The organism is Agarivorans sp. OAG1, assembly GCF_037076485.1.
In the GTDB taxonomy this organism is placed as follows: Bacteria; Pseudomonadota; Gammaproteobacteria; order Enterobacterales; family Celerinatantimonadaceae; genus Agarivorans; species Agarivorans albus.
This window is the reverse complement of sequence record NZ_AP028990.1, coordinates 4,460,056-4,517,726: the sequence shown is the minus strand read 5'-3', so window position 1 is coordinate 4,517,726 and position 57,671 is coordinate 4,460,056. Positions and strand designations below refer to the sequence as shown.

At 46.1% G+C, this 57,671-nt stretch carries 53 protein-coding genes, 1 tRNA gene and 3 rRNA genes (1 of these 57 running past the window's edge); 30 read left to right on the top strand and 27 right to left on the bottom strand.

Annotated features, from left to right (window positions below; all coding sequences use genetic code 11):
- Positions 1-86: 86 nt before the first annotated feature.
- Together OAG1_RS20515 and yihA are read right to left on the bottom strand one after the other, a co-directional pair.
- On the bottom strand, positions 87-1,157 hold the full coding sequence (locus OAG1_RS20515; protein WP_152785434.1) for a glycoside hydrolase family 43 protein: 1,071 nt from the start codon (positions 1,155-1,157) through the stop codon (positions 87-89).
- 262 nt (positions 1,158-1,419) lie between these two features.
- Positions 1,420-2,049 (bottom strand): ribosome biogenesis GTP-binding protein YihA/YsxC, encoded by a 630-nt coding sequence (gene yihA / locus OAG1_RS20510; RefSeq protein ID WP_338622543.1) that lies wholly within the window; start codon positions 2,047-2,049, stop codon positions 1,420-1,422.
- A 143-nt stretch (positions 2,050-2,192) separates the two neighbouring features.
- Here yihA and OAG1_RS20505 point away from each other — a divergent pair, with 143 nt between their 5' ends.
- The 5 genes from OAG1_RS20505 (at position 2,193) to hemN (ending at position 5,922) form a co-directional block, all read left to right on the top strand.
- Entirely contained in the window at positions 2,193-2,810 is a 618-nt protein-coding gene (locus OAG1_RS20505; protein ID WP_338622542.1) for a c-type cytochrome, read from the top strand.
- A 109-nt stretch (positions 2,811-2,919) separates the two neighbouring features.
- Positions 2,920-3,555, top strand: a complete 636-nt coding sequence (locus OAG1_RS20500) for a methyltransferase domain-containing protein (RefSeq protein WP_338622541.1) — start codon at positions 2,920-2,922, stop codon at positions 3,553-3,555.
- 1 nt (position 3,556) lies between these two features.
- Entirely contained in the window at positions 3,557-4,084 is a 528-nt protein-coding gene (yihI, locus tag OAG1_RS20495) for a Der GTPase-activating protein YihI (RefSeq protein WP_338622540.1), read from the top strand.
- A gap of 5 nt (positions 4,085-4,089) precedes the next feature.
- Entirely contained in the window at positions 4,090-4,536 is a 447-nt protein-coding gene (locus OAG1_RS20490) for a DUF2489 domain-containing protein (RefSeq protein WP_338622539.1), read from the top strand.
- Between the two features lie 12 nt (positions 4,537-4,548).
- Positions 4,549-5,922, top strand: coding sequence for an oxygen-independent coproporphyrinogen III oxidase (gene hemN, locus OAG1_RS20485; protein ID WP_338622538.1), 1,374 nt, complete (start codon positions 4,549-4,551; stop codon positions 5,920-5,922).
- Positions 5,923-5,950: 28 nt separating this feature from the next.
- Here the strand turns inward: hemN and znuA are convergent, their stop codons facing one another.
- The gene (znuA, locus tag OAG1_RS20480) at positions 5,951-6,829 is read right to left on the bottom strand and encodes a zinc ABC transporter substrate-binding protein ZnuA (protein WP_338622537.1); all 879 of its coding nucleotides are present in this window, start codon (positions 6,827-6,829) and stop codon (positions 5,951-5,953) included.
- 118 nt (positions 6,830-6,947) lie between these two features.
- Between znuA and znuC the strand changes: the two genes are divergently transcribed.
- The 6 genes from znuC (at position 6,948) to aroE (ending at position 11,445) form a co-directional block, all read left to right on the top strand.
- Positions 6,948-7,703, top strand: coding sequence for a zinc ABC transporter ATP-binding protein ZnuC (gene znuC / locus OAG1_RS20475; RefSeq protein ID WP_338622536.1), 756 nt, complete (start codon positions 6,948-6,950; stop codon positions 7,701-7,703).
- A 3-nt stretch (positions 7,704-7,706) separates the two neighbouring features.
- The gene (znuB, locus tag OAG1_RS20470; protein ID WP_152785446.1) at positions 7,707-8,495 is read left to right on the top strand and encodes a zinc ABC transporter permease subunit ZnuB; all 789 of its coding nucleotides are present in this window, start codon (positions 7,707-7,709) and stop codon (positions 8,493-8,495) included.
- A complete protein-coding gene (locus tag OAG1_RS20465) occupies positions 8,495-9,070 on the top strand; it encodes a Sua5/YciO/YrdC/YwlC family protein (protein WP_338622535.1) in 576 nt (191 codons plus the stop codon). The genes znuB and OAG1_RS20465 overlap by 1 nt, the downstream gene beginning before the upstream one ends.
- A 19-nt stretch (positions 9,071-9,089) precedes the next feature.
- Positions 9,090-10,028 carry an oxygen-dependent coproporphyrinogen oxidase gene (hemF, locus tag OAG1_RS20460; protein ID WP_338622534.1) on the top strand — a complete coding sequence of 313 codons (939 nt, stop codon included), beginning with the start codon at positions 9,090-9,092 and terminating at the stop codon, positions 10,026-10,028.
- 118 nt (positions 10,029-10,146) lie between these two features.
- The gene (locus tag OAG1_RS20455) at positions 10,147-10,527 is read left to right on the top strand and encodes a DUF413 domain-containing protein (RefSeq protein WP_016400041.1); all 381 of its coding nucleotides are present in this window, start codon (positions 10,147-10,149) and stop codon (positions 10,525-10,527) included.
- Between the two features lie 99 nt (positions 10,528-10,626).
- Entirely contained in the window at positions 10,627-11,445 is an 819-nt protein-coding gene (gene aroE, locus OAG1_RS20450) for a shikimate dehydrogenase (protein ID WP_338622533.1), read from the top strand.
- Here the strand turns inward: aroE and OAG1_RS20445 are convergent.
- On the bottom strand, positions 11,435-11,881 hold the full coding sequence (locus OAG1_RS20445) for a GNAT family N-acetyltransferase (protein WP_338622532.1): 447 nt from the start codon (positions 11,879-11,881) through the stop codon (positions 11,435-11,437). The genes aroE and OAG1_RS20445 overlap by 11 nt on opposite strands.
- A gap of 93 nt (positions 11,882-11,974) precedes the next feature.
- On the opposite strand from OAG1_RS20445, the gene OAG1_RS20440 reads away from it, so the two are divergent.
- The gene (locus tag OAG1_RS20440; protein WP_338622531.1) at positions 11,975-12,235 is read left to right on the top strand and encodes a DUF1488 domain-containing protein; all 261 of its coding nucleotides are present in this window, start codon (positions 11,975-11,977) and stop codon (positions 12,233-12,235) included.
- Here the strand turns inward: OAG1_RS20440 and OAG1_RS20435 are convergent.
- The gene (locus OAG1_RS20435; RefSeq protein ID WP_338622530.1) at positions 12,232-12,768 is read right to left on the bottom strand and encodes a gamma carbonic anhydrase family protein; all 537 of its coding nucleotides are present in this window, start codon (positions 12,766-12,768) and stop codon (positions 12,232-12,234) included. The two genes, OAG1_RS20440 and OAG1_RS20435, sit on opposite strands and share 4 nt — an antisense overlap.
- A gap of 630 nt (positions 12,769-13,398) precedes the next feature.
- On the opposite strand from OAG1_RS20435, the gene OAG1_RS20430 reads away from it, so the two are divergent.
- From OAG1_RS20430 to OAG1_RS20380, 11 genes are all read left to right on the top strand, one after another.
- Positions 13,399-14,941, top strand: a 16S ribosomal RNA gene (locus OAG1_RS20430).
- Positions 14,942-15,046: 105 nt separating this feature from the next.
- A tRNA-Glu gene (locus OAG1_RS20425) sits at positions 15,047-15,122 on the top strand.
- Between the two features lie 242 nt (positions 15,123-15,364).
- Positions 15,365-18,254 (top strand): 23S ribosomal RNA (locus OAG1_RS20420).
- Between the two features lie 111 nt (positions 18,255-18,365).
- Positions 18,366-18,481 (top strand): 5S ribosomal RNA (rrf, locus tag OAG1_RS20415).
- The 16S, 23S and 5S rRNA genes sit together here with 1 tRNA gene alongside, the layout of an rRNA operon.
- Positions 18,482-19,396: 915 nt before the next feature.
- Positions 19,397-20,155 carry a flagellar basal body L-ring protein FlgH gene (locus OAG1_RS20410; protein ID WP_016403089.1) on the top strand — a complete coding sequence of 253 codons (759 nt, stop codon included), beginning with the start codon at positions 19,397-19,399 and terminating at the stop codon, positions 20,153-20,155.
- Between the two features lie 10 nt (positions 20,156-20,165).
- On the top strand, positions 20,166-21,377 hold the full coding sequence (locus tag OAG1_RS20405; RefSeq protein ID WP_338622529.1) for a flagellar assembly protein T N-terminal domain-containing protein: 1,212 nt from the start codon (positions 20,166-20,168) through the stop codon (positions 21,375-21,377).
- Positions 21,378-21,398: 21 nt separating this feature from the next.
- Complete coding sequence (locus OAG1_RS20400) at positions 21,399-22,058, top strand: hypothetical protein (protein WP_338622528.1); 660 nt, start codon at positions 21,399-21,401, stop codon at positions 22,056-22,058.
- Between the two features lie 166 nt (positions 22,059-22,224).
- The gene (locus OAG1_RS20395) at positions 22,225-25,293 is read left to right on the top strand and encodes a S8 family serine peptidase (protein ID WP_338622527.1); all 3,069 of its coding nucleotides are present in this window, start codon (positions 22,225-22,227) and stop codon (positions 25,291-25,293) included.
- 337 nt (positions 25,294-25,630) lie between these two features.
- Positions 25,631-27,310, top strand: coding sequence for a FapA family protein (locus tag OAG1_RS20390; protein WP_016403094.1), 1,680 nt, complete (start codon positions 25,631-25,633; stop codon positions 27,308-27,310).
- Between the two features lie 57 nt (positions 27,311-27,367).
- Positions 27,368-28,345: a D-cysteine desulfhydrase family protein gene (locus OAG1_RS20385; protein WP_338622526.1), complete on the top strand. Its 978-nt coding sequence runs from the start codon at positions 27,368-27,370 to the stop codon at positions 28,343-28,345.
- 37 nt (positions 28,346-28,382) lie between these two features.
- Positions 28,383-28,613, top strand: coding sequence for a DUF2789 family protein (locus OAG1_RS20380; protein ID WP_338626450.1), 231 nt, complete (start codon positions 28,383-28,385; stop codon positions 28,611-28,613).
- On the opposite strand, the gene OAG1_RS20375 is transcribed toward OAG1_RS20380, so the two are convergent.
- The 3 genes from OAG1_RS20375 to OAG1_RS20365 are packed head-to-tail and all read right to left on the bottom strand — an operon-like array spanning position 28,610 to position 30,871.
- Positions 28,610-28,795: a hypothetical protein gene (locus tag OAG1_RS20375; protein WP_338622525.1), complete on the bottom strand. Its 186-nt coding sequence runs from the start codon at positions 28,793-28,795 to the stop codon at positions 28,610-28,612. The genes OAG1_RS20380 and OAG1_RS20375 overlap by 4 nt on opposite strands.
- A gap of 22 nt (positions 28,796-28,817) precedes the next feature.
- Entirely contained in the window at positions 28,818-29,441 is a 624-nt protein-coding gene (locus OAG1_RS20370) for a response regulator transcription factor (RefSeq protein ID WP_338622524.1), read from the bottom strand.
- The gene (locus OAG1_RS20365; RefSeq protein ID WP_338622523.1) at positions 29,438-30,871 is read right to left on the bottom strand and encodes a cache domain-containing protein; all 1,434 of its coding nucleotides are present in this window, start codon (positions 30,869-30,871) and stop codon (positions 29,438-29,440) included. Before OAG1_RS20365 ends, OAG1_RS20370 begins: the two co-directional genes overlap by 4 nt.
- A gap of 246 nt (positions 30,872-31,117) precedes the next feature.
- Here OAG1_RS20365 and dctP point away from each other — a divergent pair, with 246 nt between their 5' ends.
- The 3 genes from dctP to OAG1_RS20350 all read left to right on the top strand — a co-directional run bounded on the left by dctP (position 31,118) and on the right by OAG1_RS20350 (position 34,094).
- Positions 31,118-32,191: a TRAP transporter substrate-binding protein DctP gene (gene dctP / locus OAG1_RS20360; protein WP_016403100.1), complete on the top strand. Its 1,074-nt coding sequence runs from the start codon at positions 31,118-31,120 to the stop codon at positions 32,189-32,191.
- An 84-nt stretch (positions 32,192-32,275) separates the two neighbouring features.
- Positions 32,276-32,776 carry a TRAP transporter small permease subunit gene (locus OAG1_RS20355; RefSeq protein WP_016403101.1) on the top strand — a complete coding sequence of 167 codons (501 nt, stop codon included), beginning with the start codon at positions 32,276-32,278 and terminating at the stop codon, positions 32,774-32,776.
- Positions 32,777-32,801: 25 nt separating this feature from the next.
- Positions 32,802-34,094 carry a TRAP transporter large permease subunit gene (locus tag OAG1_RS20350; protein ID WP_152782935.1) on the top strand — a complete coding sequence of 431 codons (1,293 nt, stop codon included), beginning with the start codon at positions 32,802-32,804 and terminating at the stop codon, positions 34,092-34,094.
- 61 nt (positions 34,095-34,155) lie between these two features.
- On the opposite strand, the gene OAG1_RS20345 is transcribed toward OAG1_RS20350, so the two are convergent.
- The 10 genes from OAG1_RS20345 to OAG1_RS20300 form a co-directional block, all read right to left on the bottom strand.
- Positions 34,156-36,069 carry a methyl-accepting chemotaxis protein gene (locus OAG1_RS20345; protein ID WP_338622522.1) on the bottom strand — a complete coding sequence of 638 codons (1,914 nt, stop codon included), beginning with the start codon at positions 36,067-36,069 and terminating at the stop codon, positions 34,156-34,158.
- Positions 36,070-36,204: 135 nt separating this feature from the next.
- Positions 36,205-37,893 (bottom strand): NAD-dependent malic enzyme, encoded by a 1,689-nt coding sequence (locus OAG1_RS20340; RefSeq protein ID WP_338622521.1) that lies wholly within the window; start codon positions 37,891-37,893, stop codon positions 36,205-36,207.
- An 810-nt stretch (positions 37,894-38,703) separates the two neighbouring features.
- Positions 38,704-39,321 carry a molecular chaperone TorD gene (torD, locus tag OAG1_RS20335; RefSeq protein ID WP_338622520.1) on the bottom strand — a complete coding sequence of 206 codons (618 nt, stop codon included), beginning with the start codon at positions 39,319-39,321 and terminating at the stop codon, positions 38,704-38,706.
- Positions 39,322-41,790, bottom strand: coding sequence for a trimethylamine-N-oxide reductase TorA (gene torA, locus OAG1_RS20330; RefSeq protein WP_016403106.1), 2,469 nt, complete (start codon positions 41,788-41,790; stop codon positions 39,322-39,324).
- A gap of 13 nt (positions 41,791-41,803) precedes the next feature.
- Complete coding sequence (gene torC / locus OAG1_RS20325; RefSeq protein WP_016403107.1) at positions 41,804-42,985, bottom strand: pentaheme c-type cytochrome TorC; 1,182 nt, start codon at positions 42,983-42,985, stop codon at positions 41,804-41,806.
- 58 nt (positions 42,986-43,043) lie between these two features.
- Positions 43,044-43,214: a trimethylamine N-oxide reductase system protein TorE gene (gene torE, locus OAG1_RS20320; RefSeq protein WP_016403108.1), complete on the bottom strand. Its 171-nt coding sequence runs from the start codon at positions 43,212-43,214 to the stop codon at positions 43,044-43,046.
- Positions 43,215-43,331: 117 nt separating this feature from the next.
- Positions 43,332-43,946: a tRNA-uridine aminocarboxypropyltransferase gene (locus OAG1_RS20315; protein ID WP_338622519.1), complete on the bottom strand. Its 615-nt coding sequence runs from the start codon at positions 43,944-43,946 to the stop codon at positions 43,332-43,334.
- Between the two features lie 44 nt (positions 43,947-43,990).
- Positions 43,991-44,788: a LysR family transcriptional regulator gene (locus OAG1_RS20310; RefSeq protein WP_338622518.1), complete on the bottom strand. Its 798-nt coding sequence runs from the start codon at positions 44,786-44,788 to the stop codon at positions 43,991-43,993.
- Entirely contained in the window at positions 44,778-45,635 is an 858-nt protein-coding gene (locus OAG1_RS20305; RefSeq protein ID WP_084681958.1) for a LysR family transcriptional regulator, read from the bottom strand. The genes OAG1_RS20310 and OAG1_RS20305 overlap by 11 nt, the downstream gene beginning before the upstream one ends.
- A 49-nt stretch (positions 45,636-45,684) precedes the next feature.
- On the bottom strand, positions 45,685-46,068 hold the full coding sequence (locus OAG1_RS20300; protein WP_016403112.1) for a hypothetical protein: 384 nt from the start codon (positions 46,066-46,068) through the stop codon (positions 45,685-45,687).
- 286 nt (positions 46,069-46,354) lie between these two features.
- Here OAG1_RS20300 and OAG1_RS20295 point away from each other — a divergent pair, with 286 nt between their 5' ends.
- Complete coding sequence (locus OAG1_RS20295) at positions 46,355-46,564, top strand: hypothetical protein (protein WP_016403113.1); 210 nt, start codon at positions 46,355-46,357, stop codon at positions 46,562-46,564.
- On the opposite strand, the gene menE is transcribed toward OAG1_RS20295, so the two are convergent.
- From menE to OAG1_RS20250, 9 genes are all read right to left on the bottom strand, one after another.
- Positions 46,534-47,940, bottom strand: coding sequence for an o-succinylbenzoate--CoA ligase (gene menE, locus OAG1_RS20290; protein WP_338622517.1), 1,407 nt, complete (start codon positions 47,938-47,940; stop codon positions 46,534-46,536). The genes OAG1_RS20295 and menE overlap by 31 nt on opposite strands.
- A 74-nt stretch (positions 47,941-48,014) precedes the next feature.
- Positions 48,015-48,578: a HupE/UreJ family protein gene (locus tag OAG1_RS20285; RefSeq protein ID WP_152782971.1), complete on the bottom strand. Its 564-nt coding sequence runs from the start codon at positions 48,576-48,578 to the stop codon at positions 48,015-48,017.
- 23 nt (positions 48,579-48,601) lie between these two features.
- Complete coding sequence (gene ureG / locus OAG1_RS20280) at positions 48,602-49,237, bottom strand: urease accessory protein UreG (RefSeq protein ID WP_152782974.1); 636 nt, start codon at positions 49,235-49,237, stop codon at positions 48,602-48,604.
- Positions 49,238-49,263: 26 nt separating this feature from the next.
- Positions 49,264-49,932 carry an urease accessory UreF family protein gene (locus OAG1_RS20275; protein WP_338622516.1) on the bottom strand — a complete coding sequence of 223 codons (669 nt, stop codon included), beginning with the start codon at positions 49,930-49,932 and terminating at the stop codon, positions 49,264-49,266.
- Entirely contained in the window at positions 49,932-50,378 is a 447-nt protein-coding gene (gene ureE, locus OAG1_RS20270) for an urease accessory protein UreE (RefSeq protein ID WP_016403118.1), read from the bottom strand. The genes OAG1_RS20275 and ureE overlap by 1 nt, the downstream gene beginning before the upstream one ends.
- 11 nt (positions 50,379-50,389) lie before the next feature.
- Positions 50,390-52,096: an urease subunit alpha gene (ureC, locus tag OAG1_RS20265; protein ID WP_338622515.1), complete on the bottom strand. Its 1,707-nt coding sequence runs from the start codon at positions 52,094-52,096 to the stop codon at positions 50,390-50,392.
- Complete coding sequence (locus OAG1_RS20260) at positions 52,093-52,416, bottom strand: urease subunit beta (RefSeq protein WP_016403120.1); 324 nt, start codon at positions 52,414-52,416, stop codon at positions 52,093-52,095. Before OAG1_RS20260 ends, ureC begins: the two co-directional genes overlap by 4 nt.
- A gap of 22 nt (positions 52,417-52,438) precedes the next feature.
- On the bottom strand, positions 52,439-52,741 hold the full coding sequence (gene ureA, locus OAG1_RS20255) for an urease subunit gamma (protein ID WP_016403121.1): 303 nt from the start codon (positions 52,739-52,741) through the stop codon (positions 52,439-52,441).
- Between the two features lie 20 nt (positions 52,742-52,761).
- Entirely contained in the window at positions 52,762-53,646 is an 885-nt protein-coding gene (locus tag OAG1_RS20250; RefSeq protein ID WP_338622514.1) for an urease accessory protein UreD, read from the bottom strand.
- 449 nt (positions 53,647-54,095) lie between these two features.
- Between OAG1_RS20250 and urtA the strand changes: the two genes are divergently transcribed.
- From urtA to urtC, 3 genes are all read left to right on the top strand, one after another.
- Entirely contained in the window at positions 54,096-55,325 is a 1,230-nt protein-coding gene (gene urtA / locus OAG1_RS20245; protein ID WP_227981448.1) for an urea ABC transporter substrate-binding protein, read from the top strand.
- Positions 55,326-55,481: 156 nt separating this feature from the next.
- On the top strand, positions 55,482-57,089 hold the full coding sequence (gene urtB / locus OAG1_RS20240) for an urea ABC transporter permease subunit UrtB (RefSeq protein WP_338622513.1): 1,608 nt from the start codon (positions 55,482-55,484) through the stop codon (positions 57,087-57,089).
- Positions 57,090-57,092: 3 nt separating this feature from the next.
- A protein-coding gene (gene urtC, locus OAG1_RS20235) for an urea ABC transporter permease subunit UrtC (RefSeq protein ID WP_338622512.1) crosses the window boundary here: on the top strand, positions 57,093-57,671 show its beginning. It continues 627 nt past the right edge of the window; 579 of the gene's 1,206 nt are visible here — the first part of the coding sequence; its start codon is at positions 57,093-57,095; its stop codon lies beyond the right edge, outside the window.

Here is a 57,671-nt window from a genome sequence, read left to right as displayed (position 1 = left end):
CTGTTTAGTGCTAAGAAGTGTTGGTTTAGGCCTCGGATAGAAAAACGCCACGTTAAAGTGGCGTTTGGATTTAGCTAATAACTTGCTTACTCGTAGTAAGGCTTAATCACTTCAATCTTGCCGTTATCGTCAATGTTCAGTTCAGCCATCTTAATGCTGCGTAAGTGGGTTTGACCAGCCGATAAAGTGCTGTCGTGGTAGAACAGGAACCACTTGTCTTGGTACTTCACTATAGAGTGATGAGTTGTCCAGCCTAGCACTGGCTCTAAAATAACGCCTTCATAGCGGAACGGCCCATAAGGTGAATCACTGCTCGCGTAAGCAATTTTGTGGGTATCGCCTGTAGAGTAAGAGAAGTAGTAACGGCCGTTGTGCTTGTGCATCCATGGGCCTTCAAAATAGCGGCGTTCGTTGTCACCTGCTAATAGCACATCGCCATTCTCATCGACAATTTCGATTTCCTTCGGCGTTTCAGCAAACTCCAGCATATCGTCAGTCATTTTAGCCACTAAGGGTTTTAGCGCTGGTTGGTCGTCGGCAGGGAACTGCTCTTCACCAAACTCGCCGTTGCGCCAGTTTTGTAATTGGCCACCCCATAAACCGCCAAAATACATGTAGTGACTACCGTCTTCGTCTTTGAATACTGCAGGGTCGATGCTAAAGCTGCCTTTAATCGCTTCTGCTTGAGGAGTGAAAGGTCCTTCAGGCTGATCGCCAACTGCTACGCCAATTTGGAAAATGCCATCGTAGTTGCGCGCAGGGAAGTATAAGTAGTACTTGCCATCTTTTTCTGCAGCGTCTGGCGCCCACATTTGTTTCTCTGCCCAAGGCACGTCTTTTACATCTAGCGCGTTACCATGGTCGGTGACTACGCCAAAAGGACGGTCTAATGAGAAAACATGGTAATCACGCATGTCAAAGTGATCGCCGTTGTCATTTAGTGGCTGGCCGTTATCTACATCGTGAGAGGGATATACGTAAAGCTTGCCGTTAAATACATGGGCTGAAGGATCGGCGGTATACATATGCGTCACTAAGGCGCCACTAATCGGCTTTAGTTGATCGGCACGTGCTTTATCTGCTGCGGTTACCGCTTCCGCATCACTGATCTCGCTAGGTTCTTCTACCCTAGTCTTCGTTGCGTCATTCACGCTCATGGTATTTCCTCATTAAGTTTTTGCGTCAGTATAACGATCTCAAACTTGATAAGTTTTACGTTCTTCGGTAGCCCAATTGTAAAATTTGTCCCGCAAGCACAATTTGTCATTAAACTATGATCAAGTGCACAAGCAGTGGGATATTTCATGAAACCCCATGAAATAAATGACGCGCGCTATGATGCGCTAGTTTGCTTTAAAAAGGAGTAAAGGTTGGAAGGTGAAAAGGAGCTCGCCGAAGCCGCGAGCATAGTCCGTCAGTTTATTCAGCGTCGCTTGGGGAATTTTCTAGATGTTGATCAAACCATCCCACTAAGGTGTTTTGGAGCACGTCTAAACCTTGTTTTTTCAAAGAAGAAAAAGCTTCTACTCGAACATTGCCACCAAATGCCTTGGCTGTCTCACGGCCCTTCAGAATCGCTGTTTTACGCGCGCCTTGTTTTAACTTGTCTGATTTAGTTAAAAGCGCGAGTACTGGTAGTTCACAATCTACAGCCCACTGGATTAGACCGGCATCGGTATCTTTGAATGGATGGCGAATATCCATTAATACCACGATGCCTTTTAAGCTTTGGCGATCTTGTAAGTATTCAGACAGTGACTTTTGCCACTGCTTTTTAACTTCTTCTGGTACTTGAGCAAAACCGTAGCCAGGTAAGTCAATTAGGCGAAAACCTTCGGATATTTCAAAAACGTTAATTAATTGAGTTCGACCTGGTGTTTTACTGGTTCGTGCTAAGCTTTTTTGACGAGTAAGGGTATTTAAAGCACTAGACTTACCCGCGTTTGAGCGTCCGGCAAAGGCGATTTCAATTCCACTATCTTCAGGCATAGCCTGAATATTAGGCGCGCTAGTTATGAAGTGGGTGTTTTGAAAATGATATTGCGCCATGGTTATGTTGAGCTCCACAAGGAAATTAGGGTAATACATTACGTTTTTGGCAAAATTGTGTAAAATAATGCCGTTACTGGACTCGCTAAGTGTATCACGGGCACCAGTGTGTGGTTTGGAATAATACTAATAAATGGAATGTCATGAAAAAACTTACCTTAGTTTTAATGTTAATGGCGGGTGTTGCCAGTCCGGTTTGGGCAAAGGGAGATGCTGCTGCTGGAGAGCAAAAAGCTGCAACTTGTAAAGCTTGTCACAATGACCAAGGTGAAGCTGCTGGTTATCCTAAATTAGAAGGCCAACACGCAGGCTACTTGGTTAAACAGTTAAAAGAATTTAAAGCCGGCGCTGCTAGCGGCGGTAAAGAAGGGCGCAACAACGCCGTAATGGGTGGTATGGCTTTGCCATTGTCTGAGCAAGACATGGAAGACTTAGCAGCCTATTATTCTGGCCAAGCGATGAGCCCAAATACCACTGCCCCAGAATATGTTGAAGCAGGTCAGCAACTTTATATGGGTGGCGATTTAGAGCGTGGCATTGCTGCTTGTACTGCTTGTCATGGCCCACGAGGTGTTGGCCAAAGCTTAGCTGGCTTCCCACGAATTTCGTCGCAATATGCCGGTTACATTAAATCGCAATTGGAAATGTTCCGCAGCGGTGAACGTGACAACGACTTAAACGGTATGATGCGTGATGTTGCCGCTAAACTAAGTGATAAAGATATCGAAATATTGTCGCAATACTTAGGTGGCTTACACTAAGGTTTATCTGGGCAGCGCCCGCTGCCCAGCTGTTTTTGATTTATTATTCGCCATCTTCGTTCTAAGTGTTACACTTGCGCCCCTAAAAAATACGGCAAGGTGTTGATTGGTGAAATGCCCACTCTGTAGTGCCACATCATCCAAGGATTTTTATCGCAATAAACGTTGCCAATACTGGCATTGTTCTGAGTGTGATTTGATCTTTGTAGACCCTGACGATGTACTCAGTACTGAAGCTGAAAAAGCCCAATATGACTTGCACAATAATGACCCGCAAGACCAAGGTTATTTAAACTTTTTACGGCGTTTGAGTGAGCCAGTGTTAAGCAAACTCACAGAGCCCGTTGTTGGCTTAGATTTTGGCTGTGGCCCAGGGCCTGCACTGTGTGAATTGTTGGCGCAAGCAGGGCATCAGTTACTGAACTATGATCCAATATATTACCCCGATGAGCAGCGCCTAACCGAGACTTATCGCTTGGTCACTAGCAGCGAAGTGGTGGAGCATTTTAACCACCCAGCTCAGTCTTGGAAGCTGTTAACAGGCCTAGTGGCTGAAGTGGGTTTATTGGCCGTAATGACTAAACGCCATTGGGGAACGGAAGTGTTTCCACAGTGGCATTATAAAAATGATCCTACCCATGTAGCGTTTTACAGTGATAAAACCTTTACTTGGTTAGCTAATCATTATCAGATGAGATTGGAGATAGTTGGCCCCGACGTGGCGCTATTTCACAGAGGTAAATAAAATGTCTAGAAAAAAGAATCGTAAAGGCGGCTTAATTGGGGTGCGTAAAGACCCTGACTTTAAAGCTAAACGTGTTACTGCGCCGGACCGTAAAAAAATTGGTAAGGGAAAAGCCTCAGGCAGTCGTCAACAAGAAGCAGAGTTAGTGCAGCAGCAAGCCGCTAATGCCCAGAAAAAAGACCCGCGCCATGGCAGTAAAGAGCCTGTAGTACTCGGTGTTGCCAAGCCTGCAGATAAACCTGCTGCTAAGCCCGCTAAAGCAAAAGTCAAAGTAGAGCTAACTCCTGAGAAAGAACTGGCGATGTTAGAAGCTGATACGCGTCTTGAAAGTCTTATCGATGTGTTAGATGAAGGCGGCGAAATTAGCAAACAAGAGCAGCAGTGGGTGGATAAACAACTAGCACGTCACGCTGAATTGCTAGCCGAACTAGGTTTGTCGGAAGAAGCCGAAGAAGCGGAAGCTTTAGATGATGATGAGCAATTATGGCGTTCGTTAAATAGTTCTTCCTTGGATCAATATAAGGATTAGTCTTGATGGTTTGGTTAGCTGTAGCCGCAGTTATTATTGTTTCAGCCTTAGCCATTTATGCCGCCTTATTAGTAGGGCGCTTAATCGGGCAACAAAAAGTGATTAAAAACGCGGTTGCTAAGCGTAATCAAAACTTGGTAACCGATATTCGCTACATCGCAAAAGCCATGCAGGAAGACCGTTGTGGTTTGTCTGAGGGTGTGATCCGCATCAGCAATCTGTTGATTGCTTTGCAAACTCCGCAGCTAATTGATTGGGCGCAGCGCTACCCTGCTGTTTTTCAGTTATATAATGCGGTAAAAGAGTTACCCACTCATGAGGCGCGCAACAAACTGCCTTTGCAGCAGCGTATGCGCCAAGATCTGCAGCGTGAAGCAGAAGAAAAAGCCTTAGAGAAACAAATATTACAAGAAGCTGAAGCACTGGAACAACTCAGTGCTGAGGCACTCTAGGAGAGCACGTAAATGTCAGTAGCAATGGTGGATTGGGATCAGCAACTGATCGAGAAGTATAACTACTCGGGCCCGCGTTACACCTCGTATCCCACTGCCCTTGAGTTTAACGAAGACTTTGGTGAGCAAGAGTTTGGCCTTGCTTGTGATAAGTTTCCTGAACGCGATTTATCGCTGTATGTGCACATCCCGTTTTGCCATAAGTTGTGTTACTACTGCGGTTGTAACAAGGTGATTACCCGTCATCAGCATAAGGCCGACATTTACTTAGACTACCTAGAACAAGAAATTCAGCTGCAAGCGCCACGTTTTAAGCAACGTAAAGTAAGCCAAATGCATTGGGGCGGCGGTACGCCAACTTATCTAGAACCAGAGCAGCTTAAGCGCCTAACTACTCAGCTATTTAGTCAGTTTGAATTTGCCGATAATGCCGAAGTTAGCATTGAGGTCGACCCACGCGAAATAGAACTTTCTACGATTAACCTGTTGGCCGAACTGGGCTTCAATCGTTTGAGCTTAGGTGTGCAAGATTTTAACAAGCAAGTGCAACAGGCAGTTAATCGTGAACAAGACGAAGCGTTTATTTTTGCCTTGGTAGAGCGCGCTAAGCAAGTTGGTTTTAACTCGGTAAATATTGACCTTATTTATGGTCTTCCGCATCAAACACGTGCGAGTTTCCAACAAACCTTAAGTCGCGTGCTGGATTTAGATCCAGACCGTTTATCGGTATTTAATTATGCCCACCTACCTAGTCGTTTTGCAGCGCAACGTAAAATAGACGAAAGCGCCATGCCAAGCAGCGACGAGCGCTTAGGTATTTTACGTGACAGCATCGAGTTTTTAACTACTCACGGCTATCAGTTTATTGGCATGGATCATTTCGCTAAACCTGATGATGAGCTTGCCATTGCTCAAAGCAAAGGTGAGTTACACCGTAATTTTCAGGGCTACACCACCCAAGGCGAAGCCGATTTACTGGGCTTAGGGGTGTCTTCTATTTCGATGTTGGGTGACGCTTACAGCCAAAACCAGAAAGATCTTAAAACCTACTACGCGCAAATCGACCAACAAGGGCATGCACAGTGGAAGGGAATTGCACTCAATCAAGATGATTTGATTCGCCGCGAATTGATTAAGACCCTGATATGCAATTTTCAACTGAGTTTTAAAGATATAGAGCAGCAGTTTGATTTAGATTTCCAGCAATACTTTGCTGAAGATATGCAGTTGCTAAAACCTTTTGTTGAAGATGGTCTAGTCAGTTTAAGTGCCGATGCCTTGCAGGTGACCAACAAAGGACGCTTGCTGATTCGTAATATTTGCATGTGCTTTGATGTGTACTTTAGAAGCCAAGCGCGGCGCCAGCAATTCTCAAGAGTGATATAACAATGCGGAGCTTAGGCTCCGCTTTTTGTTAGTGGCTTAAACACTCGTGGTAAGAGTCGGCCAGTTGCTGCAGCAATTCAAAGTAGCCGTTTTTGTCATTGCTTACGCTAATCCCTAGAGGGTCGAGCAAGCTAATTTGCGCGCCACTGTGTTGGCTAATGCTTTCTAGCAATGCACCATCAAATTGTGGTTCAGCAAAGATACATTTGGCTTTGCCTTGCTCTAACTGCTGGCGAATATTCAGCAAGCTTTTAGCGCCAGGGCGACGCTGTGGGTTAATGGTAAATTCACCTAAACGATTTAAGCCAAACTCGCGTTCAAAATAACTATAACCATCGTGAAAAACAAAATAGCCTTGCTGTTTAACCGCTTGGAGTTGCAGATTAATGCTGCTCACTACCTTTGCTAGCTCTTGATTAAAGCGTTCAAGCTGCTGCTCTAATTTGGCTTTGTCTTCGGGCATCTTAGCAATTAACTGCTCGGTAATTGCAGCCGCAATAAGCTTAGCTTCATTGGGGCCTAACCAAATGTGCGGGTCTACTTCGTGGTGGTGGTCACCATGGTGGTGATCGTGGCCTTCATCGCCATCAATTAGTTCTAGCTGAGGTATGTCTAGCAGTGTTAGCTGGCTGGCACTGGTTTGGCTAAGCGGTTTACTTAAGAATGGCTCTAGCTCATCACCTACCCAAATAACTAAATCGGCCTGGCGCAGTGCACGCACATCCGATGGACGCAGCGCATAATCGTGCGGCGATAAATTGGGGCTTACTAGGTAATCAACATTGAGTTCACCTTCACTTAAGCTACTAACAATGAGTTGCAAAGGTTTAATACTAACTAAGATGTTTGGGCTTGTGGCCCAGCTTGGTATAGCGAAGAACATCAGAACAAAAAGCAGGTTACGCATACAAGATTTTGAGAGTGATTTGGTAAAATAATACGATAGTGTAACATCTAGTGTAGAATAGCGCGCCCTAGTAAACGCCACTGGGGCTTATTCAGCTAGTTATCTATAGGATGCAGGATTGACCACTTTACTTTCGCTTAACAATATTTGCGTTAGCTTTGACCAGCGCATGGTTCTCGACCATGTCTCGTTGGAGTTGAACCGTGGTCAAATTACCACATTAATTGGCCCTAACGGTGCCGGTAAAAGCACCTTGATTAAGGTTATTTTGGGCCTTATTTCTGCAGACACCGGTGATATTACACGTGCTTCAAAATTACGTATTGGTTACGTACCGCAAAAAATCAGTTTAGATGAATCGTTCCCACTCACCGTGGAGCGCTTTCTTAAGCTAGCTCGGCATTCTTCTAAGTCAGGTTTAACTAAGGTTATTCGCCAGCTTAGTATTGATAGCTTGCTAAAGCGGCAAATGGTGCGTTTGTCTGGCGGCGAAATGCAGCGAGTATTGTTGGCGCGGGCCTTGTTGGGTGAGCCGCAACTGCTGGTATTAGACGAACCCGTGCAGGGAGTCGACATCTCTGGGCAGATAGAGCTTTATCAATTGATTGCTGATATCGCTCAGCAAATGGGGTGCGGGGTGCTGTTGGTCTCTCACGATTTGCATTTGGTAATGGCGGGCACCGACCATGTGATTTGTTTAAATCACCATGTGTGCTGCCATGGGGAGCCTGAGAGCGTGGCTCAACATCCAGAGTTCGCGCGGCTTTTTGCGCAAAACGAACGCCAACAGCTAGCCGTTTATACCCATCACCATGTTTGTGACGATCACGACCATAACCACAATCATCAGCCAAGCACTGAAGAGAACAACTAGCACATGGACGATTTTTTAGTAAATGCTTTATTGGCAGGCTTAGGTATTGCGGTATTAGCGGGGCCGCTGGGCTCATTTATGGTGTGGCGCCGTTTAGCTTATTTTGGCGATACCTTGGCGCATGCCTCGTTATTAGGTGTAGCGCTAGGTTTATGGTTGCAAATCAACCCGGTGATAGCGGTGGTCTTTAGCGGGGTTATGCTGGCTATAATTTTGTTATCACTACAGCGCTACAAGCAGCTAGCTAGCGATACTTTACTGGGGATTATGGCGCATTCGGCTTTGTCTTTAGGTTTAGTCGTGGTTGCTTTAATGGACAATGTGCGCATTGATCTAATGGCCTATTTGTTTGGTGATTTGCTAGCGGTAACTCAACAAGATTTATTGTGGATTTGGGGCGGCGGTGCCTTAGTACTTGGTTTATTGCTGAGCCAGTGGAACAAGCTATTGTCGGCCACGGTGAATGAGCAAATCGCCGAGGTGGAGGGTGTAAACGTGGGCATGATGCGTGCGCTGCTGTTGCTATTATTGGCGGTGGTTATTGCAATAGCCATGAAAATAGTTGGCGCATTAATTATTAGTTCGCTGTTATTAATTCCTGCTGCAACGGCCCGTCGTTTAAGCCGCTCTCCCGAGCAAATGGCATTGTTTGCCATCGCCTTTGGCGCTATCTCAGTAGTGCTTGGTTTGTGTTTGTCTTGGTATCAAGATACCCCAGCGGGGCCATCGGTAGTGGTATGTGCTGCGCTGCAGTTTTTATTAGTTCATAGTTTAGTTAAAGTGCAAAAATAATGACCGACTCTTTAGTTACTCCAGTAAGTGATTCAATTGAGCAAGCCGTTGCCACACTTAAGCAAGGCTTGGTATTAGCCTACCCAACCGAAGCGGTTTACGGCCTTGGCTGTGACCCTGATAAGCAAGCGGCAGTAGAACAAATTCTGGCAATAAAACGCCGGCCTGTTGAAAAGGGGCTTATATTGCTCGCCTCCGAGTTAGAGCACTTATTGCCTTACATCGACTATGCTGCGTTATCTGCCGAACAGCAGCAGTTGTTAGTGAGTGTTCAAGCGCGGCCAACTACTTGGTTAGTGCCAGTATCTGCCAAAACACCAAAGTGGATTAGTGGGCAATTTAGCTCCGTGGCGGTGCGGTTAACCCAGCATCCTGTTGTTGCAAAGCTGTGTGCCGGTTTAGGTAAGCCAATTGTGTCTACCTCGGCCAATTACAGTGGCGAAGCCCCGGCCGAAACTGCGCAGCAAGCAGCTAAGTTGCAAGGCTTGGGTTTAGCATTAGACGGGGCGTTGGGCGCCGCTAAACAAACTAGCCAAATAAAAGACATTTTTACTGGGCAAGTGATCCGCGCCTAGATTGAATACAGGAAGCCTTATGCAAGACGTTGATATCGAAGCCGTTCGCCAATTCTTTCTCACGCTACAACAATCCATCTGTCAGCAACTGGAATTACAAGATGGCGCAGCAACATTTTTGCATGATGATTGGCAGCGTGACCCAGCAGAGCATAAAGGCTTAACTGGCGAGGGTCGTACTCGGGTGCTTACTAATGGTAAGGTATTTGAGCAAGCGGGAGTCAACTTCTCTCACGTTTGTGGCAAGGAAATGCCGGCTTCCGCTACTGCGCAGCGCCCAGAGTTGGCTGGCCGTCACTTTGAAGCGATGGGGGTCTCCTTGGTGATTCACCCAAACAATCCAATGGTACCTACTTCACATGCTAACGTGCGCTTCTTTGTGGCAGAAAAAGAAGGTGAAGAGCCTATCTGGTGGTTTGGTGGTGGTTTCGATTTAACCCCGTATTACGGCTTTGACGAAGACTGTATCTCGTGGCATCAAACCGCAGCTGATTTATGCCAACCCTTTGGCGAGGATGTTTATCCTAAATATAAAGCTTGGTGTGACCGTTATTTCTTCCTAAAACATCGTAACGAAACGCGGGGTGTAGGAGGCTTATTTTTTGATGATCTCAATGAAACTGGTTTTGCTCAGAGCTTTGCCTTTACTCAAGCCGTTGGCGAAGGCTTTTTAAATGCCTATTTGCCGATTGTAGAGCGACGTAAAGACAGCCCATTTAGCGAGCAACAACGAGATTTTCAATTGTACCGTCGTGGCCGCTATGTTGAGTTTAATTTGGTTTACGATCGCGGAACCTTGTTTGGCCTGCAGTCGGGTGGTCGCACCGAATCCATCTTAATGTCCTTACCGCCCTTGGTGAAGTGGCGGTATAACTGGCAGCCAGAATCAGGTAGCCCAGAAGAGCGTTTATATCAACGTTATTTGGTTCCGCAAAACTGGTTAGAGATGGCGAGCTAAACACTGTAAAAAAACCGACTTATTTTCTTGCAAGAATGTCGACTATGGATTAATTATTTTAACTGTTGGGTTTTAAGTCCCCCACTTTTGATGATTTTTTTTTAGTTGAGTCTGAGCTATGAATGGATCGTTTTCGGCAAAACGCCGATTTGCAGATGATAAAAACTTTCGCCGCGGCTTTTCTCGCAGCGGCGCCTTCACCATTAAAGAAGCCGAGTTACTTGAGCGCTGCGGTAGCGCGTTTAAAGAGCTTGATGAATCTATCCGCGAGCCCGTGGATGATATTGAATCTCACTTTGTATCGGTATGCCGTGGCGATGCCGAGCCCGAAACCGCCGAGCAGAAGGTCTGGCTTAAATATAAAAAGCTTACTGGCCGCAAAGCATTTCATGGTTTAGTGAGTAATCCGCCTAAAGCCAGTGTGACCGAAACAGCCGCTAACAGCGATGATGACGATGTTGAAGAGGTAGATGGTCCAGAGATTGACGACGAAGATTAATTATTGCGCCGTTACTGAGTTAATTTTTCAACTTTGTACTTTGGCTTTTTCTTAAAGCCTTGTTAAGGTGCGTTATTATTTGTTTTAGTAGCGCACCTAATGGATTTATACGCAGTATTTGGCAACCCAATTAGCCAGTCGAAGTCTCCTTTCATTCATACTTTGTTTGCTCGCCAAACCCAGCAGCAGTTAAGTTATACCGCCATTGAACCAGCAGAAGACGGCTTTGCAGACGCTCTTGCTAAATTTTGGCAAGAAGGCGGGAAGGGCTGCAATGTTACTGCGCCATTTAAAGAGCAAGCTTTCCAAGCTGCACAGCAACATACCGAGCGGGCTTTATTAGCTGGAGCGGTGAACACGCTAAAGTTAACCGATGACGGTATTATTCTTGGCGATAATACCGACGGCGCTGGGTTAGTTGCAGATTTAATTGCCAACTTCGGCGAACTAAAAGATTTGCGTGTATTGTTGTTAGGCGCGGGCGGTGCTGCGCGTGGGGTAATCCGTCCTTTATTAGATGAGCAAATTAGCGAGCTGGTAATTGTTAACCGCACGGTGGCTAAAGCCGAAGCGCTTGCCGAGCGCTTTAGTGAGTTTGGTAAGGTCTCTAGTAGTTCTTTCGAAGACTTGTCAGGTCAGTTTGATATTATCATTAACTCTACTTCGGCAGGCCTTAAGGGGCAGCTTCCGCCATTAAAGGCAGAGTTAATTCAAGCCACCACTCGATGTTATGACATGACCTACTCTGCCGATGTTACCGCCTTTAATGCTTGGGCTGTAGAGCAAGGAGCAGCAAAAGTGGTTGATGGTTTAGGCATGCTGGTGGGCCAAGCCGCCGAAAGCTTCACTGTTTGGCGCGGCATTCGTCCTGGTTTTCGTCAGGTGTTACGCGAATTACGCCGTAACCTTAGTCGTTAGCCCTTATTTCCATTCCTATGTGTGGAATATTATCTTCAAGGTAGGGTTCGCTGCAGATAACAAAACCAAGGCCTTGATAGAAATCTTCCAGATAGCGTTGTGCAGAAATGTGAATGGTAGCGTTGGGCCAGTGTTGTTGGCATTGGCTTATAGCTTGCTGCATAAGTTGTTGCCCTAGCCCCTTGCTCCTTGCGCTGGCTTTGGTGACAACTCTGCCGATATGAGCGCTTAATGGCTCACTAGTATAGATGCGTGCATAAGCTACTAGTTCAGTATCTTGATAGGCCATTACATGCTTAGCCTGCAAATCTTTTCCATCGGCGTCTTGATAGGGGCAATTTTGTTCAACAACAAACACTTCTTCGCGCAGCATCATCATTTGATAAAGCTGTAGGGTATTAAGTTGATTAAAGGCCAAGCATTGCCAAGTTATCATCTAATTTTCACTTGCAGTTTGTCGGTTCAATGGCAACACTTTAAGAACAGCGCGCAGAAAAAACAACTAGTCCGTTGCCGGAGTAAATAAATTATGAATCAAGCCATTATAATAAGTGACGATCAACGTTGGCAGGCTGTTAATCAGTGTGTTGAATTTAGCGCTCAGGTAATGGGTGCGCGAGTGCAATGTGCTATTCGTAAAACTACCCTCGAGCATTTGGTGGGACTACCGCTAACTAACGACGATAAAATGCTCGAGGCTTATCATAGTGTTCAATTTGATATCGAAGAACTGCTAGAGCAAAAGCTACAGCAGGAAGACTTCGAGCCTAATGGCGAAATTATTGTTTAAACCTGTTCTTCTAGGTACTTTTGTTTCAGGCGCACGTAGTTGTCGGCCGATTCACTTAAAAAGGCTTTCTCTTTCTCATTCAAAGGACGAGCTTGCTTAGCCGGACTGCCCATATACAAGTAACCTGACTCTAAACGTTTATGAGGCGGTACCAAGCTACCTGCTCCGATCATTACATCATCTTCAACCACCACACCGTCTAACACTATTGCGCCCATGCCCACCAATACACGGTTCCCAATGGTGCAACCATGTAGCATAGCTTTGTGACCTACGGTTACATCCTCTCCAATAATCAAAGGGTAGCCATAAGGTGGGTTTTCTGTTTTACGGGTTACGTGCAAAACGCTACCGTCTTGAACGTTAGAGCGTGCCCCAATTTGAATATGATTCACGTCACCGCGTGCTGCTACCATAGGCCAGATACTTACGTCATCGCCAAGTTTTATCTCACCGTACAATACAGCACTGGGGTCTACCCATACTTCTTTACCTAAAATAGGGCTAAATCCAGAAAATGACTTCACACTCATTGCTTACTCCGCTGTCGGTCCTTATATATAAAACCCAGCTTACGACATCCCTTCCTCAATACAAATAGTGAGATAGACTTAAATACCAGCAATACGACTAATTAGCTAAGCCATGACTATCTAAAGTATTAGATAGAAAATAGCGCATTGGTGAAAACGAAAGGTATGTTTGGGGCACTTATCTACCTCTATAGGGACTAAATATGGCGATTAAAGTGTAATTAATAAGCGTTTGGGGCGAATATTGTTCATAAAGGCAGTTATTTTAATTTTTCTGTAATAAATGCTTGCGCTATAAAATCTGATCCCTATAATGCACATCCACTGACACGGCACGCAGCGCACTAAAGCGAAGCAAGGCTACGTCAGGGTTAGCAAGGCCTAGGGCTGAGTTAGCCGGTTGAAAAACTTCTTCTTAATTAATATTAAAAAGCGGTTGACAGCCACAGAGGAAAGCGTAGAATGCGCACCTCGCTTCGGCAAGAAGCAACGCTCTTTAACAATTTATCAAGCAATCTGTGTGAGCACTCACGGGACCTTAAGCGAAAAAATTAAGCTTAAGTGAACTGGAGTCTTGCACTGTAAAACACAGTAATAATTTCAGTTTTTAACTTTGAGCGAAAAAACTTTTGATTGAAGAGTTTGATCATGGCTCAGATTGAACGCTGGCGGCAGGCTTAACACATGCAAGTCGAGCGGTAACATTTCTAGCTTGCTAGAAGATGACGAGCGGCGGACGGGTGAGTAATGCTTGGGAATATGCCTTTACGTGGGGGACAACAGTTGGAAACGACTGCTAATACCGCATAATGTCTTCGGACCAAAGGAGGGGACTCTTCGGAGCCTTTCGCGTAAAGATTAGCCCAAGTGGGATTAGCTAGTTGGTAAGGTAATGGCTTACCAAGGCGACGATCCCTAGCTGGTTTGAGAGGATGATCAGCCACACTGGGACTGAGACACGGCCCAGACTCCTACGGGAGGCAGCAGTGGGGAATATTGCACAATGGGCGAAAGCCTGATGCAGCCATGCCGCGTGTGTGAAGAAGGCCTTCGGGTTGTAAAGCACTTTCAGTCGTGAGGAAGGGGTATAGCTTAATACGTTATATCTTTGACGTTAGCGACAGAAGAAGGACCGGCTAACTCCGTGCCAGCAGCCGCGGTAATACGGAGGGTCCGAGCGTTAATCGGAATTACTGGGCGTAAAGCGTACGCAGGCGGCTTGTTAAGCCAGATGTGAAATCCCCGGGCTCAACCTGGGAATGGCATTTGGAACTGGCAAGCTAGAGTTTTGTAGAGGGTGGTAGAATTTCAGGTGTAGCGGTGAAATGCGTAGAGATCTGAAGGAATACCAGTGGCGAAGGCGGCCACCTGGACAAAAACTGACGCTCATGTACGAAAGCGTGGGGAGCAAACAGGATTAGATACCCTGGTAGTCCACGCCGTAAACGATGTCTACTAGTTGTCTGTGAGTTTAACTCGTGGGTAACGCAGCTAACGCATTAAGTAGACCGCCTGGGGAGTACGGCCGCAAGGTTAAAACTCAAATGAATTGACGGGGGCCCGCACAAGCGGTGGAGCATGTGGTTTAATTCGATGCAACGCGAAGAACCTTACCTGCCCTTGACATACTGAGAACTTACCAGAGATGGTTTGGTGCCTTCGGGAACTCAGATACAGGTGCTGCATGGCTGTCGTCAGCTCGTGTCGTGAGATGTTGGGTTAAGTCCCGCAACGAGCGCAACCCCTATCCTTATTTGCCAGCACGTAATGGTGGGAACTCTAGGGAGACTGCCGGTGATAAACCGGAGGAAGGTGGGGACGACGTCAAGTCATCATGGCCCTTACGGGCAGGGCTACACACGTGCTACAATGGCATGTACAGAGGGATGCGAACTCGCGAGAGCAAGCGGACCCCAAAAAGCATGTCGTAGTCCGGATCGGAGTCTGCAACTCGACTCCGTGAAGTCGGAATCGCTAGTAATCGTAGATCAGAATGCTACGGTGAATACGTTCCCGGGCCTTGTACACACCGCCCGTCACACCATGGGAGTGGGCTGCAAAAGAAGTGGGTAGTTTAACCTTCGGGAGGACGCTCACCACTTTGTGGTTCATGACTGGGGTGAAGTCGTAACAAGGTAGCCCTAGGGGAACCTGGGGCTGGATCACCTCCTTATTATGATGCTTAGGTTTTGTGACGTGTTCACACAGATTGCTTGATGAAAAAGAAAAGAGAGAAGTTCTAGTGTGGTGTAGAACCAACGAGAACAGCTACTGCAGTGTCCCGTTCGTCTAGAGGCCTAGGACACCGCCCTTTCACGGCGGTAACAGGGGTTCAAATCCCCTACGGGATACCATTTTCTCTCACTGGTTTGAGAATACAAAGCTAAGCATTTGTTTATATAGTGCTTAGCTTTGGTTTCTAAGGAACCAATTGCTCTTTAACAATTTGGAAAAGCTGATAAAAAAATATCTCAAGAATATGAGTTTAATAACAAGTGTTCTTGGTATTCAAAAATAAGGTGATCGTACTCGAATGGCAGGAATTATACAGCCTGACCATTCAAGTGATTTAAGCGACAACATTTAGGTGTTGTATGGTTAAGTGACTAAGCGTATACGGTGGATGCCTTGGCAGTCAGAGGCGATGAAGGACGTGTTAATCTGCGATAAGCCATGTTAAGTCGATAAAAGACGTTATAGACATGGATTTCCGAATGGGGAAACCCACTGCATTTTATGCAGTATCGTAACGTGAATACATAGCGTTGCGAGGCGAACCCGGGGAACTGAAACATCTAAGTACCCGGAGGAAAAGAAATCAACCGAGATTCTGGTAGTAGCGGCGAGCGAACCCGGATTAGCCCTTAAGCTTTTAGGTGATTAGTGGAACATTCTGGAAAGGATGGCGATACAGGGTGATAGCCCCGTACATGAAAATCTACTTTAAGTGAAATCGAGTAGGACGGCACACGTGATATGTTGTCTGAATATGGGGGGACCATCCTCCAAGGCTAAATACTCCTGACTGACCGATAGTGAACCAGTACCGTGAGGGAAAGGCGAAAAGAACCCCTGTGAGGGGAGTGAAATAGAACCTGAAACCGTATACGTACAAGCAGTGGGAGCCCCTTCGTGGGGTGACTGCGTACCTTTTGTATAATGGGTCAACGACTTAATTTCAGTAGCAAGGTTAAGCGAATAGCGGAGCCGTAGGGAAACCGAGTGTTAACTGCGCGCATAGTTGCTGGGATTAGACCCGAAACCCGGTGATCTAGCCATGGGCAGGTTGAAGATTGGGTAACACCAATTGGAGGACCGAACCGACTAATGTTGAAAAATTAGCGGATGACTTGTGGCTGGGGGTGAAAGGCCAATCAAACCGGGAGATAGCTGGTTCTCCTCGAAAGCTATTTAGGTAGCGCCTCGAGCGAATACTGATGGGGGTAGAGCACTGTTAAGGCTAGGGGGTCATCCCGACTTACCAACCCTTTGCAAACTCCGAATACCATCAAGTACTACTCGGGAGACACACGGCGGGTGCTAACGTCCGTCGTGGAAAGGGAAACAACCCAGACCGTCAGCTAAGGTCCCAAAGTGTATGTTAAGTGGGAAACGATGTGGGAAGGCTTAGACAGCCAGGATGTTGGCTTAGAAGCAGCCATCATTTAAAGAAAGCGTAATAGCTCACTGGTCGAGTCGGCCTGCGCGGAAGATGTAACGGGGCTAAACATACCACCGAAGCTACGGGAGCATGCTTGCATGCTCGGTAGAGGAGCGTTCTGTAAGCCGTTGAAGGTGAATCGTAAGGTTTGCTGGAGGTATCAGAAGTGCGAATGTTGACATGAGTAACGATAAAGGGGGTGAAAAGCCCCCTCGCCGAAAGACCAAGGTTTCCTGTCCAATGTTAATCAGGGCAGGGTGAGTCGGCCCCTAAGGCGAGACTGAAAAGTGTAGTCGATGGGAAACAGGTTAATATTCCTGTACTTCGTATAATTGCGATGGGAGGACGGAGAAGGCTAGGCCAGCGTGGCGATGGTTGTCCACGTGAAAGGCAGTAGGCGGTAAACTTAGGCAAATCCGGGTTTACATTACGCTGAGAGTTGATGACGAGTGTCTACGGACACGAAGTGGTTGATGCCCTGCTTCCAGGAAAAGTCTCTAAGCTTCAGATTATACGAAACCGTACCCCAAACCGACACAGGTGGTTGGGTAGAGAATACCAAGGCGCTTGAGAGAACTCGGGTGAAGGAACTAGGCAAAATGGTACCGTAACTTCGGGAGAAGGTACGCTCTTGATGGTGATGGGACTTGCTCCCTAAGCTGCTGAGAGTCGCAGATACCAGTTGGCTGCAACTGTTTATTAAAAACACAGCACTGTGCTAAATCGAAAGATGACGTATACGGTGTGACGCCTGCCCGGTGCCGGAAGGTTAATTGATGTGGTTAGCGTTCGCGCGAAGCTATTGATCGAAGCCCCGGTAAACGGCGGCCGTAACTATAACGGTCCTAAGGTAGCGAAATTCCTTGTCGGGTAAGTTCCGACCTGCACGAATGGCGTAATGATGGCCAAGCTGTCTCCACCCGAGACTCAGTGAAATTGAAATTGCCGTGAAGATGCGGTGTACCCGCGGCTAGACGGAAAGACCCCGTGAACCTTTACTACAGCTTGACACTGAACATTGACCCTACATGTGTAGGATAGGTGGGAGGCTTTGAAGCGTTGTCGCTAGATGACGTGGAGCCGACCTTGAAATACCACCCTTGTAGTGTTGATGTTCTAACGTTGGTCCCTTATCGGGATTGCGGACAGTGTCTGGTGGGTAGTTTGACTGGGGCGGTCTCCTCCCAAAGAGTAACGGAGGAGCACGAAGGTTGGCTAAGTATGGTCGGACATCATACGGTTAGTGCAATGGCATAAGCCAGCTTAACTGCGAGACAGACACGTCGAGCAGGTACGAAAGTAGGTCATAGTGATCCGGTGGTTCTGTATGGAAGGGCCATCGCTCAACGGATAAAAGGTACTCCGGGGATAACAGGCTGATACCGCCCAAGAGTTCATATCGACGGCGGTGTTTGGCACCTCGATGTCGGCTCATCACATCCTGGGGCTGAAGTCGGTCCCAAGGGTATGGCTGTTCGCCATTTAAAGTGGTACGCGAGCTGGGTTTAGAACGTCGTGAGACAGTTCGGTCCCTATCTGCCGTGGGCGTTTGAGAATTGAGGGGAGCTGCTCCTAGTACGAGAGGACCGGAGTGGACGAACCGCTGGTGTTTGGGTTGTTATGCCAATAGCATTGCCCAGTAGCTACGTTCGGAACTGATAACCGCTGAAAGCATCTAAGCGGGAAGCAGGCCTCGAGATTAATTCTCACTAGGACTTTAAGTCCTCTGAAGGGCCGTTGGAGACTACAACGTTGATAGGCAAGGTGTGTAAGTGCTGTGAGGCATTGAGCTAACTTGTACTAATTACCCGTGAGGCTTAACCATACAACACCTAAAGGGTGTTGCTTATAGATACTTTATTTTAGAAACCATGAATACTTGTTAGTGCTCATGAGATATTTCAGCTTTTTCGAATGTTAAAGACAACAGTTTTTGCCTGGTGGCAATAGCGTTGTGGACCCACCTGACTCCATGCCGAACTCAGAAGTGAAACGCAACTGCGCCGATGATAGTGTGGGGCTTCCCCATGTGAAAGTAGGTCACCGCCAGGCTCTCATTATCGAAAAGGGCTTCCCGATTGGGAAGCCCTTTTTGTTTGTGTCTAGCGTGGCCTGCTTTCAAAAGTAGGGCGGAGGTCGCTCGGAAAGGGCGAAGCGCTTTCAGGCCGAAGCGGAAGCACCTATGCTGCGCACCTGACCACCGCCAGGCTCTCATACTAAGCCCTCGTCTAACGACGAGGGCTTTTTTATTGCCTGCGATTTAGTCGCCCAGGCATATCATCCCCTTCCCTATCTCTCATTTTTATTAAAGAGCGCTTTCATCATTGGCCGTGCTTAATGGTTGCAGTTCTAAAGGCTTGTGAACGTGAAGTTTGTAAGTTGTTGGGAGGCCATCTCCTAGCAAAGTGATCCAGCTTGATTGAGATGCAAAAGTTAAGTTCGTTGAGTCGGTATTTAACTAATTGTTTTTGTTGATTTTTACTTTAAGGCTGGTTGGTTTCTAGAATTACAGTAAGAGTTGCTAGGCAATCTTTGCCTAGATAGAAAATCAAAAAGGCAGCTTTTATCCGGCTTGAGGTAAGTTTTGCCGATTATTTGACTAAAACTTAGTTTTTCTGCTCAACCTAAGCTGTATCGGCTGCAGTGAATTAAAATTTATATCAATTTATATAAACATTATAAAATACTGAGTTTTATGAATTTAGTGGCATTTAATTTGCATTTTGTGTCGTGCCTAGCTAAAAGCGGCAAAAACGACGGAATGTTGTCGGTTAGGTAAAGATTTTGTCAGCTAGATTATCGTAAGGATATGTTTCTACTGACGTTAGTGGCATTTGCTTTGCTATTTGTGGCCTAAGGCTTTCTTAGGTAACTAATTACAATAAACGAGATAAAAAGCTCGGGCCTAGGTTAAAGCAAGTGGAAAGAGAACGGTAAACGGAAACTAACGTAAGTAGGAATAGACCAATGATTACCAGAGTAGTGATGTTGTGCAATGTATTGTTGCTGTCAGCATGTTCGTCAATTGTAGATGGTGTAGAAGAAGTTGCGGAGAACGTTCAAGAGCGAGAAGACCGCAATCAACGCCAAGTCACAGTAAGCACCGATAGCCGTTCTCCGATCCCCGATGATCCTTTTTATGCACCTATTGAACCTAGCCCAGCTGCGGATCAAGTGATTATTACCGGCTCAATGTTTAACAGCAATACTTCACGCAGCTTATATAGTTATACCCCACCTTTTGCACTAGGCGACACTATTACAGTGCTTTTGGAGGAGGAAGCCACGGCGACAAAATCGGCCAGTTCAAACCTTGGTAAAGAGAACAGCTATAAGCTTGATCCGGTTACTGTGCCGGGCGGGAATCTAACGATTAACGGACGTGTGGTCGAGCTAGAAATGAAGCAAAAACAAGATTTTGACGGATCTTCAGATGCTGATCAGCGACATCGTTTGTCAGGCAGGATTACTGTTTCGGTGGTCGACATCCTGAACAACGGCAATTTGGTTGTACGCGGTGAAAAGTGGCTAGTAATCAACAATGGTAAAGAGTACATGCGCTTTACCGGTATTGTGCGGCCGTTAGACGTTGGAGAGGACAACTCGATTGGTTCCTACCAGGTGGCCGATGCGCGTATCGAGTTTAGTGGCACTGGTGATCACGCTGACGTGCAAACTCAAGGATGGTTATCTTCATTCCTAGGCGGAAGTATGTGGCCACTGTAGGGCGTTAATTATGTCTAAATTTTTACGAGTTTGCGTGTGTCTGTTGACGTTAATGGGCATCACTTTGCCCAGTTACGCTATTTGGTTAGAGGGTGAGGGCCAAGCCAAGATCGTTGACGGCCAAGTAGATAAAGCTCGTCAGCAGGCTATCCAAGACGCTTTGTTAACCTTAATGTATCGCGGTGGTGCCAGTGTAAAGTCACTGCAAGTGGTGAAGTCTGGCGTGTTGGAAACCGATGAACTAACGGTGCGTACTAATGGCGAAGTGTATGACATGAAGCTATTGGTTGAGACCATCATTGATGACCAAATGACTGTGAAGGTGGCCGCTGACATATTTCCTTTAAATACCTGCGAGAAAGATAGCTACGCTAAAACCTTGTTTGTAGGGCCTTTTCAATTGCAGAAGCGCGAACATGCCCAGCTTGGTGGGGTTTATAGAACACCTGAAGAAGTCTCGCAGCGCTTATTTCACCGGTTTAAATCAAAGAGTAAAAGGGTTGATGCCCGGCACTTAATGACTCGTCAAATAGCGTTTGATGGTCGCTATGCCAATGATATAGAGCCGCAAATGCTCAAAGTAGCACGCAGCCTATCTCAACAGTACGACGTGCAATATATTTTGTTTGGCAAGATCAATGACATGTCGAGCTACAACGAAACCACCACTAACCTACTCGGCATGAAAAACACCGTTAAATTGCGCAACTTTCAAATAAAACTCTACGTGATTGACGGTATCAATGGAGAAACGGTACTCCGTAAAAATTACGGGTCTAATCGAGAATGGCCATTCGACGTGACGATGAAGTTGGACGTTACGGGTGAAACCTTTTGGTCCTCTGAGTATGGCAAGTTGATTGACTCCTACATCGACCAATCAGTTAGTGACGTTGAGGATGCACTCTATTGCCGCCAAAGTTTGGCAACGGTAGTTGGGCTGTATAACGGGCAAGTGGTAATCAACATTGGACAAATGAATGGTGTACGTAAAGGTGACAAGTTTGAGCTGGTTAGGCAGCAATACTTAATGCATTTAGATGGTGGACTGCGTGGTCCGATATTTAACGCAGACCAAACTCAGCTAACGGTAGTGTCGGTGCAATCTGACCGCGCGGTACTAGCGACTGAGCGCTATTCCGACATGGCTAACATACAGATTCGCGACGTATTGGTGGCGGTTACAGATGATCCGTTCGCCCTTACTGAAAGCACGCAATAATTAATATTGAAGGAGAAGAATATGACAACTTCTTATAGCAACACCCCGCTCGCAACCAATAGCTTAGATTATAAGCCGAAGTTGATTGAGGTGAACAATCAGCAAGCCAGTGAAGTAAAATCAGACTCTAGTTTTACTCAAAAACTACAAGATGCTTTAAGCCCAAAAAGCGATACTCAGCAAAACACTGAAGCGCTGGCTACGGCTACAAACACAGGCGACAAAGCCGAGGGTTCTGTGGATGTTGGCATTATGGATGTGGCTCCCGCCGCTATGAACATAGGCATGGGGTTAGCCTCTGGCAATCCAGTGGCGGCAGGCTTAGCGGGCACTGATTTATTACAAAGCGTATTGCGTGCCGATATTGAAAAGCAATTTACGGAGTTAGGCCAAGGTATTGCTGCTGCTCTTGTTGCTGGTATGTCGGGTGATCCAAGTGCTACTCAAGTATTACCTACTGCCGAAGAGCTGGCCGAGCAAGCGGCTTTAGCAAGTGCTGATATTGTTGCCGAAGGCAGCCAGCAAATAGCTGCGGCAAGCCAAACTGCTAGCGCTGCAACCGGGGTTAGCCAAGAGGGCAAAAGTGTGCCTACTAAAGGGTCTATTCCAAAGGCTATGTTGCAGGGTGACAGTGCGGTTCAAAATGATGAGCTACTAAAGCGGGATAAGGCAAATACCTAAGTTTGCCAAGTAACTTTAGCATTGTGCGCTGTTACTGCTTGGCTCATCACAACAATGTCGTATAGGTTTGGCAAAATTTTCACTTTCTTTACATAAGCCTAATATAATTGTGACTATATAGTGCGTAGTATATATACAGCGCTAAATAGTGGATGTAAGGGAATATATGAAAGCGATAGTAGCGGTATTACTTAGCATAGCTTTGTTTGCTTGTGGTGGAGGTGGTGGTGACTCAGGCTCGTCTGCCGGTTCACCGAGTTCGACCATTAGTGTAAGTCGCAGTGAAGCTGTTATTGGGCAGCTTATTCAGTTTGACGGCAGTGGCTCGAGTGATGACGGTACTATTGTTGATTATACTTGGGACTTTGGTGACGGTAGCGGTGCAAACGGAATCAATGTTTCTAAAAGCTATGCCAGCGAAGGCAACTATACGGTCCGTTTAACAGTTTTAGATAATGATAATTTAAGCTCGACCTCTAGCACTGTAATCCAGGTTACTAATGACGCTGCTTCCGCCTTAACTATTTTAAGCTCAGAAAGTGCCGGCATCCCTCCCTTAGATGTTAATTTTCAAGCAATCTCTACTGCAAGTGACTTAACTAACGTGCAAGTTACTTGGGATTTTGGTGACGGCAATTCAACCACTTCATTTGGCAGCAATGCTGTGTCGCATACCTACGCTAGTGAAGGCGTATTTATGGTGCGTGCTTCACGTGATTTTGAAGGCCAAGAGCAGTTAGCTGAAACTCGCGTTTTAGTGCTCGATGGAAAAACCTATCCCGTGAGCGGCACGGTAACCACCGCCGTCAATACAGTGGTAGATAGTGATGTTAATGATATTGGTAATGAGTATTTTACGAACAATAGTTATGCCGACGCTCAACCACTTCCACCTATTGCCACGGTAAGTGGCTACTTAGCTAGCCATGCTACTGGTGAAGCTAAAGATCGCTTTGTAAATGAACCCGATGAACGTGATGTTTATCGGGTCGATTTACAAGCTAATCAACGTTTGTTTTTAGAAATTGCCGATTGGGAAACTAGCGGTAACGATTTTGATTTACGTCTGATAAATGCAGACACCATGTTTGAAGTTAGCTCTTCTTTAGGCATTAACAAAACCGAGTTGTTAAGTGTTGATCAAACTGGCAGTTATTATCTTGTTGTGGAAGCTTACACCGCCTTTAATTCGGGTCCATATCGAGGTAACTACACCTTACGCCTGATCGGTCAAAGCTCTGCTGTTTTGCCTGAGAGTAAGCATTTCAGTACCCAACAAGATTTTGTAGCCAAACAAATGGTGGTTATGCATCTGGCTGGGCGGGCAGCTTCGCTTAGCACTCAAGATTTAGGCCTGACTCAAGCACAATCGTCAGCAAACATGAGCCTTTACCAAAGCAATGACCAACAAGCAGTGGCCTTAAATAGTACCGCTGGAGATGGCTTAGGTGCTCAGTTTAGTGATGAATATGCCGCCAAACGCAGTACTTTGCTGGAGATTAAGCGCCTTCATTACCAATTAGGCGGGGTGGAACAATCAGTTTCACCTAACTATTTGTACCAACCTTTTGCCTTGTCTAACGACCCTTTGGTTTCTCGCCAGTGGCACTACGAACAAATCAATTTAGATAATGCTTGGCAGCTCATGCAAAACAGCACCTTAAATGATGTGGTGGTAGCGGTTATTGATACCGGCATTTTTCAGAATCATCCCGATTTAAGGAATCAGTTAACTAGTGACGGTTACGACTTTATTTCCGATGCGTCTAATGCCTTAGATGGCGATGGTATTGATGCTAATCCCGAAGATCCTGGAGACTTGACTAGCCCGGGTGGCGGCTCTTCTTGGCACGGTACACATGTGGCGGGTACGGTGGCGGCACAAACCGATAATAGCCTCGGCGTCGCGGGCGTAGCGCCCAATACTAAAATTATGAATCTGCGTACGCTTGGCCGCTATGGCGGTAGTACTTGGGATATCTCACAAGCTATTTTATATGCGGCTGGCTTAAGCAATGCCTCAAATCGTGTGCCTAGCCAAACCGCAGATGTAATCAATATGAGCTTAGGTGGAAGTGGTTACGACAGCGCCTTTGATTCGGTAACCCAGCAAGCAATAGCCAGCGGTGTGATTGTGGTTGCTGCTGCCGGTAACGAGAGTACCTCGCAGTTTAGTTACCCAGCGGCATTTGCCAATGTTATTGGTGTTAGTGCGGTAGACGCCGCAAAAGACCTCACTTCATATTCTAATTATGGCTCATATATTGATGTTGCTGCACCGGGTGGTGATGGCAGTGCCGACTTAAATGGTGATGGCTACGGAGATGGCGTTTATAGCACTTACGTGGCAGAAAATGGTAGCAGTAACTCTGCCAGCTACCAGTACTTAAACGGCACCAGTATGGCCGCGCCACATGTGGCAGGTGTTATCGGCTTGATGCGTCAACTTAATTCAGAGCTTACCACTGATGATGTGCTGAATTTGCTTGCTCAGGGTGAAATTACCGATGACATTGGAAGTGATGGCTTCGATCAGCTTTACGGTTATGGCTTAATTAATGCCGAAAAAGCAGTACGTTCGCAATTAGATACTGACCAGCCCGATAGAAGCGCCTTAAGTTTGAGCACTAATCAAGTGAGTCTTAGCTTTATCGAAGATAGTGCTGAAGTAAGTGTGGAGCTTATTGGCAGTGTGAGTTTGTCGGTGAACAGTGTCCAAAGCAATGCCAGTTGGTTAACGGTAAGCCCACAAAATGTAGATGCAAACGGCGTTGGAGATTACTTACTTAGTGTAAACCGTAACGGTTTAAGCGACGGCAATTATGGCGCCAGTGTGGTGTTTAGCGTATCCAATGGTAGTGAGCTGAATCTCGGTGTTTCAATGAATGTGAGCAACGTTCAGGCCGGCGACAGCGGTTTAGTGTATGTACTGTTGTCCGACCCAGAAACAGGCTCTACCTACTATGAGCAATCAGTGAACATGAATAATGGTGAGTTTAGCTTTAGCTTCGCCGAGGTGCTTTCTGGTGAATATGAGTTAACAGTGGGCAGTGATCATGACAATGATTACCGTATTTGTGACGAAGGTGAGTTATGTGGGGCTTACCCAGTTCGTAACGACGTCACGCCAATTCTGGTTACTGAAGAAACCTCTGGTTTAAGTTTAAGTGTTGAGCCTATCACCACCGAAGACCTCACAAACCAGGTTTTAAACTATAAGCTGCTCAAGCAATAGTCTTTTCTTAGCAGCCTTGCGCTCTGGTGCGCAAGGCTGCTGTTTATCGTTTTGCCAACTAGCCGGTGCTTATTTGTGTAATGTTGCATGGTGTTATAAACAAGCCTGCTCATTCATTATCATATTTGACATACAAATTACTGAATTTGTTTGTGCTTGAGCATTTTTGCGGTAGTGTGATAATTCAAATTAGTAAATTCAGATCTAGTTCAATTAGTTGAAAACTAAAGCTTAGGCTAGTATTGGTTAACAACCTGCTGCAAGGCATAATGAGGTTGAAAGCGCTGTCTTAAGTAATCAATTATTTGGCAGCTAAGGATTAAGTTAAGGGGATTGAATGCTGGAGTTAAGCTGTTTACGTTTATCCCAAGATAAATTAGCGGCACTAATTGAGATAACACCTCAAGAATCACACGTAAGTGTTAGCGACGTGAAAGCTTTAATTCTTCGCTCTAATTTTGGTGATTACTTAGTTGATGAAGAGGCGATAGATGACGCCGTCGCTAAGTTTGCTGAATTACGTGAATCTCCAGACCTAATTGAGCAATGGGGGCAGACTTTTGTTAAGTTAGCCAACATTCGCAATGCCGAAGTCACTATCGATGTTTCTGAAGATAAAATGGTAGCGCGCGCCACCATTACTGCTGCTTATGGTGGTAATCCGATTTCTCAGGGTGATTTAGTTAGCGCCATGCAAGAAGCTGGCGTGGTGTTTGGTTTACAAAAAAAACGAGCCTTGGCCTTGTTAGCTGCGGCCAAACAAGCTGATCCCGGGGTGAAAATTAAGAAAGTGGTTGCCCTTGGCCGCCAATCTGTAGATGGCGAAGACAGCCGCTTTGAACGATTTGTCGCTACCCCTAAAGAACGTTTATTAAAACCTAAAGAAACCGAAGATGGTCGTGTAGACATGCGCGACTTAGGTAATTTGGAAACGGTAGAGCCTGATGTAGAGCTAATGCGTCGACATCCTCATACTCATGGTCAGGCGGGCAAAAATGTTTGTGGTGAGGAACTTCCCTTTAAGCAAGGGCATGAAGTGCCCTTCACTGTAGGCGAAGGCACCAAGATTGCCGTAAATGACGCGAATTTATTGCTGGCCGATAGAACCGGCTTACCGCTTGAGATAGAAAATGGCATGAAAGTCGACGATGTATTGTCGATTAAGAGTGTCGATGTAAGCTACGGACACGTTGATTTTGCCGGGAGCGTGTTGATTACTGGTAATGTTGGTGACGGCATGAAAGTAAAGGCCTCAGGCGACGTGCACATTAATGGCTTTGTAGAGTCAGCTAGTATTACCGCCGGTGGCGATGTGGTAGTTGGCAAAGGAGTGATTGGTCATCGTTTGATGGAAGGCGATGAAAATTACTCTTGCACCATTAATGCTAAGGGCGAGTTACACGCTACTTTTGTTCAGTATTCACATATTGATGCAGGTAAAGATGTCACTATTACCAGCCAACTTCTGCATAGTAAAATAGAAACCGATGGCAAAGTCACCGTGAGCGATGCCAGTGGCCTACGTGGCACTTTGGTTGGTGGCTCAATTGATGCCGGTGGAGAGATTAGCGCAGTGGTATTAGGCGCCACAGCGGGTACTGCCACGCAACTTACTATCTCTGGTGATTTTGATGATATTCAAGAAGAGCGACGTAGCCTAAACAATATCAAACACACCTTGCATGATAAGCTGAGCAAGGTACTCGATGCTCAAATGAAGTTGGGCTCAACTAAGCAAGAAGATCGCGAAGAGGGCATGGCCGACAAGCTCTCGGCTACTTTGCATCATACTCGTCAAGAGTTAGTGCAAATAGACTTTGCCCTCGATTACAACCAGCAGATGGAAGATCAGTTCTTCTCTAATGCGAGGCTTACGGTTAAAAAAGAGCTGCATCCCAATGTACGCTTAGACATAGTTGGTCATAAGCTATTTACTAACCGTGAATATGGGCCAACCGAAACTAAATATGAAGACGGGAAAATGACTTTCACGCCTTTAACCCCCGGAAAAAAATAGTTGCTCTTTTCCCTTTTAACGGCTTAAGTAAGGTTAATCTAACAAAAGGGAAATAGCATGAATTGGCAACATCAGCCCAGACAATCTTTAGGCTTCTTTCCCACGCCTGTTCATCCATTAAGCAACCTCTCCGCGCATCTTGCCGGTCCGCAAATCTATATAAAACGCGATGACTTAAGTGGCCTAGCCTTGGGTGGAAACAAAGTGCGTAAGCTGGAGTTTTTGTTAGGCGATGCCATGCAGCAGAAGGCCGATTGCATAATTACTGCAGGCGCAGCTCAATCCAATCATTGTCGTCAAACGGCCGCTGCTGCGGCTAAGCTTAATTTACCCTGTTATTTGTTGCTAGGTGGCAGTGCACCAACCCTCGCTCAAGGTAATGTGTTGTTAGACAAACTTTTCGGAGCAACCATTATTTGGGCTGGCCAGCAACGTAAAGGCGAGGGCATTGAAGAGCTAGCACAGCAACTTATGCAAAAAGGTATGAAGCCCTATGTTGTTCCTTACGGTGGCTCTGATGCCATAGGCTGCTTAGGGTTTACAGCTGCATTGCATGAGCTGCAACAGCAAATTGATGAGCTGGATGAAATAGTGTTTGCTTCTAGCTCTGGTGCAACTCACGCAGGTTTAATGTTGGCTAAGGCTGAGTTAGGTTTAGATGTAAACTTGCGTGGTATTAATATCGACAAGCTAAACCATGGGCAGCAAAGCTTTAATCAAACTATTGCTGATTTAGCCAATAGTGCGGCCAAGCAATTTGCCCTGGATAAGAGTTTTACTACTAATGAGGTTTGTTTAGATGACAACTACCTCGGTGAAGGATACGGCATCATTGGCGACGCAGAACGCGAAGCGATTATGCTGTTGGCTGAAACCGAAGGCATTTTATTAGACCCAGTTTATACCGCTAAAGCGATGGCGGGTTTAATTGCTAGAGTGCGCCAAGGGGCTTATAGATCTGATCAAAACGTATTGTTTTGGCACACTGGTGGAACACCCGCATTGTTCGCTTATGCTGATGACTTGTTATCTTAATGCCAACTAAATTTAATAAGAGAAAGGAGAGTAAGTGATGGAATCTGCTATTCACACTTTAAGTGATTTGTTTGCCCAGCTTGGTTTAGATCCTTCAATTAATGCCATCGCTGAGTTTGTGGCAGAACGTGCTCCAATACCGAGTGAAGTGCCATTGCATCAAGCGGCTTTTTGGACACCCACTCAGGCTGCATTTTTATTAGAAGCAGTGCAGCAAGATGCTGACTGGGCAGAACTTGTAGACCAATTGGATGTAATGCTGCGCTAGTTGTGCTCTTTGTGTTTTTCTAAACAGCGTAAAGCCAGCTCTAGGGTGGCGCTAAAGTCACAAGCGAGAGTATTGCTGGCGCTTGCTTTACAAGACCCACTCACGAAGTGAACTTGCTGCTTTGGCTGCTGGGTAACTGGTGGCTCTTCAAACTGTGGCCTAATTTTTACGGATTGATTCAAGCTTGCCCCTTTAAGTGCTTAATTAACTATCGCTACCATAGTGTTCTATGGCGTATTTAATCATGGCTGCACTGCTATCTAATTCCAGCTTTCTACGAATTTTTAAAGTATGGGTTTCTACGGTTCGAATGCTTATCGACAGGCTATCAGCGATTTTCTTATTGCCACAACCGGTGGCCAGTAAGCGTAATACCTGCTGCTCGCGCTTGGTTAAACTGGCTTTGCTAGCACTAGGTTCGTTATCAAATAACAGCTTCGACACACCTGCGCTAATGTAGCGTCCACCATTGGCAATCGCTTCCAATGCGCTAATCAGTTCACTAGATGCAATATCTTTGAGCAAGTAACCCTTAGCACCATTACGCATGGCGTTTTGCACGTATTCTTTATTGTCGTGCATGCTTAACATCACCACTTTGCTGTTAGGGCTTTGCTCGGAAAGGGCCTCTAACAGCTGAATGCCATTTAACTTAGGCATATTAATGTCGGTTAATACTATGTCTGGGTTCAGTTGTTGCGCCATGGTAAGCGCTTGCTCGCCGTCAGCAGCTGTACCTACAACGGTAAAGCCAGGGTTAGCCTCCAGTCGCATTTTGAGGCCATCTTGTACTAAGGGGTGATCGTCCACCAATAGAATTGAGGTCATACCGTTTGCTCTTGAATTGTGGCGGGTATAGTTTTCTCTACTTCATATAGCGGTACTTTTATGGTGATCAGTGTCCCTTCTCCTAATTTGCTATCTACATCTACTTGACCATCGATGTGGGCAATCCGCTCAAAAATATTGCGTAAACCCAAACCGCTACTGGCCAGCTCTGGGCGTCGAGTAAGTTCTTTTATCGAATGGCGTCGCACCTTTTTACCCATTACAAAACCAGTGCCATTGTCCCTAATTTTCATCACCAACAATTTGGCTTGCTGGCTTAGCACTATGTCTACTGTATCTGCTTGCGCATGTTTTTCGACATTTTGTAAGGCTTCTTGGGTAATCCGATAGAAGGTTGTTTCCACGGTAGATGGAAGGTTTAGATTATCAATGTCGCACTCTAAAAACACATCTATTCCTGTACGGTGTTCAAATTCCTGGCAAAAACCTCCCAATGCGGCGGCTAAACCTAAGTCATCCAGTACGCTGGGGCGGAGGTCTTTTGAAATACGACGTATCTCACCAATCGCTTCGTTAATGGTATCTAATCCTTGATTGAGGCTATCACTGACCGAGCTAGGGGTGCTGTTACATTCTGTGGCGCTTTCTAAGCGATACTTAATGGAAACCAATAATTGGTTAATACCGTCATGCAGTTCGCGCGATACCCGTTGGCGTTCTTGTTCTTGAGAATCAATAATTCGTTGGGTGAGTTCTTTGAGCTTTTTGTCGGCCAGCTTGTGCTCCGAAATGTTCAAAGATGCCCCCAAAAAGGCGATTAAAATCCCCGAAATGGTGGTAATTATGAATAACCAAATAAAAGTGCGATTAATGTTGTTTTGGGTTTGTGCTTCAAGTTTTGCCAGCTCTACATCTACATCGTCTAAGTACACGCCGGTGCCAAACATCCATTGCCATTTATCTAGCATCACTACGTAACCCAGTTTCTTAGTTCGCTTTCCGGTGCTGGGTTTTTCCCACAAATAGTTACTAAAACCGCCGCCTGCTTTGGCTTGTGCAATTAAGTCTTGAATGAGGTAGGTGCCCTCAGAATCCTTAAAGTCCCACAAATTTTGCCCCACTAATTCCGGCTGAATTGGGTGAACCAAGTTGACGCCTTTAAGGGTGTAAGCAAAGAAGTAACCGTCTTCGGCAAAGCGTAAACGGTTGAGCAATTCTCTTACCTGTTGTTTGGCTCTCTCATCATCGGCTGCTGCAGGTTCGTATATGTCACGAATGCTGGCAAAAGCTTGGTCAATGTGGTTTTGCAGCTCTAGGGTTTTGCTGCGCATGATGTTTTCTTTAATTAGCGCTAATTGTTGCTCAGTTAGGATGGAAGATTGCTTAAAAACCAAGGTGGCAATTAGTGCGGTAACACAAAGCAAAGGAACAATAGATAACAGGATAATTTTAAATTTGAGGGACCACATCTCGTGACGGCCTAACTAAGAGAATGTTAACTATATGTTAATCTATGCGATTTTTCAAAAATAGTGATCTAGCTCTCGCTTCTACCAAAGTCTAGCCTGTACGTGATCTTACGTAGAAAAAAACCGTGTATTGCCGGATAGGTTTTATTGTAACAACTCGCTAACATTAAAGGTGACCATTAAGCAGTTGGTTTACATTTAAAACATCTAACCAACAATGGAAAAAACAACGAAAGGGAGAACAACATGCTTAAGTCCCTCTGCAGTAAAACCCTGCTGGCTTCTGCGATTATTGCGTTTAGTTCGGCTGCCGTAGCTGCCGACAAAGTATACAAACTAAAATTGGCTGAAACCTGGGGCCCTAACTTCCCAGTTTTCGGTGATGCAGTAAAAAACATGGTGAAAATGGCCGATGAGATGTCTAACGGCCGCTTAAAGATCCGCGTTGACTCTTCAAACAAACACAAAGCACCTTTTGGGGTATTTGATTTGGTTAAAAGTGGTCAGTACGACTTAGGCCACACCGCGTCTTACTACTATAAAGGTAAGGTGCCAAACACTCTTTACTTCACTACCATGCCATTTGGTATGAATGCACCAGAGCAACACGCGTGGCTGCAGTATGGTGGCGGACAAGACTTGATGAATCAAGTATACGCTGAGCATAACCTGGTACCTTTCCCTGGCGGTAACACTGGGGTGCAAATGGGCGGTTGGTTCCGTAAAGAGATTAACTCAGTTGAAGACCTGCAAAACCTAAAAATGCGTATTCCAGGTTTTGCCGGCGAAGTATTAGCTAAGCTTGGCGCAACGCCAGTAAACATTCCGCCAGGTGAGTTATATACCGCGCTTGAGCGTAATACTATCGACGCACTTGAGTGGGTAGGTCCTTCTTTAGATCTACGCATGGGCTTTCACAAAATCGCCCCTTACTACTACATGGGTTGGCACGAGCCAGCTACCGAGTTGATGTTTATTGCTAACAAGAAAAAACTCGAAAAAATGCCAGAAGATTTACAGGCAATTCTAGCGGTTGCGATGCGTAAAGCAGCTTACGATATGTTTATTCATTCCTATGCTGAAAGCGCCAAAAACTGGCAAACCATGTTGCAAGAATACCCGAATATTCAGGTTAAAACTTTCCCTGCAGAAGTTATCAAAGCACTTAAAAACGCTAACGATGACTTGCTAAAAGAGAAAGCTGCTGCAGACCCAATGGCCGCTAAGATTATTGAGTCACAACAGCAATACATGAAACAAGTTCGTGCCTACACAGCAATTTCAGAACAAGGTTACTTAAACAGTACTGAAGGTTTGTAGTAGAGAATGGGGCTGCAGCTGCAGCGTGGCTGTAGCCCCATCAGCTAAACCAAAAAAGCAATTATTTTGCTTGGGAGGCTAGGGATGTTGCGTTTGCAACGAGCGGTAGATGGATTTTCCAAGGGTATAGCAGGCCTCACCGCGGTGTTAATGCTGCTAATGTTAGTAAACATTTTTTATGACGTGGTCATGCGTTATTTTTTTCGCTCCAGTTCTATTGGTATGCAAGAGTTAGAATGGCACTTGTTTGCTGCCATGTTTTTATTAGGAATTGCCTCTACGCTGCAGGCCGAAGGCCATGTGCGGGTAGATATTATCTACGACAAGTTAGCGGCGCGTAAACGTGCTTGGATTGACAGCCTAGGCGTCGTATTTTTCTTGTTCCCTTTTTGTGGCTTGATTGCTTGGTACGGTTACGACTTTGCATTAGAAGCTTACAACTTAGGAGAAACTAGCGGCGATCCGGGTGGCTTACCCTACCGCTGGATAATTAAATCAATGATTCCAATTTCGGCTATATGTCTCGCCATAAGCGGCTTTGGAATGTTACTCAAAAACCTCATTCAGCTGCGAAATAACGCCTAGCTCATAACAAGAAAAGGAAGTTGTCATGATTGGGATTGTCATGTTTTTCGTGGCCTTGCTAATGCTGCTCACTGGTTTTCCAGTCGCCTTTGTATTTGGTGGAGTTGCACTAGTATTTGGTATCTTTGCCGAAGGTATCGATCTATTTGCTTTTATGCCTTATCGCATAATGAGCATCATGCAAAACTCGGTACTAATGGCCGTACCACTGTTCATTTTCATGGGCATTGTATTGCAGAAAACCCGCCTTGCTGAACAGCTGCTCGAAGCAATGGGCCAATTGTTTGGCCGGGTGCGAGGTGGTTTGGCTGTATCCACTATTTTGGTGGGCGCGCTACTTGCTGCGTCTACCGGTGTGGTTGGTGCCTCCGTAGTGGCAATGGGGGTTATCTCCTTGCCAGTAATGCTTAAATATAAATACGATAAGCGCTTAGCCACCGGGGTTATTTGTGCCTCTGGGACACTTGGACAAATTATTCCTCCCTCTATCATCTTGATCATTCTTGGTGATGTAATGGGCGTGCCGGTAGGTGATTTGTTTAAAGCTGCACTACTGCCTGGAGCAGTGTTGGTAGGTGCCTTCATCATTTATGTTCTAGGCGTATCGTTTATTCGCCCAGAAGCCGCTCCAGCTTTACCTAAAGATGAAGCTGCAGGCCATGGCGTGCAACCTTGTTGGAATGCCTTTAAAGCCATTGCTCCACCCTTAGCCCTAATGATTGCAGTACTTGGCTCGATTTTTTACGGTATTGCTACGCCAACAGAGTCTTCTGCTATTGGCGGCATAGGTGCAATTCTTTTATCGATTATTTATCGCCAGTTTTCTTGGAAGATTATCTACGAAGCTGCTATCGAAACGGTAAAAGTTACCTCGATGGTATTTGCTATCTTCATTGGTGCAACGGCCTTCTCTATGGTTTTCTCGTACACTGGTGGTGAAGAAGTTATTGAAGAAGTGATGACTAGCTTACCGGGTGAGAAATGGGGCTTCTTAATCTTAACCATGATTGTGATTTTGATTTTGGGCTTCTTTATCGACTTTGTTGAAATCTCATTTATTGTGGTGCCTATGTTGTACCCAGTGGCCGAGATTTTGGGCATTGATTTAACCTGGTTTGCGATTCTAATTGCTATGAACTTGCAGACTTCGTTCCTCACACCGCCCTTTGGCTTTAGTCTGTTCTATCTCAAAGGTGTTGCCCCGCCCGAGGTGCAAACTACCGATATCTACAAAGGCGTGATGCCATTTATTATTTTGCAGATATTGGTATTAGCCTCGATATTGGTATTCCCAGACTTCTACGGCTTTGGCATGTAGTGCATAGTGAGTTAACAACAAAGAGGCCCAAGGGCCTCTTTTTATTTGCGTAGAGTTTAGTTTAAAGCTTAAACGTTCCCACCAAATCTGCCAGCTTGTCGGCGAGCTGTTTTAAGGACTCGCTAGCTTGAGAAAGCTCTGATGCTGTATCGGTAGCCTGCTGCGTACTCAAGTTAATCTCTTCAACGTTGCCATTTAGCTCACTCACGACTGAAGACTGCTCTTCGGTAGCCGTTGCCACTTGAATGTTCATGTCAGAAATCAAGGTTACTCGTTTAGAGATCTCTTGTAGGGCTGAATAAGCATGCCCAGCTTCTTCGGCGCCTTGGCTGCTCATGCCACTGCTTTGTTCAATGGCACTAACTGCTTGGCTGGCTTGTTCCTGCAAGTTGTTAATCATCTGCTGAATTTCATCGGTGGACTCGGCAGTTCTACCCGCTAAGTTACGCACTTCGTCTGCTACCACCGCAAAGCCGCGGCCTTGCTCACCGGCTCGTGCTGCTTCAATGGCTGCGTTAAGTGCAAGCAAGTTGGTTTGCTCTGAGATGCCTCTAATAACGTCTAGAATGCCACCAATTGATTGACTACTTTCGGCTAATGAAGAGACCACAGTAGCTACTTGTTGCATTTCTTCGGCTAAGCGCATGATGTTGTCGCGCGCTCGCAGCACCACTTGTTGGCCTTTATTAGACTCTTGTTCGGCATCTTGTGCTGCATCTGCCGCTTGAGACGCGTTACTGGCAATTTCGTTAACTGTGGAGCCCATTTGGTTAATTGCAGTGGCTACTTGAGTTACCCTATCTTGTTGATGTTGGGTATTTTCTAGGGTGCGTTGAGATTGATTGGCGACCGAGCGTGAGGCATCTCCTAGGTTTTCGCCAGTTTGCGCTACTGAACTCACCGAGCGATGGATTTTTTCGATAAAACTATTAAACCCTTTGGCGAGTTTAGCCATTTCATCGTTACTTTCGGTATCTAAGCGTTGGCGTAAATCACCTTCTCCTTCACCTAAGTTTTGGAATACGTCGGCAAGTTTAGCAATTGGTCGTGTAATAGTACCCGCTAACCAAACAGCGACTAACAAAAAGACGCCAATCACCAGTAAGGTGGTGACAATCATGTAGTAGCGTGAACGATTGAGTTCTTCAAATACTTCAGCTTTTGGCACTTGGGCAATTAAGTACCAGTCCATAGACTCGATGTAGCTAGAACTTAGTAACAATTGCTGGCCTTGGTAGTTTACTTCTACCAAGTTAAAGCCTTGTTTATTAAGTAACGAGGAGGTGGCTTGACCAAATTCATCTGTGAGTTTGAGCTTGCCAACAAGCTCGTTGTTACGATGCAGGCGAATCACACCCTCACCGTCACTAAGGAATACAAAGCCGCTCTTCTCAATTTTAAAACTGTCGAGAAAAACGATCATCTCTTCCATGGTTTTTGACACCCCTGACATAACATGGCCATTTAACTGTTGGTAGTTTAAAAACAGCTTGGTTTCTTCGGTTGAAGAGGTGTAAACACTTACCATGGTTTCTTGTCCAGATTCTCTAAACTTAAAAAACCAGCCATCACGCTCGGGGTAGAGTTGTCTTAAAAAGCCATTTTGATTCCAGTAATTGGCATTTTTGCGGTTAGATACAGACGCATCAGCTAAGTCATATTGTTGTTTTAGGCGTGTAAGTAATTCTATTAATTGTGTTTCTGAGTCGGGTTTACTGGATTTCAGCACTCGCTCTTCAACAAAAGTATTGTTAGCTAGCTGCTCTGCTGCTTGCAATAACACTGTTACTTCTTTATCAATTCTATTGCGAATTTGCTTGAGCAGAGCGGGTAGTTCTTTATCAACCATTCGGCGTTCGATGATGTTTTGCGCCTGATTCTGGCTGAACACTCCGATAATGCTGGTGGAAGCTAGTACTGCTAACACGATGGTGATCGTCAGCTTTTTACGAATAGTGAGTTGGTTGAAGAACATTACCTCTCCTTGCTTGCCAACGGGCAATCGCTAGTAATATAGGATGGAAACTTAAAATGATTACGCTGGCTAAGTTGCTGCCAGCGCATACGTTTAAAATCTGTAGCTTTGTGAAAACTATGAAGTTAAGTGTAGTTAAAAAGAAGTTCGTTTGTAGTGGCGATACTCAGGTTTCCAAAAGCTGGCTTCAATAGTTTGCATTAGCACTTCGTCGGTGGTGTTTACCGCTAAGCCTTGTTGCATGGCAGTTTTGGCTACCGCGTAAGCGATGTGCTTGCTAACTAGCTGAATTTCTTCAAGCGGTGGCAGTAAGGCTCCCTCACCATCGTTAGCTAATGGCGAGCATTCGGCTAAGGCGCGGCTGCTGGCGATGAGCATTTCGTCACTCACTCTGGTGGCCTGACAGGCTAATACGCCTAAGCCAATACCTGGGAAAATATAGCTGTTGTTACACTGGGCGATAGGAAAGGTCTCTTCGCCTAGCTTCACCGGCGAGAATGGACTACCAGTTGCGACCAAGGCTTCGCCATTGGTCCAACGAAGTATGTCTTCAGGCAAGGCTTCAACTCGGCTGGTGGGATTGGATAGCGGCAATACGATAGGTTTCTTGCAGTGCTGATGCATGCCTTCAATCACTTGCTGAGTAAACACGCCTGGTGCACCAGATACACCAATAAGTACCGTAGGCTTGCCATGCTCCACAACATCTAACAGCGACAAAGCATCGCTATTAAGTCCCCATTTTTGCTGAATATTGGCTGATTGCGCCAAAGCTTGTTGGAAGTCGAGTAGATTAGGCATGTTGTCTTGCAATAAGCCCCAACGGTCAACCATGAAGATTTGGCTGCGGGCTTGCGCTTCGCTAATGCCTTCTTCCACCATCGCCCGCACTATCGCCTCGGCAATACCGCACCCTGCTGAGCCGGAGCCAACAAAGGTAACTCGTTGCTCTGCTAAGTTAGAGCCAGCTGCCTTACAGGCTGCCAATAAAGAACCCACAGTTACTGCGGCGGTGCCTTGAATATCATCATTAAAACAGCAGAATTGATCTTTGTAACGCTGCAATAAAGGCATGGCATTTTTTTGGGCGAAATCTTCAAATTGAATCAGCGCATCTGGCCAGCGGACTTTTACCGCCTGCATGAATAATTCTACAAATTCGCTATATTCATCGCCGCTAATTCGTTGATGGCGCCAGCCCATATACATCGGGTCATTGAGTAGTTGCTGGTTGTCGGTGCCTACATCTAACACAATTGGCAGGGTGTAAGCGGGGCTGATACCGCCACAAGCCGTGTACAGTGATAGTTTACCAATAGGAATGCCCATGCCGCCGATGCCTTGGTCGCCTAAGCCGAGGATCCGCTCGCCGTCGGTCACTACAATGATTTTCACATTGTGGCGAGTGGCATTGTTTAGCAGCTCGTCGATACGGTGGCGGTTAGGGTAAGAAATAAATAAGCCACGTGAGCGGCGGTAAATATTAGAGAACTGCTCACAGGCCGCACCCACGGTAGGCGTGTAGATAATCGGCATCATTTCGCTGATGTGATCTTCTACTAAACGGTAAAACAAAGTTTCGTTAGTATCTTGAATGTTGCGCAGGTAAATATGGCGGTCTAAGTCATTAGTAAAGCTTTGATATTGCAGATAAGCACGCTCAGTTTGTTCATCGATGCTTTCGATGGTCTCTGGCAACAGCCCTTCTAAATTGAAGAAAATACGCTCTTCTTGGTTAAAGGCACTGCCTTTGTTTAATAAGGGGGTCTCAAGTAATGCTGGACCTGCGTAAGGAATATAGAGCGGGCGTTTTTTATCATCCATGGTAAAGCTCATCTGCTGCGGCTAAGAAGCGGTATTTTTTCACAGATTTGTGTTTAGGTCATGAACTATACCAATCGTACTAAGTAACTGTTCATTCTATCTGGTTAAAATACTCGATAACTGCGTTAGAATTTTTGATTGTAGAATAACTGCTTATCGAAAAACCTGCCTTATTCTCGAGTGTTTTTCCTACGATATTTCTGATCACTTACTTAGTGTGATTGGTATTAAACCAAAGGAATGTAGATAGATTGTTGCATTTTGGGGCGTTAGAAATAGACCAGCCGGCACCGCTAAAAGATAGGAGGGGCGTAACGCCTAACAGTTGAGGTATTACCGCCCGGGCATCTAGAAGCGACAACCGACTTAATTTAACTATAAAATAGTTTGCCTTTAATGCGAGATAAATGTTGTGAAAATGTTAACTTGGTGTCATTTGCTCGGCTAAGTGTATGAAATATCGACAGCGGGCGACAGGACTTACTATAGCCATATAATGAGTAATGGTTTAAGTGAGCGACTAGCTAGACACTAGGGCCTGTTGATCTTTGCTGATGGTTTTTACAGCAATTTATTAGCCATTTAGGCAAGGCAGTGAGTGTGAAGTTAAGTGGGCTTAATAATCACTCGCTAACGCTGAATAAATTGCTAAGAAATGCTGCCCGAAGGGTTCAGATAAGCGAACTATACTCTTCGTTGAACACTTTTCACTTAGCCCACTAGGTTTCAAAGTGCTCGCCGCGATTAAAGCCCGCTTATCTTGAATAAAATTTCAACACCAAAGATCAACAGGCCCTAGTCACGTTTAACTTATAACTCGCTTAGCTCTAATTTTAAGTAGCCTACGAGTAATTCGGCAAAGCCTTGGTAAAAGCCGCCTTTGCTAACCTTGCGTAAGGTATCAAGCCATAGTGGCAACCAACACAGCAGGTGCTGATTAATAAAATCAGCTTGTTGCTGCGCTGGAGCATCGCGCAAAATTAAATTGCCAAGGTAATCGAGCTGAATCGCAAGATGATCCGCTGGCTCATTAAAATTAGGGTCAACTTGCAGGCCTTGGCTTACTAGCAAGGCACGCATTTTTTCATGTGGCTCTTGAAACATCAGCTTGTTGGCTGACAGGTAAACCGAGGCATAAGGTGGTGCACCTACTTTGCTGTCACTTAAGAACTGCTGGCAAAAATCTGCTGCTAGTTCTAGCTCTGGGTGTTTAAAGGCGCTCAACTTTGCCAAATGATTTTTAATCATGGTAACAGCCGAGATTAGCTCGGCTGTGTCTGCTAATTGCTTAAGCAGCTGTGCTCCTTCACCAGAGGTATAAGAAGCAAGCTGTTGCTTATCAAGCTCTTTGGTAAAAACCGTTGCAAACCACCAATAGATGCTGGCACGAACTTCGTTCTCTTGGCTAACACTAGCGGCGATTGTCATCTACGACATCTCCTTAGGGCCGCCAAAGGAGCTTACCGCAGGTGCTTTACCGGTGAATTTCTCGTATTCAACCAAACAGGTATTAGCGCTGGTGGCTTGAGCTAATTGCGAGCTGCCAATATCCATGGTTAGGGTATTAGGATCGCCATAGGTATCTAGTGCGCCAATGGTTTCATCCACAGGGCCATACCAAGCACCCTCTTGCAGGCGAGCAACACCTTTGGCATAGTCTTCGGACACTACCGCGCCAGCCAGCAATTGCCCACGTTTGTTAAACACTCGAACTAAATCGCCATCTTTAATGCCACGCTTCTTGGCATCTTCTGGGTTGATATACAGTGGCTCGCGGCCTTGCACCGCATAGGTCGCGCGAAACTCTTCTGAGTCACACATTTGTGAGTGCAGGCGTTTGTCGGGGTGACAAGACTGCAGCCAAATGGGGAATTCTTCAGAGCCTGGGCCGCCGTGCGAGCGTTCGGCTTTTTCGAACCACATTGGGTGGCCTTGGCAATCATCGTAGCCGTAGCGATCGATTTTGCGGCTAAATATCTCAATGAAGCCGGATGGCGTGCCTAAAGCGTTAATTTCAGGATCTTCTCTGAAGTCTGCTTGGCGGGTCCAGTTTTTGCCTTTGCCAAAGTCTACCCAGCCTTCTTTCCAAAAGGTCATGAAGTCTGGCATATCAAACTTAGCTTTGTTGGCCGCGGCGCACTCATCATAAAGTTGCTTCACCCATTCCATTTCGGATTTACCTTGGGTGTATTCTTTACTCTTACCAAAGCGTTGGGTAAGTAAGGTGAAAATCTCAAAATCGGTTTTAGATTGATACAGTGGGTCAACCAACTTGTGCATGGCAATAATGCCGCGGTTGCTGTAAGAACCGTACAGATCTAAATCGTTACGCTCCCATTGGGTACACGCTGGCAATACAATATCTGAGAAGCGGCAACTGGCGGTCCAAGTAAAATCTATCGAGACCACGGTTTCCAGCTTTTGGAAGGCCTTCTTCATGCGGTTGCGATCTTGGTGATGATGCCAAGGGTTACAGCCAGAGAACACCATCATCTTGATGTCGGGTAAGGTGATTTTGGCGCCATTAGCATTTATCACTTTGCCGGGTTCCATAATGGCATCAATCCAGCGCGCTACCGGAATGGTGCTGCTATAGCCTTTAAAGTCTTGGTTCATATGAACCCGCTCATTAGGTTTGTCTGGATTACGTGGGAACGCGCCAGGCGCTGCCGCACCGGTAGACGGTACGCCAATAGAGCTGTAGTGGTGAGCATAAGAAACCCCACCACCTGGCAAGCCAATTTGCCCCAACATGGCCGCGATAACCGCGCCCATCCAATAAGGCTGCTCGCCATGTTGCTGACGTTGAATACACCAGCCAAAAATAAGCTGGGTACGGTCGCTAGCTAATAAGCGGGCAAATTCTCGAATTTCATCGGCTGGTACACCACAAATAGCTTCTGCCCATTCTGGTGTTTTTTCTACTTTGTCTTTAGATTCGCCAGTTACATACGGAATAAAGTCTTCAAAACCTAAGGCATAGGTATTGAGGAATTCCTTGTCGTACAGCTCTTCGGTATAAAGCGTGTGGGCGATGGCCAGCATAAACGGGACATCGGCTTGTGGATTAACGTAACGCTGCTCACAATCGAGGTACTTTTGAGTTTTAGTGCGGACTGGGTCAACACTAATTACCCGAATTTGTTTGTTAGCAACTTTGTCTTTAAGTTGCTCCAAATATTCAAAGGATTCGTGAGTCTCGCAGGCCCAACCTACTTGTAGGTTTTTCATCAAATCGGTGGCCCATAAGACAACTGTTTTACTGTTATCTAAAATTAAGGGCCAAGAAGTACCTTGCGCGTATACCTCGGTAGTACCAAGTACATAAGGCATAATGGTTTGCCCTGCACCGGTAGAGTAGTCGCCTACTTTATTCACCGAGAAACCATGCATGGCTACTGCGCGTTGCATGTGGTTACCGCAGGAGTGAACTTGGCCGGTTTGACGCCAACCGGTTTGGCCGGCATGCAAGGCCCAAGGGCCATAATCTTTTTGTACGCGTTCTAGCTCTTGGTAGAACAGGTCTAAAGCTTCGTCCCAAGTGACCCGAATAAAGCGATTATCACCGCGTTGTGAGGTATCACTTTTGTTGCGTTTTAGGTACCAATCGTAGCGCACCATTGGGTAGCGAATACGAGAAGGACTATACAAAATACCTTTAATGCCTTTGAGCATTTCGGTGGGGTATTTATCTGCTTCAAAGGGTTTTATTTCTTGCACTTTGCCTGCATACACGCGGGCACGAAACGCGCCCCAGTGCGAGCCTGAAACCTTCCAGCTTCCGGCTGTTTCAGCAGCGGCTGCATCGTTAGACACTGCCAATAAACTTGGGCCGATCAAAGTACTAGCGCTGGTGGCTAAAATGCCTTTGAGAAAACCGCGACGAGTAATTGCCATGTTAATCTCCTTGTTAGTGGCCAGCGTCAGAAAAATCTGATGAATGTTTTTGAAGGTATTTCAATACCAGCGCTTGAGTATCACCGTCTAAATTCACAAACGACAACATACCGTTAAACATACCTGGCCAGGTGTTGGTGTCGAAGTGATTTTCAGCAGGCTGGGTATGACATACACTACATGCCGTATCATAAGTGGTTTTGGCAAACTGCCAGAGGGTATCGCGTGAGTCGGTCAGTGAACCGTTACGCATCCATAGCGTGATTGATACCTTCTGCCACGGCAAACCAGTTAAGTCATCTTCTTTGGTTTCGCCTTTTTGCATAATGCTGTCGTTTTGAGCCACTTCTTTGGTTAAGAAGCCATCGTTAATGTTCATGGCAAAGTCTTCAAACAGTACTCGACCAAAACCTTTGGTTTTACGCCAGCCGTCTATTTCTACTTGAATGGCATCGCCTTTAATGTCGAGAACCTTAACTGCAGTAGCCGCATTAAGTTGGCCTGCTTCTTCGCTAAGTTCGGCGTTGGTGAACATTGGCAGTTGACGCACGCTGTAGTATGTTTCGCCTTTTTTGTAGCCCGATGTTGCCATCTCCTCGAGTTTGGCTAAGGTGCCTTCGCCCGAATTCATGTTTTCTGGGAGTTCGTGGGCAATACCTTTGTGGCAGTCAATACAGCTTTGGTCGCGCTCGGCGGCCATTTTCATTTGCACTTGGGCGCGCTCAGACATGGAGTCAAAGTCCATGCTGTTGTAGTTGTGACAGTTTTTACATTCTAAGGAATTATTGGCAGTGAAACGGTCCCATTCGTGTTGGGCTAGTTCACCGCGTTTTTCTAAGAACTTCTCACGGGTATTAATGGTGCCAAATATTGCGCCGTATACTTCTTTAGACGCTTGCATTTTGCGAGCGATTTTGTCGGTCCAATTATGGGGTACGTGACAATCTGGACAAGTGGCACGTACACCTGAGTTATTTTTCCAGTGCACCGTGTCTTGCAGTTCTACATAAACGTTGTCGGCCATTTCGTGGCAGCCAATACAGAACTCTTCGGTATTGGTGGCTTCTAGTGCGGTATTAAAGCCGCCCCAGAAAATGATACCAGCAACAAATCCGCCAATAGTCAAAAAACCAAAGCTTAAATGTACGCTTGGTTTGCTCACTATTGACCAAAATTTCTTCAGCATATTTTTCATGGTGGTGTCTCACATTGCTGCGAATTATTTAATTATTAAAAAAGAAAGAGCAGAGTTATTAACCGTGTCCCGGCGGACCCATCATTATCTGGAGCATCCAAACGATAAAGCCATAACCGCCTACGGTGACCACTGCCAAAATAGGAAAAAGCACAACGGCGATAAATAGAAATACCTTCCACTCATCCATTTTGCTGGGGCTGTCTTCCACCACATTATTCTTAGACATGCAAAAGAGCTCCTACATTAATGTTATGTATATAAATTTAACTTAGTCTTGATATGTAAGTTTGACCAGTTTCACGGCTGTTTTTTGTGCTTATCTGTGTCACTGAGCAGCAGCAATTTAGTAGCGTTTTTTTACCGCCGCTGGCATTGCTGAAAGTTGTTGGTTTGCAAGGGCGCGTAGTATACCCACTAAAGGAGTAGGGTCAAACATTTCTAACTGATTTAGAGTGTATCCAACAGCCTCTATGGTGGATAAGCCTTTATCTATCGAGGTTTTTCGTATTTTATATTGCCCTTGCGGGGCGTGCTCGAAATGAAATTGTTCTAAACTTTGTAGCCAGGGATTGAGGTGCCATAATTTTTTGGCTTTTCGCCAGGTACCGTCAAGTAGCAATATTGTGGCGGGGGAGCAGTCTGCGGTGTAAGCTGCTTTTTGAGTATTGCTTAGCTGCTCTAAAGCTTGGCTGCTTTGGCTAGGGTAAATCAGCAAAAATTGATGTGGAGCTTGTTCCACTTGCTGTTTTAAATCGGCAAAATCGTCGGCATTTTCACCCACTATTATCGTTGCATTATCCAGAGCTAAACAAGCTAGGTGAGCGGTGCTTTTAGCGTGTTGTTGTTCGCTGGGGTGCTGCAAAATAATCACCGGGTGACGATGTGAACAACTGGGGATGTTTGCGCATAAACAGTGGCTTTGAGGGCGCAAGCAGCGCTGGCAACGAACTCGACTCATTGATCTCTTAGTTTAATAAAGGCGGGCCAATTATAAGCTATTGTTTAGGGTAATTCACAATACTCTGCCTGTTGCTGTAGTAGCCAGCTCTTAATGTCTTCTGGGCAGTGATGAGATAAATGTAAGTAGGTCGGTAACTCTGCGATTAAATCAGGCCAAGCTTTAAATTGTCCTTCGGCGAGCCGAGATTCGACACTTATTTGTGGCAAAATTGCCCAGCCTAAAGCGGCTTCTAACGCATCCAGCAACAAGGTCTCTCCAATAAACAAATTACTTTGCTGCGGCTCGCGAATATCAAACAGCTTTAAGTGGCCATCAAAGCGTTGCTGATGATTAACCAACTTGGGGTGAGCTACTTTTATCAACTTGGCAGGGCGCCAACTAAGCACTTGAGTATTGTTCTGTGGGCTTTGCGCCGAAAAGCTAAAGTGAACATGTTGCTGACTATTACCGCTGAAATGCAAATCCAGTAAGGGATCAAAACGCTGTAATTGGTTGGCTAACAAGGTAAGCCACGGACTAGGAAACCAGGCTTGATAGCTAATACTTAACTTGAGGCTCTTGCCTAGTTGTAAATGGCGGCAGTGGCGCTGCAGTTCGTGATAGCGGCTTACTATTAACTCAGCCTGCTCTATTAAAGCAAGCCCAGCAGAGCTAAGTGGAAAAGGTGCCGCGTGTTGGTTGAACAAGCAGCAGGCGAGTTGCTTTTCTAGTTGGTCAATCCGCTGTATTACCTGTATTTCGGTGCACTTAAGCTGCTCAGCACACTTTATTAAATTGCCATGCTTGGCGAGGCAAACAAAGGCTTCTAAGGCTGCTTGTTTGGCTTGTTCATCCATCATAGGCACTCAAACTTAACAGGTTTAAGCACTGCGCTACTTGGCTGTCGTGCTGGCTATTTAGCCAAAGGATTTCTATTTCTAACTTGGTTGGTGAGAAGTAATTACTTAGGTGTAATTCTATTAAGCTGCCATTACGAAAACTGGACTCCAACCAATGACGTGGAGCGATGGCCCAGCCCATTCCAAGTACTAGCAAATCGTGCAGCATTTCTCGGTGACTGAGCTGCCAGCAGCTTACTCGATTAAGTTGTAACTCTAAGGGTAAATGGCTTAAACACAGTTGACGATGGCGCTGTAGCTGCTCAGCGCTGAGCTGCTGATGTTTGCTCAAACTATGGCGAGCAGCGCAGGCCAGAGCCAAACTTAAATTACAGTAGCGACGCGAATGCGTTTTAGGCGGCTTGTTTTGCTGCGCCACCCGCAGTGCTATGTCGATATTGCCATTAACCAATTGCTGCTGGAGTTGGCGGCTACTTAATTGCACCAGTTTTAGTTGTTGCAGTGAGAGCTCGCTAATAAAGCGCGGGTAACATTGTAATAAGCTTTGGCTAGGTACAAATTCGTCTAAACCAATCACGATTTGTTGAGGTTGTGGTTTATCTACCGGGCTTTGCAGAAAGTTATCTAGTTGCAGTTGTAGTTGCTTAGCGCGCTGGTAAAGCTGCTGGCCTTGTTCGTTTAAGCGGCTGTAGTCGGGGTCGAATAGCGTGCAGTTTAATGATTGCTCTAAGTCGGAGAAAATCTTTCTTCTACTACTAGAGCTGGTCATCTCTGGGTAATGGTGGCGTTGCTCATAGGCTTTAACAAACCGGCTGAGCAAGCCAATATCCGTGTGCTGCATTCTCATAGGCCATGATCTTAGTGTCTTTTAAGGCTAGCAGAGAATGGCTGAGCTGTTAGAACATGTAGCGAACACCTGCACTGGCTTCGAGCTTCACTTCAAGGTCGTCAATCACATACACAATCGGTTGAAGCTCGGCAAAGAATCGAAATTTATCAACTACAGTATGTGCTCCAAACACTGCACGAGCACCTAGCTTATGATGGTGGTGATCGCTCCATTTACCGCCAAAGCCGTAATAAAAGTATTGTTGCTCAGGAAAACCAATGATTTTATCGCCACTTAAAGAGAAGTCGTTAAGTCCTAGGTTCACTCGAATATCGTTAAACTGAGCGCTAATACCATTGTCGCTGCCTACCATTACCCCAAGCTCGGGATTAGCATTGCTCGAAAATGCCACTAAACAAAGTGCCCCAGCACCAAATACTGCAATTTTCATAGTTACCTCATTTATTGTTTGTCGAGCATTCTAGAGATAGCTCATCACAAGGTAAACCACTAGGCTGTTGCTTTTATCGACAGCCCTGCCCAGATATCGTGACAGGCTAAGCTAATTTAGCTAAATGCTGCGAAATAGTGCTTGTTGAGGGGGTAAATGCGTGCTAAATGTAAGGTAAGTGGTTGTTTCCAATTGTTGGTCGGCTACTTTATGAGGTTGTTGAGAGTGATTTTTTTTGGCTCTTCAGCTTCTAAGCGCTAGCTATTTTTAGTCGTAAGGAGTGCTTATGAGAACAGAACAAGCGTTCGCAAATACCGGGTTGCTAAGCCGTTACTTAGCAGAAAGAGAACAATTTTTTAAAGGAGCATGCTGCTTTGTTCCTGATTCCCACTTAAGCCTTAAAGAGCAGCAACACAGTGCCTTACAACACGCCTATCAACAATCTTGGATTAGCATTTCTGAACTTCAACACTGGTCACAACAACTAGACTTGTGATTAGCCAATGTGCTCAACTCGTTGCGCGAAGGTTTCAGCGAGTTGTGAGCCGGTAATTCAAAATAGGCGATCGGTAGTTTGATCGCCGCAAGCTGCTGACGTAAAAACAGATTCAGCTGCTGCTTACTAAGCTTTTGTTCTGCGTTAATAAACGCCACCGGACATTGGCCGTACTCACTGTTTTGTTGTGCCACCACTACCGCCTGATTGATCATCGGGTGTTGCAATAGTGCTAGCTCTATTTCTTCCGGTTGAATGTTTTCACCGGCACAAATAAACATATTATTGCTACGCCCCAGAGTGTGTAAGTGTGCGCCTTCGATTAGCCCCCTATCACCGCTGTTAAACCAGCCATCTGGCTCACAGGCTTTTAAAATTTCGCCATTTTTCCAGTAACCCAAGAACAAGGTTTTACCGCGTAGGTAAATCTCGCCTTGGTGTATCTTGGCGCGGCGATGCGGCAAAATCTGATAAGCACTTTGGCCTAAGCGGTGATGGCGGGTAGCGATTTGCGAGCTCATTTCACTACTGCCATAAGAGCTATATACTTGAAAGCCACGGCTTATGGCTTCTTCCAATAAACTGTCGTTACACGCTGCGCCACCAATTAAGATGTGTTTGAGCTTAAGGCTATGCGCCCAAAATTTTGCTTGGGTGAGTAGCCTATAAAGTTGAGTTGGCACCAACGATACATGGGTGGTGTCGCTGCCCAGTAAATCAGGAAATACTCGCCCTTTGTTTTGTGCCACAACTATGCGCGCGCCAGCTAGTAGGCAGCGCCATACAATGGCCTGGCCGCCAATATGGTAAAGCGGTAAAGACAATAACCATTGGTCTTGGTGCTTGAGAGGAATCATCGCTTGCGAGCCCTGAGCACTGTAGTAGTGATTTCGCCAGCAGTGCACCACGGCTTTAGGCGGGCCACTGCTGCCAGAGGTAAACACCATACTCATTGGGGCTTCGCTGTTGAGTTCAATACTGGCAGAGCAGCTAAGCTCTTGGTGCGGGTTAAACTCTACTCGCTTAGCTTGCTGTAAGCTGTAATCTAAATCACTCCAATAAAACTGACAGTCTACTGTTTCACTTAAAGCCTGTAATTGCGAGAGCGGGTGATGATGATTAAGCGGACAAAAGATATAGGCTAGTTCCAAACTAGCTAGCTGCAACAGCAGCATACGCAGTGGATCTTCGCCAAAGCAGCACACTCTAGAGCCTTGTGTCACGCCTTGCAGACGCAACTGTTCAGCCGTGGCTTTTACCATGACATAAAGCTGTTGATAGCTAAGCTGCTGTTGGCCAATGCTCAGGGCAATATGTTCTGGGCGAAGTTGGCTTTGCAGTTGCAGTGCGTGGGTAGACAAAGAATGGGCGCTCATAGCAGCATTATGCCGCAAATTGTGAAGCTTGTCGCCGCTGGCAAACATCGCCAGCGACGCAGTTTTTTGAAGGCTTATGCAAGCAGTGCAGTTACACCAAAGGCACCAGCGAAACCGGCAATAGTGCGAGTGATTTTTTGGCCGTAAGTCGACTTTTGCACAGCTTTACCTAGCAAGTAACCGCCACTAATAAGGGCAATTGAGCTAGCAATAAAGCCTGCAAAGAATAGCTTCATGTCTGCGCCTGCAGGCACTTCGTTACCATGGGCTGCGCCGTGTAAGGCTGCCACTAAACATACTGCTAAACCAGCTAGGCTAGCTGCTTTTGGCAATACCTTAGCCACTAATACCGCCATAACCAGTAAAGAAATAGCCAAGCCTGTCTCTAACATTGGTGGTACAAAACCCATGCTGGCAACAACCGCTGCCACAATCAACGCAAATACACTTTGCGCCAAGCTCAACTTAAGTTTGCCAGTTTGGCTAGCTAATAAACCAATTAGGCTTAAGGCAATTAGGTGGTCTAAACCAGTAAGTGGATGTAAAAGGCCTTCACTTAAGCCATGGTGATGTCCTTCGTGGGCAAAGCTGGGCAAACTAATGAGTAGGCCTGCAGCCAAAGTAAGTAGTTTTTTCATGGTAGGTTCCTTGTAATTTAAAACTAGTTGGCAGTAGCAGGGCTAGATTCTTCTAGCATGCCTTGCTCAATAATAAAGTTGATAATGGTTTGTAAGCCTTCGCTGGTTTTAAGGTTACTAAATACAAATGGGCGTTCGCCGCGCATTTTTTTCGCGTCGCGATCCATGACTTCTAGCGAGGCGCCAACATGCGGGGCTAAATCGGTTTTATTGATGATCAATAAGTCAGATTTAGTAATGCCTGGGCCACCTTTACGGGGAATTTTGTCACCAGCACTTACGTCGATCACGTAAAGGGTTAAATCACTTAACTCGGGACTAAAAGTAGCACTTAGATTATCGCCGCCACTTTCTACTAGCACTAAATCTAAGCCTTGATGGCGGCGATTAAGCTCGGCAATCGCCGCTAAATTCATCGAAGCATCTTCGCGAATGGCGGTGTGCGGGCAGCCGCCGGTTTCTACACCCAAAATGCGGTCTTCAGCGAGGGCATCATTGCGCAGCAAAAATTGGGCATCTTCTTTGGTATAAATGTCGTTGGTTACAACCGCTAGGTTGAAACGGTCTTTTAGCTCGCGACATAGCGCTGTAAGTAAGGCTGTTTTGCCTGAGCCTACCGGGCCGCCGACACCTACACGTAAGGTTTGTTTTATGCTCATTATGGTTCCTCTTTTTTGTGGCTACGCTAAGAGCGAAACAGCCGACAATATTGGGTTTCGTGAAGGGCGCTAGCCAAGCTTAATGCTGGTAACGACCCGCTAATTTGATCAAAAGGTAAAGTTAAGCCCGACTCGCGTGCTGGTGGCAGCAGCGGCAGTAACTCGCTAAGTAGTTTTTGGCAGGCCGTTTGCCCAAGCGGCAGGGTTTTACCGGCTACCGCCAATTGGTTTTCTAGCCAAGTCCATAGGTAGCCGTCGGCTAATTCATCAAGCGCTACTTGCCAATGCACACCAGCCAAAGCAAACATGCTAGTCCAGCTCATCGATTCTTGGCTGAGCGGGGCGGTAATTGACTCATCGAGTTGGCTAAGCAAGGTGCGTAAGGCGTTACCCATTTGCACATCTTCTAGCTCTAACTCAAGGGTTTCTCGGCTGGCAATAAGTTCTAAATTTAGGCTCTCAAACTTAGCAAAGTCTTGCGCTTTGCAGGCTTGATAAAGTGCTGCCAGCATCGGAATGTCGAGGCAGGCTAGCCCTGCCTCTAAGCAACCGCTGATCCAGCTTTTTAGCTGCTGAGGGTTATTCACCCAGCCGTTTTCTATGGCGTATTCCAAGCCTTGCGAATAGGCAAAACCACCTACCGGTAAGCTGGGGCTAACCAAACGCATTAGCTGAAGTTGCGCCATGCTAGTCATTAGTGGCTATGTCCTGGCAAGTGGCTGTGATAAGCACCGGTTTCTGGGTCAAATGGCCCCTGGTGCTGTTCTACTCGTAGCCCATAAAGTTCTACTAAGTCTTGCAATACATGGTCTGGCTGAAAGCGCACCCAACCTTCACCAATTTGCAGTGGTGTATGGCGGTTACCTAAGTGGTAGCAGACCTTGGCGAACATTAGTGGATCATCGCTATAGGCGGTGGTTACCAACTCGTCGGCACTTTTAATCTCAACCACTTCGCCATTATCGGCTTCGAGCATTTGGCCATTTTGTAGCACTTGTCCACGCTCTAAGAAAAAACCGATATCTTGCTTGGTTTCGGTTTGCGCTTTAATGCGCGCTTTTTTACGTAACTCGTAACTCAACACCACTTGGTGATGCACTGGGCCGTGGTAGTGATGGAGGGTTTGATACACCTTTAACATTCATTCTCTCCTTAAAATAAAAAGTAACGCTGAGCGAGTGGTAGCTCAGCAGCGGGTTCACATTCAAGCAATTGGCCATCGGCGCGCACTTCATAGGTTTGCGAATCCACTTCCATATGCGGTTGGTAGTGGTTGTGCACCATGTCTTGCTTTTTAATGCAGCGGGTATTTTTACACGCCACTAGGCGGCTAGTTAGGCCTAGGGTTTCATCAATTTTTGCATCTAAAGCTGCTTGGCTTACAAAGGTGACGCGGGTTTCGCTCATCGCCTTGCCGTAAGCGCCAAACATTGGGCGGTAATGTACCGGCTGTGGTGTGGGGATTGACGCATTAGGGTCACCCATTGGCGCGGCTGCAATTGCGCCGCCTTTAATAATTAACGAGGGTTTAGCGCCAAAAAAGGCAGGCTTCCATAATACTAAATCTGCCAGTTTACCCACTTCAACCGAGCCCACTTCATGGGCAATACCATGGGTTATGGCCGGGTTAATGGTGTATTTGGCAATGTAACGTTTTGCACGGAAGTTATCGCAGCCGATTTCTTTATCTTCTGGCAATAAACCGCGTTGTACTTTCATTTTGTGGGCGGTTTGCCAAGTACGGGTAATTACTTCGCCTACTCGGCCCATGGCTTGCGAATCTGAGGCGATCATCGAGAATGCGCCTAAATCGTGCAAGATGTCTTCGGCGGCGATGGTTTCTTTACGGATCCGCGAATCAGCAAAAGCAACGTCTTCGGGAATAGCCGGATCAAGGTGGTGACATACCATTAGCATGTCTAAGTGCTCGTCTACGGTATTAATGGTGTAGGGGCGAGTTGGGTTAGTAGATGATGGCAACACATTATCTAAACCACAGGCCGTAATAATATCGGGTGCGTGGCCGCCACCTGCGCCTTCGGTGTGGTAGGTATGAATGACTCGGCCTTTAAAGGCGGCGATAGTATCTTCTACAAAACCAGATTCATTTAAGGTGTCGGTATGAATGGCCACTTGCACATCGTAGTTTTCGGCAACAGTTAAACAGTTGTCGATAGACATGGGGGTGGTGCCCCAATCTTCGTGCAGTTTTAAGCCCATGGCGCCTGCCATAAGCTGTTCTTCTAAGGGGCGCGGTAAGCTGGCGTTGCCCTTGCCTAAAAATCCTAGGTTCATTGGGAAACAATCTGCCGACTGCAGCATTTTGCCTAAGTGAAAGGCGCCAGGCGTACAGGTAGTTGCATTGGTTCCGGTTGCGGGTCCGGTGCCACCCCCTAACATGGTGGTAGTGCCTGACATTAAGGCTTCTTCAATTTGCTGTGGGCAAATATAGTGAATGTGCGAGTCGACCCCGCCGGCAGTCACTATTTGGCCTTCACCTGCAATTACCTCGGTACCGGCACCAACCTCGATATCAATGTTGTCTTGAATATCGGGATTACCGGCTTTACCAATGGCTTGAATACGACCGTCTTTAAGTGCAATGTCGGCCTTTACAATACCCCAGTGATCCAAAATAAGGGCGTTGGTAATCACGGTATCTGGCACCATGGCGCAGCTGGCTTGGCTTTGCCCCATGCCATCACGAATTACTTTACCACCACCAAATTTCACTTCGCTGCCGTATTGGGCGTAGTCTTTTTCTACTTGAATGATTAGCTCGGTATCGCCAAGGCGTACTTTGTCACCCACGGTTGGGCCAAACATTTCGGCATAGGCGCGTTTATCCATTTTGCTCATGCTTGTTCCTCGTCACTTAGTTTGCCCATTACTTCCCCTCTAAAGCCGTATACTTCGCGCTTGCCGCTTAGGGCAACCAGTTCTACGCGGCGGCTTTGGCCTGGCTCAAAACGTACGGCGGTGCCGGCGGCAATATTTAGGCGAAAACCTAAAGCGGCTTTACGGTCAAAATGCAGGGCGGGGTTAGTTTCGGCGAAGTGGTAATGTGAGCCTACTTGCACTGGGCGATCGCCGCTGTTGGCAACATCTACAGTTACAGTGGCTAAACCTTTGTTTAGCTCAATGTCACCATCATCAATGATTAGTTCTCCGGGTATCATTTGCTGTTCCTCTACAAGTAGCCTAAGGGATTGGGTTATGCACGGTGACCAGTTTGGTGCCATCGGGGAAGGTGGCTTCCACCTGTACTTCGTGGACCATTTCGGCAATGCCATCCATAACATCGTCACGGCTTAGCAAGGTGCGTCCCCAGCTCATTAGTTCGGCAACACTGCGGCCTTCGCGCGCGCCTTCTACGATGCTGGCCGAGAGATAAGCCACGGTTTCGGGGTAGTTAAGTTTTAGCCCTTTGTTTTTACGTCGCTCGGCGACCAAAAAGGCGGTGAACAGCAATAACTTGTCTTTCTCTCTTGGGGTTAATTCCATGTCTGCCTCGTAGTATTAAATTAAGTATTCCAAATTCGGGGGCGAACCGCTGGGTGACCAAGCGTAACCGGGCGAATAAGCGCCCAGGCCGCTTCAAACTCTTGCCTTACTTGCTCGGCGTTATCCCCTAAATAGCGCAAAATGATAAGGCCGCGCACTAATGTGATGCCCACCTCTGCACATGCTAGTTGTTCGCGTAAATCTTCTAATAACTGCTTTTGGGCTAATTCGCTGAGTAAATCTACTGTGGCTAGCATGCAGGCGTATACGTGTTTGCCAGCCAATGCTGCTGGGTTAGCAGCAGTATTGGCGTTATCGATGCGGGTATTCTCAATCAGCAATGGGCGCTGTTCGCGATACACCTTGATGGATTGCATCAACTCGCCGTGGTCAAAGTCTTCGTCACTGGCTTTGCGGCCTAAACAAGTAATTTCCCAAGCGATTAGTTGAGCATTACCTTGCAACATGAAGTGACTGTCTAAGCGACCTTGCGCGCCATTAAATACAATGGTTTCTGGCGGCAGCCACTCTAAGCTGCTGTTGTCTTGTAAATGAAATCGCTGCTCTTGGCGTTGCTGCTGGCGCGCCAAGTTAGAGCGGTATAACTTGCCTGACGCAGGGGTAGTAAGTACCACTTTACTGCCAGCCAAACATTCCACATTCATCAGCAGGTGATCACCCGCCACCAAGCCACCGGGTGGGTGTAATAAATACACGTGGCAACAATCTGGTGCAGCCAGTTCTGGGTGAAAAGGGCGTTGTACCCGCAAGGGTCCTTGGCTCTGATTTAAGGTTAAGCGAGTTTTATTAGCAATAGGGGCAAAGCCCAAATCAAGGGTGGCTACCCAACCTTGCTTAACGGGGGCGTGCGAATTGCTGCATGCGGTTTGCTCTTGCTGACTCACTGTTATCCTTCTTTCATGGCTGGAAGCGAATTTTCCTCTGCTTAATAGAGCAAGAACTAAACCAGTTTTATCGAGCTAACCTAAGAGCGGCTCCTATTCAAAATAGCGCAAAATCAGCAGCTTGGGGTGGATCATTTTGGTGCGCGCTGGCCAAATTGGTGCGTTTGTTTGGTGTTTGTTTATTGTACGATCATTTTGGTGCGTTTATTTGAGGCAAACGCTCATGTTTTGTGCGTTGAATTACTAATGATATATAAATAATTTCATTAAGTTGTTGTTTTTAATTGTTATTTTCTACTTGGCATAGTCGATGCTCTAGCTACCTTAGCATTGCATGAGGTACCGCATGCTCTAAAGGACTATAAAAAATAGGAAATATAGCAATGACACAACATAGCAAATGGAAGAAGATCGCAACGGTTGCAAGTGGTGTAGCACTTGCCTTCTCAATGAATGCAGCCCAAGCCGCAGAAACCATTAAAGTAGGCGTATTGCACTCGTTATCAGGCACCATGGCTATCAGTGAAACAACACTGAAAGACACCGTGCTTATGATGATTGAAGAGCAAAACAAAAAGGGTGGTTTATTAGGTAAGAAGCTAGAACCTGTAGTGGTTGACCCAGCATCTAACTGGCCTTTATTTGCCGAGAAAGCACGTGAGCTACTAGATAAAGAGCAAGTAGACGTTATCTTCGGTTGTTGGACTTCGGTATCTCGTAAATCAGTACTTCCTGTAATTGAAGAGCTAAACGGTATGCTTTTCTACCCAGTTCAGTACGAAGGTGAAGAAAGCTCTAAAAACGTATTCTACACTGGCGCTGCGCCAAACCAGCAAGCGATTCCAGCGGTTGATTACCTAATGGAAGAAGAAGGTGTAGAACGTTGGGTACTAGCCGGAACCGACTACGTATACCCACGTACCACTAACAAAATCTTAGAAGCTTACCTTAAGTCTAAAGGCGTAGCTGAAGCCGACATCATGATTAACTACACGCCATTTGGTCACTCTGATTGGCAAACTATCGTTTCTGATGTGAAGAAATTTGGTGGTGCAGGTAAGAAAACAGCGGTTGTTTCTACCATTAACGGTGACGCAAACGTTCCTTTCTACAAAGAGCTAGCTAACCAAGGTATTTCGGCTGAAGACATTCCAGTAGTTGCTTTCTCTGTAGGTGAAGAAGAGCTATCTGGTTTTGATACTGCTCCTCTAGTGGGTCACTTAGCAGCTTGGAACTACTTCCAAAGCGCAGACAGCGAAGCTAACGAAGAGTTTATTGCAGCTTGGAAAGCCTACACTGGCGACGACAAGCGTGTAACTAACGACCCAATGGAAGCAACTTACATTGGTTTCCAAATGTGGGCTGAAGCAGTTGAAAAAGCGGGTACTACAGACACCGACCCAGTGCGTGACGCAATGTACGGTATCACTGTTCCTAACTTAACTGGCGGTTACGCAGTAATGAACACTAACCACCACTTAACTAAGCCAGTGCTTATTGGTGAGATTCAAGCTGACGGTCAATTCGACACTGTATGGCAAACTGCTGGTGGCGTAATTGGTGATGCTTGGACAGACCACCTAACTGAATCTGCGACTATTGTTGCTGATTGGACTGCCCCAATTAAGTGTGGCAACTTCAACATCAAAACTGGCCAATGTTCTGGTCAAAACTACTAAGGAACTGTTGCGCTTTTGAGCTCAACAGCCCAAAAGACAAATAGAACCTAGGTACGCGTAAACAGCTAAGTGCCTACGGGCACTTTTTAAAAGGCGCGGCTGAGTAATATCGGTAGCGCCTTTTTTGTATTGAATCAATCAAGAGTAGGGATTGTTTTGAGCATATACATATCTCGCTTCGCACGCTTGTTGGCCGGTGTTTTACTCATGCTTTGGGTATTACCAGCTGCTGCAAGTGATTGGGAGCAGGCAGTGCAGGCCTTAACTGCAAAAAAAAATAGTCAAAAACAACAAGCTATTGAACAGCTAATTGCTAGCGGAGACAAGCGTAACAGTTTGATCTTCGAAAGTTTATTAAGCGCCAATTTGTACTACCAAAAATCAGATAAAAAAGTGGTAGTAGCGGTAAAAGAAGGCAGCCTTTATAACTTAAGTTCTGTAGTTGATGGCGCCGATTTAGGTAGCGTTAAAAAATATCTTATTAAGAAAATCTCGGTTAACAACAAAATCCGTCGTCAGCTGCGTAGTGGTTTAGCACTAATTGGTTTAAACGCCGATGAGTCTAGCGCTCGAATTGCCGCGATTCGTTCATTAATGAATACCGCTGACCAATCTCACACGCCGCTTATCGAGCAACGTCTAGTTGCCGAGCAAGATGAAAAGGTAATTGCCAAACTTAAAGAAATGCAGGCGATTATTAATCTGCAATTTGGCGAAACTCCTGAGCGTTTGGCTGCGGCCGAGCTACTGGCTGGCCAACTAGACCCGGCCTCTCGTAACGTATTAGTTAAACAGCAAGCTAGCGAGCAAGAGCCTCAAGTATTAGCCGCCATTGATAAAGCCATTGCAACCAATGACCAGCTGTTACAAATAAACAGCGTGGCCGAGAACATCTACTTTGGTTTGAGCTTAGGTGCGGTACTGTTGTTGGCAGCGGTAGGCCTTGCGATTACCTTTGGTGTGATGGGCGTGATTAACATGGCCCACGGCGAAATGATCATGCTGGGTGCTTACACCACCTATGTGGTGCAGCAATTAATGCCAAATAATATTGAATGGTCGTTGCTGGTGGCAATTCCTGCCGCCTTTTTAGTGTCTGGTTTAGTGGGGGTATTAATTGAGCGTGGTGTGATTCGTTTCTTATACGGTCGCCCGCTAGAAACACTATTAGCCACTTTTGGTTTAAGCCTTATTTTACAGCAGGCGGTTCGCAGTATTTTTGGTCCGCTAAACCAAGCGGTAATTACGCCTCAATGGATGAGCGGCTCGCTAGAGATTAACGGCGTATTGTCTCTTACTTACAACCGTCTCTACATCATCATCTTCAGCTTTATGGTAGTGGCACTACTGTGGACCATTTTGCGTAAAACCTTCTTTGGTTTGCAAATGCGTGCGGTAACTCAGAATCGCCCAATGGCTAACTCTATGGGTATTCGTTCAAGCTGGGTAGACGCCATGACCTTTGGTTTAGGCTCTGGCATTGCCGGTATTGCCGGTGTGGCTTTAAGTCAGTTAACCAACGTGGGACCAAACTTGGGCCAAAACTACATTATCGATTCCTTCATGGTGGTGGTATTTGGCGGCGTGGGTAACCTATTTGGCACCGTGATTGGCGCACTTACTTTAGGTGTGGCTAACAAGCTAATGGAACCGTTTGCCGGTGCCGTATTAGCCAAAATCTTGGTTCTAGTGTTCATCATTCTATTTATTCAAAAACGTCCTCGAGGCTTGTTTGCCTTGAAAGGTCGTACGGTGGAGGACTAAAGCATGCCTAAGTCTGTATTAGTTCGATTTTTAGTAAAAGACAAAGTGGGCAACGCCATGTTGCTGGCTTTGTTATTGTCAGCGATTTTAGTGCCGATAATGAGCTTGGCATTAAGCCCAGAAAATCCAATGCATTTAAGCTCGTACTGGGTAACCTTGTTAGGCAAATATCTGTGTTACGCGCTATTGGCGATTGCCGTTGATTTGGTGTGGGGTTATTGCGGTATTTTAAGTCTGGGTCACGGTGCTTTTTTTGCACTGGGCGGCTATGCCATGGGCATGTACTTAATGCGCCAAATTGGCGACCGCGGTGTATACGCTAACCCAGAATTGCCAGACTTTATGGTATTCCTCGATTGGTCGGAATTACCTTGGTATTGGCTGGGTTTTGATATGTTCCCCTTTGCCATGTTGATGGTGTTTTTGGCACCGGGCATTTTGGCCTTTATCTTTGGTTACTTAGCCTTCCGCTCACGAGTCACCGGTGTGTACTTGTCGATTATTACCCAAGCCCTTACTTATGCGCTGATGTTGGCGTTTTTCCGTAACGACATGGGTTTTGGTGGTAACAACGGCTTAACC

Bases quoted from the DNA above. Each gene is read 5' to 3' on its own strand.
- OAG1_RS20515 (WP_152785434.1), bottom strand. From the start codon at position 1,157: ATGAGCGTGAATGACGCAACGAAGACTAGGGTAGAAGAACCTAGCGAG.
- yihA (WP_338622543.1), bottom strand. From the start codon at position 2,049: ATGGCGCAATATCATTTTCAAAACACCCACTTCATAACTAGCGCGCCT.
- OAG1_RS20505 (WP_338622542.1), top strand. From the start codon at position 2,193: ATGAAAAAACTTACCTTAGTTTTAATGTTAATGGCGGGTGTTGCCAGT.
- yihI (WP_338622540.1), top strand. From the start codon at position 3,557: ATGTCTAGAAAAAAGAATCGTAAAGGCGGCTTAATTGGGGTGCGTAAA.
- OAG1_RS20490 (WP_338622539.1), top strand. From the start codon at position 4,090: ATGGTTTGGTTAGCTGTAGCCGCAGTTATTATTGTTTCAGCCTTAGCC.
- hemN (WP_338622538.1), top strand. From the start codon at position 4,549: ATGTCAGTAGCAATGGTGGATTGGGATCAGCAACTGATCGAGAAGTAT.
- znuA (WP_338622537.1), bottom strand. From the start codon at position 6,829: ATGCGTAACCTGCTTTTTGTTCTGATGTTCTTCGCTATACCAAGCTGG.
- znuB (WP_152785446.1), top strand. From the start codon at position 7,707: ATGGACGATTTTTTAGTAAATGCTTTATTGGCAGGCTTAGGTATTGCG.
- OAG1_RS20465 (WP_338622535.1), top strand. From the start codon at position 8,495: ATGACCGACTCTTTAGTTACTCCAGTAAGTGATTCAATTGAGCAAGCC.
- hemF (WP_338622534.1), top strand. From the start codon at position 9,090: ATGCAAGACGTTGATATCGAAGCCGTTCGCCAATTCTTTCTCACGCTA.
- OAG1_RS20455 (WP_016400041.1), top strand. From the start codon at position 10,147: ATGAATGGATCGTTTTCGGCAAAACGCCGATTTGCAGATGATAAAAAC.
- aroE (WP_338622533.1), top strand. From the start codon at position 10,627: ATGGATTTATACGCAGTATTTGGCAACCCAATTAGCCAGTCGAAGTCT.
- OAG1_RS20445 (WP_338622532.1), bottom strand. From the start codon at position 11,881: ATGATAACTTGGCAATGCTTGGCCTTTAATCAACTTAATACCCTACAG.
- OAG1_RS20440 (WP_338622531.1), top strand. From the start codon at position 11,975: ATGAATCAAGCCATTATAATAAGTGACGATCAACGTTGGCAGGCTGTT.
- OAG1_RS20435 (WP_338622530.1), bottom strand. From the start codon at position 12,768: ATGAGTGTGAAGTCATTTTCTGGATTTAGCCCTATTTTAGGTAAAGAA.
- OAG1_RS20410 (WP_016403089.1), top strand. From the start codon at position 19,397: ATGATTACCAGAGTAGTGATGTTGTGCAATGTATTGTTGCTGTCAGCA.
- OAG1_RS20405 (WP_338622529.1), top strand. From the start codon at position 20,166: ATGTCTAAATTTTTACGAGTTTGCGTGTGTCTGTTGACGTTAATGGGC.
- OAG1_RS20400 (WP_338622528.1), top strand. From the start codon at position 21,399: ATGACAACTTCTTATAGCAACACCCCGCTCGCAACCAATAGCTTAGAT.
- OAG1_RS20395 (WP_338622527.1), top strand. From the start codon at position 22,225: ATGAAAGCGATAGTAGCGGTATTACTTAGCATAGCTTTGTTTGCTTGT.
- OAG1_RS20390 (WP_016403094.1), top strand. From the start codon at position 25,631: ATGCTGGAGTTAAGCTGTTTACGTTTATCCCAAGATAAATTAGCGGCA.
- OAG1_RS20385 (WP_338622526.1), top strand. From the start codon at position 27,368: ATGAATTGGCAACATCAGCCCAGACAATCTTTAGGCTTCTTTCCCACG.
- OAG1_RS20380 (WP_338626450.1), top strand. From the start codon at position 28,383: ATGGAATCTGCTATTCACACTTTAAGTGATTTGTTTGCCCAGCTTGGT.
- OAG1_RS20370 (WP_338622524.1), bottom strand. From the start codon at position 29,441: ATGACCTCAATTCTATTGGTGGACGATCACCCCTTAGTACAAGATGGC.
- OAG1_RS20365 (WP_338622523.1), bottom strand. From the start codon at position 30,871: ATGTGGTCCCTCAAATTTAAAATTATCCTGTTATCTATTGTTCCTTTG.
- dctP (WP_016403100.1), top strand. From the start codon at position 31,118: ATGCTTAAGTCCCTCTGCAGTAAAACCCTGCTGGCTTCTGCGATTATT.
- OAG1_RS20355 (WP_016403101.1), top strand. From the start codon at position 32,276: ATGTTGCGTTTGCAACGAGCGGTAGATGGATTTTCCAAGGGTATAGCA.
- OAG1_RS20350 (WP_152782935.1), top strand. From the start codon at position 32,802: ATGATTGGGATTGTCATGTTTTTCGTGGCCTTGCTAATGCTGCTCACT.
- OAG1_RS20345 (WP_338622522.1), bottom strand. From the start codon at position 36,069: ATGTTCTTCAACCAACTCACTATTCGTAAAAAGCTGACGATCACCATC.
- OAG1_RS20340 (WP_338622521.1), bottom strand. From the start codon at position 37,893: ATGGATGATAAAAAACGCCCGCTCTATATTCCTTACGCAGGTCCAGCA.
- torD (WP_338622520.1), bottom strand. From the start codon at position 39,321: ATGACAATCGCCGCTAGTGTTAGCCAAGAGAACGAAGTTCGTGCCAGC.
- torA (WP_016403106.1), bottom strand. From the start codon at position 41,790: ATGGCAATTACTCGTCGCGGTTTTCTCAAAGGCATTTTAGCCACCAGC.
- torC (WP_016403107.1), bottom strand. From the start codon at position 42,985: ATGAAAAATATGCTGAAGAAATTTTGGTCAATAGTGAGCAAACCAAGC.
- torE (WP_016403108.1), bottom strand. From the start codon at position 43,214: ATGTCTAAGAATAATGTGGTGGAAGACAGCCCCAGCAAAATGGATGAG.
- OAG1_RS20315 (WP_338622519.1), bottom strand. From the start codon at position 43,946: ATGAGTCGAGTTCGTTGCCAGCGCTGCTTGCGCCCTCAAAGCCACTGT.
- OAG1_RS20310 (WP_338622518.1), bottom strand. From the start codon at position 44,788: ATGATGGATGAACAAGCCAAACAAGCAGCCTTAGAAGCCTTTGTTTGC.
- OAG1_RS20305 (WP_084681958.1), bottom strand. From the start codon at position 45,635: ATGAGAATGCAGCACACGGATATTGGCTTGCTCAGCCGGTTTGTTAAA.
- OAG1_RS20300 (WP_016403112.1), bottom strand. From the start codon at position 46,068: ATGAAAATTGCAGTATTTGGTGCTGGGGCACTTTGTTTAGTGGCATTT.
- OAG1_RS20295 (WP_016403113.1), top strand. From the start codon at position 46,355: ATGAGAACAGAACAAGCGTTCGCAAATACCGGGTTGCTAAGCCGTTAC.
- menE (WP_338622517.1), bottom strand. From the start codon at position 47,940: ATGAGCGCCCATTCTTTGTCTACCCACGCACTGCAACTGCAAAGCCAA.
- OAG1_RS20285 (WP_152782971.1), bottom strand. From the start codon at position 48,578: ATGAAAAAACTACTTACTTTGGCTGCAGGCCTACTCATTAGTTTGCCC.
- ureG (WP_152782974.1), bottom strand. From the start codon at position 49,237: ATGAGCATAAAACAAACCTTACGTGTAGGTGTCGGCGGCCCGGTAGGC.
- OAG1_RS20275 (WP_338622516.1), bottom strand. From the start codon at position 49,932: ATGACTAGCATGGCGCAACTTCAGCTAATGCGTTTGGTTAGCCCCAGC.
- ureE (WP_016403118.1), bottom strand. From the start codon at position 50,378: ATGTTAAAGGTGTATCAAACCCTCCATCACTACCACGGCCCAGTGCAT.
- ureC (WP_338622515.1), bottom strand. From the start codon at position 52,096: ATGAGCAAAATGGATAAACGCGCCTATGCCGAAATGTTTGGCCCAACC.
- OAG1_RS20260 (WP_016403120.1), bottom strand. From the start codon at position 52,416: ATGATACCCGGAGAACTAATCATTGATGATGGTGACATTGAGCTAAAC.
- ureA (WP_016403121.1), bottom strand. From the start codon at position 52,741: ATGGAATTAACCCCAAGAGAGAAAGACAAGTTATTGCTGTTCACCGCC.
- urtA (WP_227981448.1), top strand. From the start codon at position 54,096: ATGAATGCAGCCCAAGCCGCAGAAACCATTAAAGTAGGCGTATTGCAC.